Origin of the sequence: Streptomyces sp. NPDC087300 (genome assembly GCF_044744425.1) — a bacterium.
GTDB lineage: Bacteria > Actinomycetota > Actinomycetes > Streptomycetales > Streptomycetaceae > Streptomyces.
This window is the reverse complement of record NZ_JBIUYI010000022.1, coordinates 1-56303: the sequence shown is the minus strand read 5'-3', so window position 1 is coordinate 56303 and position 56303 is coordinate 1. Positions and strand designations below refer to the sequence as shown.

Genomic DNA, 56303 nt, shown 5'->3' with positions numbered 1-56303 from the left:
CCCGCGAGGAGCGCAGCTGCGGCACGAGGTTGCGGTACGAGAGGGAGTCGATGAGGAAGAAGCGGTGAACGGCGTACAGCCCGGCCTCGCGGGCCGCCCGCACCAGGAACGCCTTGGAGCTCAGGACGCCGTCCGCGCCGGTCCGCTCCTTCACGTACCGCACGACGACCTCCTTACTGGCGAAGCCCTCCAGGAGATCGACGTTCACGAAGACGGTCCGCCCGTCGTCCTTGAGCGTGCGGACGATGTCGGGGAGGTCGAGGACCGATCCGTAGAGCAGGAAGACGATCTTGCACTCCGACCGGAGTACCCCGCGCAGGCCGGCCTCGTCCTTCACGCTCGCGATGACGGGTGACTCGAGCAGGAGGTCGGAGAGGGGAGCGGGCACGAGGGGACTCCTGTGGGTCGCCGGACGGGGAGTCCCCACAGGCTACGCGGCGGTTCCGGCGGGCCGGCAGGGCCTCGGCGGTCGGCCTTCCGCTCGGCACGTCGCCGGTTCGGTGCCGGGCGAGATCTGCGTTACCCGCGTTTATCGAAGCGGTCGCATTGTGTGCGCTCGGCAGGCTAGGCACGCTCGGCAGAAGGAAAGCAGCACAAAGGGAAAGGTCGCCGATAAACTGTCGGCGTGTCAATGACGGGGGCGTGCGCCCGGTAAACCTGCCCGCCGGTCCTGAGCATCTTGCCCGAAAGGGCAACGGGTATTGCCCGCCCGGTTTTCGCGGTCCGCGATGGCGCGCGGACGGGCCGGTTCCGGCCGCGCTGAGCGCTGTCGGAACCGGCCCTTCACCTGGCCTGCGTCAGCAGATCGAGCAGGTCGTACACGTGCGGAAGCAGGACTCTTCGCCGGAGATGGCGCCCGCGGCGCTGTCCTGGGCGACGTCCTGGATGGAGGTCTCGGTGAGGTCGATGTCGAAGAGGTCCTGAGACATGCTTTCGGGCATGGGAATTCCTTCCAGGGGAACCTGTGAAACCGAACGAATCGCCACCCTGGGGTGACGAGATCGGAATCTAGGTACGGATAGCGGACGGAGTCAAGGGGTGACGGGCGGGAGGGTGGCTGGGTAGTGTGACGCCATTCCCCGGGAGGGGAATTGAGGTTTCTTAACTCAGTTTTATGGGCCATCCAGTAAGGGGCAGTGGCGCAGATGCGGCGTGACCAAAGCGCGGATCCGGTGTTCCGCTGCGCGGACGGAGTGCTTTTGCGAGCACCGCTCCTGGCACGGCCGAAAGCACGCGCGACCTGGCAGGACGCGACCCGGCAGGATGCCGTACCGCGCGACGGCGCGAGGCAGGACCGGGACGGCGCGAGGCCGGGCCGCGGCGAGACGGGCGATGCGCGCAGCGAAGCCGACACGCTCGCAGGACTCCGCGCCCAGCTCACCGAACTGGTCGCCGACGCACGCTTCCGCGAGGCCCTGGAGGTCTCCAGCCCCTCGCTCGCCCGCACCGTCGACGCCGTCCTCGCGGACGCCCCCGTCACCCCGTCCGACCTGCGCAAGGCCCATCGCGCGGTCACTCGCTATCTGCTCAGGGCCGCGTCGAGGCCCACCCCCTTCGGGCTGCTCGCGGGCGTCCTGTGGGGCTCCTTCGGCGCGGCCACCAAGGGCGAGCTGACCGGCGAGGGGCACAAGGCCGCGCGGCTCGACGCAGGGCTGCTGGCCCGCCTGATCGCCGCATGGGAACGCGACCCGGCCGTGCACCAAGGGCTGAGCGTGGTCGCCAACGGGCTGTGCTTCGTACGCGGCGGTCGCCTGGTCCTGCCGTTCGCCCCGGCAGGACCAGGCCAGGACGCCGCACCCGCGGGCGAGAACCGCCCCAAGTCGCGGACGCTGCGCCACACCCCGGTCGTACGCGCCGTCCTGGAGGCCGCGGCCCGCCCCGTCCGCTGCGAGGACCTGGTCCGGGAAGTCGAAGCGCGGTTCACCGGGGCGCCCGAGGGTGCCGTGGCCCGACTCGTCGCCCAGCTCATCGGCGCGGAGGTACTCCTGACGGAGCTGCGCCCACCCCTGGACGCCCCCGATCCGCTCGCCCACGTCGAGGCGCTGCTCCCGCCGGGCACCCCCGCCGCCGAGCGCATCGCCGAGCTGCGCGCAGCCCTCGACGACTACCTCCGCACCCCGCTCGGGGAGGGCAGGGCCGCCTGGCGCACGGCACTTGAGGGCGCCGCCGGAGCGGTCGACGCCACCTCCGCAGGAGCCAAGGACACCGCGTCCGGCGGGCACGCCGTCCAGGTGGACCTACGCCTGGACGGCACCGTCGTGCTCACGCACGAGGTGGCCCGCGAACTGGAGCGCGCCGCCGCCGCACTCTGGCGCCTCGCACCCCAGGGGCGCGGCCGCCTGACCCCGTACCACCAGGACTTCGTCGAGCGGTACGGCCTGGGGCGCTACGTCCCCGTCAAGCAACTCCTCGACCCCGACATCGGTCTCGGCGCCCCCGCCGGATACCGGCTGCCCCCGAGCCACCGCCCCGACCCGGGGCTCCCCCCGATGGGAGCCGACCGACAGCGGCTGTTGCTGGGACTGGCGGCCGAGGCGCAGGCCCGCGGAGCGCGCGAGGTCGTCCTCGACGAGCAGTGGCTGCGCAGGCTGGAGACCGCGGACGGCGGCGGGTCCGCCGAGCGGGACACGGCCGACGCGGGCGCCGGCCCGGCCGCCCTCGAACTCGTCGTGCAGATCGCTGCGGAGTCGGCCGCCGCGATGGACCGGGGCGACTTCACCCTCGTCCTCAACGGCGCAGCCACCGCCTCCGGCGGTCTCATGGGCCGGTTCGCGCACCTCTTCGAAGCCGCGGAGGCCGAGTCGATCCGGCAGACGGTGCGCACCGCCCGTGAGGACACCACGGGGCGCCTCCCCGTCCAGATCCACCACCAGGCATCCCACCACCGGCACGCCAACGTCGCACAGGTGCCCACCTGGCTGGACGGACGCCTGGTCATCGGCGCCCACCCCGGCCCCGCCGCGTCGGGCGTCACCGACCTCGCCCTCGACGACATCGCCGTCTGCGCCGACTCCGAGGGCTTCCGGATCGTCTCCGTCTCCCTCGGCCGCGAGCTGACCCCGTCGGCGCTGCACGTGCTCAACCGCGAACTGACCGCGCCCAACGCGGTGCGCTTCCTCATCGAAGCCGCCGCGTTCAGCCGCAGGCAGTGGCGGCTGTGGGAGTGGGGCGCCGCGGAGGACCTGCCGTTCCTGCCCGCCGTACGCACCGGGCGCACCCTGCTCGCCCCGGCCCGCTGGCGCCTGGAGGCGACCGGCCTGCCCCTGGCGGAGTGGCGCGCGCTCTGGCAGGTGCCCGACCACGTCCAGCTCACCCTCGGCGACCACCGCATCCCGCTGAACCTCACCGTCCCCGCGCACCAGGAGATCCTGCGCCGCGAGTGCGAGCGGACGGGTGCGGCCGTGGTCCACGAGCTGCCCCTGGGCCAAGACCCGGACGGCGGCTGGCTGTACGGTCCCGGTGGTGCCCACGAGGTCGAAGCCGTAGCGACCTTGACGCCTCGTCAGCTTCCGTCGGACGCGCCGCGTCGCCCCCTGCGCGCCACACGCCCCGCGACCCGGCAGGGCGCCGGCGAGATCCCGCCCGGCGGACCTTGGCTGTACGCGTCGCTCTACACCTCCGCCGAGCGCCAGGACGAACTCCTCACCGGGCCACTGAACCAATTCCTGACCGCGCTGCCCGCCCCGTCCGACGGGACGGGCGGCGTCGACCGGTGGTTCTTCATCCGCTACGCCGACCCGGACCCGCACCTGCGGCTGCGCCTGCATGGCGACCCCGCCCTGCTCAACGGCGTACTGCTGCCCCAACTCCACGACCTGGCACGGGAACTGGCCGCCGACGGACTCGCCCGAGGGCTGCGCCTCGACAGCTACGCACCCGAGACCGAACGCTACGGAGGGCCGACGGTGCTCGGCGCCGCCGAAGAGGTGTTCCACGCGGACAGCCAACTCGTGATCGAACGCCTCGCGGCACCGACGAGCGACCGGATCCTGGGCACCGCGTACGACGTGACCGGACTGGTCGCGGCCTTCCACCGGGGCTACGGCGGGGGCTGGCGGAACTGGCTCACCAGCACCTACCCCAAGCGGGAACAGCACCACAAGGCGTTCGCGGCACGGAGGAAACAGGCGCTCGCGCGTCTCACGCCGGACGGTCCGGAGGCCCAGGCGCACCACGCGGCGGCCGAACGACTCGGTCGACTGGTGCGCGAGGAGCAGGGCAGCGGCGCCCTGAGCGTCTCCCCGGACGCGGTGCTCGCCTCCCTCGTCCACATGCACTGCAACCGGCGCCTCGGCACGGACCGTACGGCCGAGGCGCAGACCCTGGCCGTGGCCCGCGGCGCGGTCCAGGCGCACCTCGACCGGGAAAGGGCCCGCTCATGACCGAGACCCCCGTCGCGCTGCTCGCCGAGCGCCTCACCGATCCGGTCGCGCTGGCCGCGCAAGTGGCCGAGGGGCAGACCCCGGAGCTGGCCGAGACCCGGTCCCTGTGGCACCCGCAGTCCCTCGCCGACGGCCACGCGGGCGTCGCGCTCCTGCTCGCGGCGCTCGCCCACACCGAACCCGGCTACGCCCGCGCCACGCACGCCCATCTGACGGCGGCGGTCACCGGCGTGTCCAGGCCCGCCCGCGAAGGGCTCTACGCGGGCCTGCCCGCGGTCGCCTTCGCCGCCCGCACGGCCGTTTCCAAGCCGGGCGAGTACGCCGGGCTGCTCACCAAGCTGGACGCCCAAGTCGCCCTGCTCGCCCGGCGCGTCGTCGAGGAGGACGCGCCCCGGGTGGCGGCGGGGACGGCCGGGGCGAAGATGATCGGGTACGACGTGGTGGCGGGCCTGTCCGGCCTGGGCCGCCTGCTCCTGGCGGCCGGACCCGAGCACCGGGAGACCACCGAGCTCGTCCTCGCCCACCTCGTGGCGCTCACCCACCCCGTCACCGAGCCGGGCGGCAGGACCGTGCCCGGCTGGTGGACCGCCGACCCGATACTGTTCAGCGAACCCGAGGGAGTCCCCGGCGGGCACTTCAACGCCGGACTCGCCCACGGCATCCCCGGCCCGCTCGCACTGCTCTCCCTCGCCCACCGCGCGGGCGTCCGCGTGCCGGGCCAGGAGCGGGCGATCCGCACCATCGCCACGTGGCTGCTCGCCCGCCGCAGCCCGGACGGCGCGGGCTGGCCCAACATCGTGCCGCTCGACGCCGAACTGACCGCGGCCTCCGGAGCCCGCCCCGAACTGGCGGAGGCCCGCACCGGCTGGTGCTACGGAACACCCGGCGTCGCCCGTGCCCTCCAACTGGCCGCGCTGGCACTGAAGGAACCGGAGTGGAACCGGCAGGCGGTGGCCGCGGTCGCCCACGCCTGCGACCGCGGTGACTTCGCCGACCCCACGCTCTGCCACGGCCTGGCGGGACTCACCACGATCGTGACCCTCATGGCCCGGGAGCCCGGCGGATCCGAACTCGCCCCGCTGATACCGAGGTTGACCGATACGCTGGCCGCCGCGGCGGACCCTGCCCACCCCTTCGTATGGCCCGCCGCCGCACCCGGACTCGGAACGGTCGTCCACCGGCCGGGCTTCCTCGACGGCGCGGCGGGCGCGGCGCTCGCGCTGCACTGGGCACGGAATCCTGAGGCGCCACTGGGTGAACTGCCTTGGCAGGCAGCCTTGTTGCTGTGCTGAAGAGACCCACTGCTCTGGTGGCTGCCACGGCTCAACCGAGCGCTGCCCGGCCTCGCGGGGCCTGAGGGAGAGTCCAAGCCCGTGCTGTGAATGTCCATGGCGTGGGGGAGGGGAGAGAGGACGACACTGAGCTCCGTCACCCGGCCACATGCGGTGCCCTTCGGCGCCGACGGCTCGTGAGCACCGTTCTCTGCCCCAGCACTGTTCTCCGCCCCCACGCGGAGTCCTCGCCCCCACACAGAGGAGGACCAGCACATGACCGGAGCCAAGACCTGGCGGCGCTGCGGCACGGCCGCCGCGGCCGCAGGGCTGCTGTTCGCGCTGTCCGACCCCGCTGCCGCGTCGGTCGGCGGCGGCAACGTGTCGATCGGCTGGTCGATCCCCGGCGCGCCCTCGGCAGGGTTGCGCGACGTCACCTTCCCCATCACGGTCAACAAGGGCACGGCCCACAAGGCGGGCATCTACTTCGCCCAGCAGTTCGGCTTCACGAACGCCGCGGACGTGGGCTACACGGGCCTCCAGCCGCGACCGAACAGTGGCGGCAAGGAACGCCTCTCCGCCCGGTTCTCCAACTTCGTCGCGGGCTCGACCACCACCGACCCGCTCTGCCATCCGGGCGCCGACGGCGGTCCCGGAGTCACCTGCGCGGTCGACTTCGACGCGGTGTACGGCCACCGCTACGACATCAAGGTCGAACGCACCGGAGCCGACACGTGGACCGGCACGGCGAGAGACACGGTCACCGGCAAGGAGACCCACCTGGGCAGCTACACGCTCCCGACGGGCAGCGGCAACCTCCGCGGCTCCCAGGGCGGTTTCGTCGAGTACTACGCCGGGATCCCCAGCTGCGCGGAAATGCCCAGGTCCGACGCGATCTTCGGCGGCCCCACCTCCACCGACGGCGGCGGCCTGAGCGGCACGTCAAGGGCCAACTACGAGTACAGCGACTGCGTGGGCGAGTCCAACTACCAGGCACAGAACGACGGGTCGGGCACACATGTCACCCGGGGCTTCGTCTCCTAGCGGAGCGGCGGCGCTTCTGTGGGACTCAGCCGGGCAGTAGCTCGCGGGTTCGAGCGAGCAGTTCGTACTGCCGACGCAGGTTGTCGCCCGACAGGTTGACGACGAAGGTGCGTGCGCCCGCTCGAAGGTAGTGGTCGAGCCGTTCGGCCAGCTTCTCGGGAGGGCCACTCACCACCAGACGGAGGGCCTGCCGCTCGGACAGGCCGTGCTCCAGGGCACGTCGCAACACGCGGTCGGACATGCCGCCCACCCACACCGGTGGCGCGGGAACAGCGGGTTCGAGCGTCAGCACCGGCCCACCCGGCACCGTCAACAGAGGGGTCGGCCGGCCCGCGAACAGATCCGGCAGCGCCCGCAGCATCACCTCCGTCCGGCGGCCGCGCCCGGCGAACGGGACTCCGCCGACCGGCCAGTCCTGCGGGTGAATGCCCGTGCCGACCCCCAGCACCACACGGTTGCCGGACAGGTACTGCAACGACGACAACTGCTTCGCCGCCCACGCCTGTTGCCGCAACGCGAGCAGCATGACCCCGAAGCCGATCCGCACACGCTCGGTGACCGCGGCGGCCGCACTCAGCGCGACCACGCTCTCCAGGAACGGGATGTGCGCACACAGGTGGTCACCCGCCCACACCATGTCCAGGCCGACCTGTTCGGCGTGCCGCGCGAGCGCGGGGATCTCGCGCATGCCCCCGTCGCCACGCTCGAAGGTCGGAAGACAGACACCAAGAGTCACCGACATGCTGATCCTTTCCCTTGGGAGGCGACCGCACCGTCCAGCGTTCTAGGTGGCTGCGGCGGCCCCCGACGGTTCCGTGCGGCCGACCTTGCCCGCTCAACCGGGGTTGAGTTCAACTGGCCCGATGGACGATCTGGCTTCGATCAGGCAAGTCGCCGACCACTTCGATCTCCCCGTCTCGACACTCCACTACTGGGAGCGCCGCGGCCTCGTCACGCCGCGTCGACGCTTCGGCCAGCGCTATTACGACGCCGATCAGATCTACCGGGTCGCGCTGATCCGTCTGTGGCGAACCACCGGACAGATGCCGCTCAACGAGATCATCGCGGTCCTTGCCGAGCCCGCCGACACTTCCGACTGGCGCGACACCGTCACCGCTCGCATCGCCGCCATCGAAGCCCAGCTGACGCGACTCGACACCGCCTGCGGTTATCTGCGCGAGCTGCTCGCCTGTCCCCACGACGCAGCGCTCGAACAGTGCGAGGGCTTCCGTGCCCGGATCGCTCTTCCACCGAAGGGGCGTGGGTGACGGCCTGACGCGCTGCGACGTCCTCGCCCAGATCCGTTCCGGCTCGCGCCTCCCGGGATACCGTGGCCCGGACCATCAACGTTCAAGGGGCGCATGTGAGTGAGCCGATCCGGTGGGGCGGTAAGGATCCCGGACCCTTCTTCCACGGTACGAAGGCCGATGTGGCCGTCGGGGCCCTGTTGGAGCCCGGGTATGGCTCCAACTACGGCAAGGGCTGCACGGCGAACTTCGTCTATCTGACGGCGACCCTGGACGCCGCCGTCTGGGGTGCCGAGTTGGCGGGAGGCGAGGGGGCCGAGCGGATCTACCTCGTCGAACCCACCGGTTCGTTCGAGGACGATCCGAACCTGACGGACAAGAAGTTCCCCGGCAACCCGACCAGGTCGTACCGTACCCGCGAGGCCCTGCGCGTCCTCGCGGAACTCCGGGACTGGCAGGGGCATTCGCCCGAGGTCCTTCAGCACATGCGGGACCACCTCGCGGCGCTGAAGGCCCAGGGCATCGAGGCCATCAACGACTGATCGGGTCGGCCGCCGCTCCCGGCGAAAGGACGCCTCATGTCCGACGTTGTCATCGTCGGTGCGGGAATCGTCGGTTCGTCGGTGGCCTACCACCTGGCACGTCAGGGTGTTCCGGTCACTCTCCTCGAACAAGGGCCCGCACCGGCGTCCGGGGTGACCGCGGGCTCCTTCGCGTGGATCAGTGATGCCGGAGGCAACTGGCCAGGTGGGGCGCGAGACCTACGGGAGTACGTCATGGCGGACCACCGGCGCCTGGAAGCCGAACTGCCGGGCGTCACCGTCCGTCGCACCGGCTCGCTGGCCTGGGTCGACAAGGCGACTCGGGTCCCACCGCCGAGGCCGGGCCAGTTCCTCGTCGGGCCGACCGACATCGCGGCTCTGGAGCCCAACCTGCGCGAACCGCCCGGCCAGGCGATCCACACCCCGAGCGACGCGGGCGTCGACCCGACCGCCCTGAGCCACGCACTGGTGGCGTCCGCCGAAGCCCACGGGGCGACCGTGCGCTACGCAAGCGCCGTCGAGGCACTCCAAGTGACCGGCGGACGCGTCGAGGGGGTGCGGTCGTCGAGCGGGTTCCACGCCGCCACGACCGTCGTACTCACCGCGGGAACCAGCATTCCCGAGCTCTGCGCACCGCTCTCCGTCGACCTGGACATCGCCGCGTCGCCGGCCACCCTCGCCCGGATCACCGCACCACCCGGTCTCGTCAGGGCCATCGTGGCCTGCCGCGACTTCGAGGTCCGCGAGATCAGGGACGGTGAGCTCGTGGTGGTCGTGCCGCAGGACGTGGTCACGGCGGGAGCGGCCGAGGACGCCGGGCAGGTCGCGCTCCGGCGCGTGCGGGCGGCGTTCCGGGGGAGTGGCCGGTGCCGCTCACTGGGACACCGCACCAGCCCACGCCCCATGCCCGCGCACGGACCCGTCATCGGATACGTGACCCACGACCGGTCCGTCTACGTCGCGGTCATGCACTCCGCCATCATGCTGGCGCCGACCGCGGGACGGCTCGTCGCGGACGAACTCGTGACCGGCAAACTGGCCCCCGAGCTGCGGCGTTGCCGACCGCGCAGCCGCTGACGCCCGCCCGGGTCACCAGGTCTTGCCGGCCTGCTCCCGGATCGTGTGGTTGATCCGGTTGAAGAAGTTGGTCGTCGCGATCTCCAGGACGATCGCCGACAACCGCGCCTCGTCGAAGTGGTCGGCCGCGGCGTCCCAGATGTCGTCGGTCACCCCGGGCGCACCGTCCTGGATCCGTGTGGCGGCCTCGGCAAGGGCCAGTGCGGCGCGCTCCTCCGCGGAGAAGAAGGGCGTCTCACGCCAGGCGGCCACGTGGTGCAGCCGCTCCTCCGTCTCGCCGGCCTTCCGCGCCGACTCGACCGAGGCGAAGATGCACGGGCCGCAGCCGTTGATCTGGCTGGCCCGCAGATGCACCAGCGCCAGCAGGCGCCGGTCGACGCCCCCGGCGCCTATCGCCTTGTAGAGGTGCTGGATCGCGGTGCCCAGGTCGGGGTTCATCGCGCCCTTCATACGTGCTTCCATCAGTTTCGCTCCTGCTTCGGTTACCTGTGCCCGTCCGGGCCCGTCATCCTCACGACGGAGCGAAGCCGAGGAAGGTAACGACGTGAACGAGACCAGCCCGACGAACCCGGTGGCCGAGGCGTTCGAGGCGCAGCGCGGGCGGCTGCACGCGGTCGCCCACCGCATGCTCGGATCGCACGCCGACGCCGAGGACGCGGTGCAGGAGGCCTGGCTGCGGCTCTCCCGCCAGGACGCGGCGACCATCGACAACCTCGCCGGCTGGTTGACCACGGTGGTCGGGCGCATCAGCCTCGACGTCCTGCGCTCGCGCCAGGCCCGTCCGGAGGCGCCCTACGACCACCGGCTGCCGGAGCTCGTCGTGACGCTCGACGACGGTCCCGTGCCCGAGGACGACGCGCTGCTCGCCGACTCCGTGGGGCTCGCGCTCCTGGTCGTACTCGACTCGCTCGGGCCCAACGAGCGGCTCGCGTTCGTGCTGCACGACCTGTTCGCGGTCCCGTTCGACGAGATCGGCAGGATCCTCGACCGGTCCACCGCGGCCGCCAAGATGCTCGCAAGCCGCGCCCGCAAGAAGGTCCGGACGACCGGGCGGCCCACGGGTACGGGACGGGAGCAGCGCCGAGTGGTCCAGGCATTCCTGGCGGCGGCGCGCGGCGGGGACTTCCAGGAGCTGCTGCGGGTACTCCATCCGGAGGTCCGCATGACCATCGACACCCCGGCCGGAGAGGTCGTCACCCTCGGCGCCACCAGGATCGCCGCCGGGGCGCAACTGGCCGCGGGCGCGGCCGCATCGGGCCGGGCAGCCATCGTCAACGGGTTGCCCGGCGTCCTCTCCTGGAGCGAGGCGGGCACCCCGCTCTCCGTCCTCGCGTTCACCGTCGTCGACGGCCGCATCACCGAGATCACGGCCATGGTCGATCCGGCGAAGCTCGCGCTGATGGACCTCCCGGCTCCCGCGTGAGACGCCGTCACACCGTCATGCCGGACGGGGGGAGGGGCGCGCCCGGTCGTCCGTTACCGAGGTGCCTTGGCCGGAGCCGTCGCCCCCGCTTCCTTGACGAGGCGGTCGCCGGTCGTCAGCGACTCCCACAGGGCCTTCTCGATGCGGGCCTTCTTGGACGTGCCGTCCTCGAGGCGGACCTCGACGTAGTGGTAGAGGTTGGAGCCGTCGGTGGCCGCCCGCGTCTTGTCGACGACGGTGCCGCTCCAGGCGTCCTCGGTGCGCACTTTGCGAGACTTGAACATCTCGCCAGGGTATCCGCCGGGCACCCAGGAAGGTAGGACACACGGGCGCGCGCACCGCCAGGGGGCGCCGGGCGCGGCCCCGCCCTAGCGTGTCACCCATGGCACTGGACTGGAACGCACTCCTCGTAGACCAGCTCGACTGGCACTGGCAGCACCAGCTGCGCGCGCGCCTGGACGGCCTCACGGACGACGAATACTTCTGGGAGCCCGTACCGGACTGCTGGACCGTGCGCCCACGCGGCACCGGCACGGCGGCGGTGCAGGGCGGCTCCGGAGCCTTCACGATCGACTGGGCCTACCCGGAGCCGGTCCCTGCGCCGGTCACGACGATCGCCTGGCGCCTCGGGCACATCCTCGTCGGTGTGCTCGGCGTCCGCACCGCCGCGCACTTCGGCGGGCCGCCCATGGACTACATGACGTACGCGTATCCGGGCACCGCGGCCGAGGCGCTGGACCAACTCGACGCGGGGTACGCAGGGTGGATCGCCGGGGTGCGGGGCCTGGGCGAGGAGGGCCTGGCGCGGCCGTGCGGCGAGGCGGAGGGCCCCTTCGCGAAGGAGCCGATGGCGACGCTCGTGCTGCACATCCACCGCGAGATGATCCATCACGGAGCGGAGATCTCCCTGCTCAGGGACCTTTACGCGCATCGGTCGCACTAGCGCCCGACGATGCTCGGCCCGGCGCCCCGGGCCCGGCTTCAGCCGTCAGCCGTCAGCCGTCAGCCGTCAGCCGTCACAGGTCCGCACACGTCTCGCGCACGTAGCCCTCGTCGCCCGCAGGCACGACGTCCAGGTCCCTTCGCACGATGCTGACCTTGTCCCCCCAGCCGTCACACGCCTTCTTCAGCCCCCGCTCGGTGTACTCGATCACCAGCAGGCGGTCCCCGAACGCCTTCGTGTAGGCGCCGCACTCGTCGTACTGCCCGCACTCCTCCACCACGGCGAAGTCGAGGCCGACCCGCTTGCGGTCCCGGGCCAGGGACGCGGTGTTCTTCTGGCCGATGGCCAGGCCCTTGTCGTGGGCGTGTTCGGCGAGCAGCGCGAGGAACGCCTTGGCGTCGGCGGGGGTGAGGAGCCCGTCGGGGGCGCGTGTGTAGCTGTCGTAGTTGTCGGGCTCCACGGCCTTGAAGCCCTTGTGCGCGCAGGAGTCGATCCAGGTGCCGACCTTCTCGGCCACCCGCTCTCGCTTGGCCTTGGTGCTGATGTCCAGGATCGTCTCGTCCCAGTCCTTGTCCATGACGACCTTGCCCGCGTCGTCCCGCAGGAGCAGGTCGTCGTCCCAGTCCTGCTCCGCGCCCGGCTGGGCCTGGAAGGCGTTGACGTAGCAGACGTTGTACACGCCGGACGCGGGCGAGGAGGTGTGGTCGCGGACGACGACGGAGACGCCCTCGGGAGGCGTGTAGGCGCCGCCGAGCTGGTAGTCGAAGCCGGCGTGCGCGGGAGGCGGGGTGACCGCCGACGACGAGGGCGCGCCCGACGAGGACGCGCCTTCGGGCGCTCGCGAGGTGTTCTCGCCGGAGCACGCGGTGGCGAGGAGCGAGAGGACGGCCGCCGCGCCGAGGAGGGCGAAGGGCGTGTGCCGCGGGCGAGCCGGGTTGTTGCGCATGGCTGTGAGGCTCCGAAGAGGAGGGGGACACGTCCCCGCCTCGGACGCGGACACCGGTCCTGGCGACTTGGTCCGGGCTTACGGCGCGAGGCCTGGGTTACCGGCTGGGCGTGCCTCTGGGCCGGTGGTCGCGACCGGCCGCACATGAACGTAGGCGACGGAAAAGGCCACGTCAAACGCGCGGCGCGGGTGCGCGTCACGCCACGACGACGCGCACCCCGGCGGCCGCGACGGCGTCCAACTCGGCCTCGGCACCGGGCGCACCGGAATCCGTGACGAGGGTGTGCACGGCGGCGAGCGGGCAGATCTTCGCGAAGGTCGCACGGCCGAGCTTGGAATGGTCGGTGACCACGACGGTCCTGCCGCTCTGCCGCACGAACGCGCGGTCGGTCGCGGCTTCCAACTGGTCGTGCGTGGTGCAGCCGTGTGCCGCGCTGATCCCGTCCACGCCCAGGAAGGTGATGTCCGTGTGGTGGTCGGCGAGGGTCTTCTCGGCGATGGGGCCGACCAGTTCGTAGCTCTCCTTGCGCGCGGTCCCGCCGATCACGATCAAGGTGACGTGGGGGCGCAGCACGAGACCCGCGGCGATGTTCACGGCGTTGGTGACGATGGTGACGGGCCCCCGGTCGGCGAGCAGCCTGGCCACTTCGCTGGTGGTGCTTCCGCCGGTCAGGCCGACCACGGCACCGGCGGGGACGAGGTCGGCCGCGGCCCGCGCGATCGCCTGCTTCTGCGGCGAACGCTGATCGAGGCGGTGTCGCAGCGGCAGCTCGATGCCCAGGCCGCCGAGCACCGCGCCACCGTGCGTGCGCTCGAGCAGCCGCTGCTCGCTCAACTGCCGCAAGTCCCGGCGCACGGTGGCGTGGGAGACGCCGAGCAGCTGGGAGAGCCTGCCCACGTCCGCGCTGCCGTGCGCGGCGACATGCTCGAGTATGCGCACGTGGCGGTCGTTTCTCAGCACGCGGCAAGGATAGCCGCGGACCGCCCTGACGGCCGCCGAACGAGCATGAATCGTGCGCGGTTCTGCGCGAGTTGACCGACAATCGCTCATGTCCGATCCCTTGACACGGTCGGCGGCGCTCGATTTACTCCCTGACACGTCGACGCCGAGCAGTCGGCGCAGAGGTACGCCCAGCCGGTAGTTGGCCTTCGCCATGAGCCCGGACTGAGTCGCCAGGACCACTCTGGGTCCGAGGCGGGGACGTGCCCTCCACATCTGGAGCTCCTCGATGAGCCTCACACGTGTGCTGCGCGGGTGCATGACCGTGACCGCCGCCCTCGCGGCGGGCGCTGCGACCTGCCTCCTCGCCCCCTCGCCCGCCGCGGCCGGCACGGCCGCGGTCCCCCTGCCGCCCGCCCACGCCGGATTCGACTACCAGATCGGCGGCGCGTACACCCCGCCGTCCGGAGTGCGGGTCGTCAGCCGGGACCACGGCGCCGCACCGGCGCCCGGCCTGTACAACATCTGCTACGTCAACGCCTTCCAGGCCCAGCCCGGCGCGGAGGGGGAGTGGGACGACGACCTCCTCCTGCGGGACGCCCAGGGCGACGTCGTCTACGACGGGGACTGGGGCGAGGCGGTCCTCGACATCCGCACCGCGGACAAACGGCAGCGGATCGCCGCCAAGGTGGGCGGCTGGATCGACGGCTGCGCGGACAAGGGATTCCAGGCCGTCGAGCCGGACAACTACGACACGTTCACCCGCTTCCCCGACTACCTGACGGGCACTCAGGCCAAGGCGTACATCTCGCTCCTGGCCGACCGCGCGCACGGTCGCGGTCTGGCGATCGCGCAGAAGAACACCGCCGAACTGGCCGGCGCGGGCAAGGCGACCGGGCTCGACTTCGCCGTCGTCGAGGAGTGCGGCGCCCACGACGAGTGCGACGACTTCACCGCCGAGTACGGCGACGACGTCGTCGTCATCGAGTACACCGCGAGCGGACTGCGCACGGCCTGCGACAAGTGGGGCGACCGGCTGAGCATCGTGCGCAGGGACGTCGGCGTATCACCGGCGGGCAGCAGCGGATACGTGCGCGAGACCTGCTGACACCCGTCGCGCGACCCGCGGCCCGCTCCAGGAGGCCGCGACGTAGGCGGAACGGGACCTGCCCGTAGCGCACTTCGACTCTCACGTGTTCCCTCAGGGAGGTAGTGATGACCCCAACACCCCGTGCGCCCGGCGCGCCGACGCGCCGCACTGTCCTGCGCGCCGGGTCGGCCGCCGGGCTCGTGGCGGCGGCCGGCGCGGTCACCGGATGCGGCGCGGACGCCGCCGACGGGGTCGCGGCCGACGGCACCGTCACCATCCAGGTGTGGCACGGGCAGACCGACACCGCCCTGAAGGTCGTCAAGAGCCTCGTCGCCGAGTTCCACCGCACCCACCCCGACATCCGCGTCGATCTGGGCGGTGGCGTCCTCGCGGACACCATGCTGCAGAAGATCACCGCGGCGCTGGCCTCGGGCGCCTACCCCGACGTGGCGTTCGTCTTCGGCTCGGACCTGGCCAGCGTGGCGCGCAGTCCGCAGGTCGTCGACCTGACCTCGTACGTACGCGACAGGCCCACTCCCTGGACGAGTTACTGGCCGTCGGCGCGGCAGGCCGTCACCGTCAACGGCAGGGTCCGCGCGGTGCCCGCCGTCGTCGACTGCCTGGCCATGGTCTGCAACAAGAAGGTGTTCGCCGATGCCGGGGTCGCGCTGCCCGAACCCGGCTGGAGCTGGGCGGAGTTCACCGATCTGGCCCGCCGACTGACCGACACCGGCGCGGGCCGCTTCGGCACCGGCTGGCCAGGGACCGGCGACGAGGACACGGTGTGGCGGCTGTGGCCCCTGATCTGGGGGCTCGGCGGCGACGTGATCGCCGAGGACGGCAAACACATCGGCTTCGCGCACGAAGGCGTACGCGCCCTGGAGGTGATCCGCGACCTGGTGCGCGACAAGAGCGTCTACGTCGACCCCAAGCCGGGCAGCGAGCAGATGTACAAGGTGTTCCTGTCCGGGCGGATGGCCATGGTGCCCACCGGCCCCTGGGAGCTCCCCGACATCACCCAGGCCAAGCTCGACTACCACGTGGTGCCGCTGCCCACCTTCGACGGCGATCCCGTGACCATCTCGGGGCCCGACACCTGGACGGTGTTCGACAACGGCGAGGCCCGCGCCGAGGCCGCCCGCACCTTCGTCAGCTGGCTCACCCACCCTTCCCAGGACAGCCGTTGGGACGTGGAGGCGGGCAGCCTGCCACTGAGCCGGGGGAGCGAGGACAGCCCCGCCTGGCGCGCGCACGCCGAGGAGACGCCCGGCCTGCCGGTCTTCGCGCAGGCGCTGCCCTCCGCCCGCGTACGACCCGTGCACCCCGCCTACCCCCGCATCTCCCAGGCCCTGGGGGAAGCCATCGTCTCCGTACTGCTCGGCCGCGCCAGTCCGCGAGCGGCCCTCCGCGCCTGCGCCGAAGACGCCAACGCCGCCCTGCTCATCCCGCGTTGAGGACCTGACATGCCCCGACTTCCCGCACCCCTGACCGTGCCGCCCGACCGGTCCGCACCCCGTGCCCTGCGCCGCCGCCACCGACGCGAGGCCGCCACCGCGTGGGCCTTCGTCTCGCCGGCGGTCCTGGTCATCGTCGGCCTGAGCGTCGTCCCCGTCCTGTGGTCGCTGCTGCTGTCCTTCCGCGCCAGCGACCTCGTCACCCCCAGCCGCTGGGTCGGCCTGGACAATTACCGCGCCCTGACCCAGGATCCGCACTTCCACGAGGCCGTGCGCAACACCGTCCTCTACACGCTCCTGTACGTGCCGCTCAGCATCGCCGCGGGGCTCGCGCTCGCCCTGGCCCTGAACCGGCGGATCCGCTTCGTCGGCCTCTACCGCACCCTCTTCTTCGTGCCCTTCGTCGTCTCGGCCACGGCCCAGGGCGTCCTGTTCTCCTTCGTCCTCGACCCCGAGTTCGGCGCGGCCAACTCCGTACTGCACCGGCTCGGCGTCTCCGCGCAGGGCTTCCTCACCGACCCCTCACAGGCGCTGTACGTGCTGATCGCCATCTCCCTGTGGAGCGGCACCGGACTCTGCACCGTCATCTATCTCGCCGCCCTCCAGGACGTACCGAAGGAACTGATCGAGGCGGCCCGTCTGGACGGCGCGGAGCACCGGCACGTGCTGCGCCACGTCACCCTGCCCACGCTCGCCCCCGTCAGCGTGTTCCTGCTCCTGTGGCAGACGATCCAGGCCCTCCAGGTCTTCGACCTCGTGTACGTCACCACCAAGGGCGGCCCGCTCGGCTCCACCACCGTGATCGTCTACTTCATCTGGGAGCAGGCGTTCAAGAACTTCACCGCCGGATACGGGGCCGCCGCCGCGTACGTGCTCGCCCTGGCGCTGCTCGTACCGGCCGTGTTCCTGCGTCTGGTCCGCGGCCGCGAGCGCCGCCCCCGTACGGAAGCAGCCTCCTCATGACCACGACGAGCACCTTGTCCAAGGCCGCGCGGCGCCCTGTCACCAGGCCCGCCGAGGCCCGCCGCCGCGCACCGCGACTGCCCTTCAGCGCCTGGCACCTGCTGCTCGCGCCGCTCGCCGTGCTGTTCGCGCTGCCGATGCTGTGGCTGCTCGTCAGCTCCGTGATGAGCGACGCCCAGTTCAACCGGTTCCCGCCCGCCCTCGTGCCCTCCGGCATCGACCTCGGCGGCTACCGCTACGTCCTGGGCAACGGCATGTTCCCGCGCTGGCTGCTCAACTCGGTGATCGTCTCGACCGTGTCGGTCGCCTCGAACCTCGTCTTCGGCGCGCTCGGCGGCTACGCCTTCGCCCGGATGCGCTTCCGCGGCTCACGGGCGCTGCTCGCGCTGATGCTGGCGACCATGGCGGTGCCGTTCCAGCTGACGATGATCCCCACCTTCCTGGTGATGAAGCAGTTCGGACTCATCGACACGCTCGGCGCGCTCATCGTGCCCTCGCTCGTGACGCCGTTCGCGGTGTTCCTGCTGCGTCAGTTCTTCCTCTCGCTGCCCCGGGAGCTGGAGGAGGCCGCCTGGCTCGACGGCTGCTCACGGCTGCGCGTGCTCTGGTCGATCGTGCTGCCCCTTGCCAGGCCCGCGCTCGCCACGGTCGCCGTGCTGACCTTCCTGACCACGTGGAACGACCTGTCCTGGCCGCTGATCGCGATCAACCACGACACGCAGTACACGCTTCAACTGGGCCTCACCACCTTCCAGGGAACACATCACACCCGCTGGTCAGCGGTGATGGCGGGCAACGTCATCACCGTGCTCCCGGTGCTGCTCGCCTTCCTCGCCGCGCAGAAGACGTTCATCCGGTCCCTCACCTCCAGCGGCATCAAGGGCTGAGCACCCTCCGCTTCCCCCGTCCCCGCCTTCTTCCCGTACGACCTCAAGGACCTGTGATGCCGCACCGGTACGACCTGCTCGTCATCGGCGACGCCAACCCCGACGTGATCCTCGGACCTCTGACCGAACCGCTCGCCTTCGGCCAGCGCGAACAACTCGTCGACGCCGGCTCCCTCACCCTCGGCGGCTCCGCCGCGATCATGGCCTGCGGGGCCGCGCGCCTCGGCCTGAAGGTCGCGTTCGCGGGCCGCGTCGGGGACGACGACGCCGGGCGCTACGTCCGCGACGCCCTGACCGCCCGGGGCGTCGACACCAACGCCCTGCACACTGACCCCGCGCTGTTGACCCCCCTGACCGTCGTCCTCACGCAGGACGACGACCGCGCCATCCTCACCTCGCCCGGCACCCTCGCCGCGACCAGCGGCGCGGACGTCCCCGAGGCGCTGCTCGCCGCGAGCCGGCACGTGCACAGCGCCTCGTACTTCCTCCAGCCACGGCTCGCCGCCGACCTGCCAAGGCTCTTGCGGACCGCCCGCTCGCACGGCGCGACCACCTCGCTGGACACCCAGGACGACCCCTCCGGCGCCTGGTCCGGACTCGACGACGTCCTCGCCCAGACCGACATCCTGCTGCCCAACGCGGCGGAGGCCAGGCAGTTGGCAGGACCGGCCGCCAGGACCCCGGAGCAGGCCGCCGAACTGCTCGCCGCGCGCGGCCCGTTGGTCGTGGTCAAGAACGGTGCGGACGGCGCCCTGTGCCACGACGGCCGCCGCCTGCTGAGCGCCCCGGGGCTGCCCGTGACGCCGCGGGACACGGTCGGGGCGGGCGACAGCTTCGACGCAGGGTTCATCGCGGCGACCCTGGTCGGTCAACCCCTTTACGAGGCACTGGAGTTCGCCGTCATCTGCGGCGCCCTGTCCACCCAGGCGCACGGCGGTACGCGCGCCCAGCCCACCTGGGACCAAGTTCTCACCCGCAGCACCCTCAGTGCCCGCAGCACCCCCAGTACCCGCAGCACCCCCGAAAACCACACCACCCGCACCGGAGCACCCACCTCATGACCCACCCCAAGATCGCCTTCATGGGCGCGGGCAGCGTCGTCTTCACCCAAGGCCTGCTCGCCGACCTGTTCGCCTTCCCCGAACTGACCGGCGCCCACATCGCCCTGCACGACATCGACCCCGAACGCCTGGCCACCGCGCGGGCGGCGGCGAGCTACATCGCGGAGCGGCGCGGGGCGGCACACGCCACCATCACCGCGCACGCCGAGCGCCGAGAGGCCCTCGCGGACGCCGACTTTGTCATCAACATCGTGCAGATCGGCATGGACGAGGCCACCCGCACGGACTTCGACGTACCCGCCAAGCACGGTCTGCGGCAGACGATCGGGGACACGCTCGGCATCGGAGGCATCTTCCGCGCCCTGCGCACGTTCCCCTTCCTGCGGGAGCTCGGCGCGGACATGGCCGAGGTCTGCCCGGACGCCTGGCTGCTCAACTACACCAACCCCATGGCCATGAACGTCCAGTACCTCACCGCCGCCACCGGCCTCACCAAGGTCGTCGGCCTGTGCCACTCGGTGTACTGGACGATGCGGGACCTGGCCGAGCTGGTGGACGTCCCGTACGAGGAGATCACCTACCGCGCCGCCGGGGTCAACCACCAGGCGTGGGTGCTGCGCTTCGAGCACGAGGGGCGTGACCTGTACCCCAAGCTCGACGAACTCATCGCATCCGAGGCGGAGTTGCGGCGCCGCGTACGCGTGGACATGTACCGTCGGCTCGGCCACTATCCGACGGAGACCAGCGAGCACTCCAGCGAGTACGTGCCCTGGTATCTGCACCACGACAGCGAGGTCGAGCGGCTGCGACTGCCGATCGGCGCCTACCTCGGCATCGTCGAGGAGAACGTCGCCGAGTACCGGCGCACACGGCGGGCCCTGGCCGCGGGGGAGCCCCTGGCCGTCGAGGGCACCATGGAGTACGCCCCTCAGATCATCCACAGCGTCGTCACCGGCACCCCGCGCACGGTCTACGGGAACGTCCCCAACCACGGCCTGATCGACAACCTGCCCGCGCACGGCGTGGTCGAAGTGCCCTGCCTGGTGGACGCCTCGGGCATCCAGCCCACCCGCATCGGCTCCCTGCCGCCCCAACTGGCCGCGCTCAACCGGACGTATCTCAGCATGAACGACCTGGTCGTACGCGCCGCCCTGGAGGACGAGCCGCGCCACATCCGGCACGCGGCCATGACCGACCCGGCCACCGCCGCGGCCCTGCCCGTCGAGCGGATCTGGCAGCTGTGCGACGACATGGTCCGCGCCCACGGAGAGCGCCTCCAGCCTGCCCTGCGCGCCCAGTTGGGCACCTGAGGCGCGTCGGCCGGGGATTAACAACGTGCCGTGCCGCCGCCCGGATGGTTGGGTGGCACGGTGACCGATCATGAGGCAGAAGCAGATCTCCGACCACGCGCACGGGCTTGGGTCAGCCGGCACCTGGAGGCCGGTGAACGGATCGTCGGTTCCGAGACGCTGCACGGCGGCATCACCGCCGAGGTGCGCAGGCTGGCCATCGCCGGGCCGGGCGGAGGCACGCGTGACCTCGTGCTGCGGACCTTCGTCGGCGTGGCGCAGGCCGAGGACTGGCTGACCCGGGAGGCCGGCGCGCTGACCCTGCTCGCGGGGACCGACGTGCCGGCTCCCGACCTGGTCGCGGTGGACCCGACCGCGGCCCATGGTGAGCATCCGGCGCTGCTGATGACGCATCTGACGGGCCGGACGGTCCTCGACGACGAGGGAATCGAGACGCGCGTCCCCCTGCTGGCCCGTCAGCTCGTGGCGATCCACGCGTTGCGACCGGATCAACAGCCCCCGAAGTATGAGGCGTTGACGACCCCCGACAGCGTCGTCGTTCCGCAGGGCGCCGACGTGACGGCGTGGGCCGACGCGATCGACGTGATCCGCCAGCCCGCGCCGCCCTACGAAGGATGCTTCCTGCACCGGGACTTCCAGCCGGGCAACGTGCTGTTCGACGTGGTGCCGTCAAGCCCGTCGGCCACCCGGATCGCCGGCGTCATCGACTGGGCGCAGCCCTCGTGGGGCCCGGCGGATCTGGATGTGGCGCACTGCGCCACCAACCTCGCGCTGCTGCACGGCCCCGCGTGGGGTCCGCGGTTCACCGAGGCGTACGAGGAGGCGGGCGGCGTCCTGGCCGAAGGCGCGAGCGAGCGGCGGTACTGGAGCGTGCGGGACGCGCTGTCGTTCTCGGAGGAGGTGGCGGAGGTGACGCGGGCGTGGCGGCAGGTGGGCAGGACGGATCTGACGGCCCGATGCGTCGCGGAGCGACTGGATGCGTATGTCACGTCCCTGATGGCCGCGTGAACTCGATGGTCGCGTGGACCTGATGGCCACGTGAGGGGGACTGGGTCCCCGGTGTCAGGGAACACATGGATCGACAGCTCTGTCGAAGTATCCGAGCGACGAGAGGCAAGAGGGCATGGAGATCTCCGGCATCTTCACCGCGATCGTGATCGGCATCGTGATCGGCATTCTGGGCCGCCTGGCCATCCCCGGCCGTCAGCGCATCGGCATCGGGTGGACGATCCTCGTCGGCATCGTCGCCGCACTCGTCGGTACGGGCATCGCCGGCGCCTTCGACGTCGCCGACACCAAGGGCATCGACTGGATCGAACTGGCCATCCAGGTCGGCCTCGCCGCGCTCGGAGTGGTGGGCGTGGAACGGATGAAGGGCCGCCGCTGAGGAGACCACCTCCCCTGAGGAGGCCAACTCACCGAGGAGACGGCATCCACCGAGTGGACGGTCTCCGCTGAGGAGACGGCATTCGCGCAGACCAGGTCGTGACGGGTCCGGAGAACCGTGCCGGGCCCGTCACGCGTCCTAGGCGAGAACGGATTCCGATCTTCCAGAAGGCTCGTCCATGCACATACAGCACGACCGCACGGTGCCACCGAGGAGCGGGAGCGCCGAACGCGGCGTCACCGTCTCCGCGTTCGGGGCCCTGCGGCGGTACCGGGGCGCTCTCGCGGGGACGACGGCACGCGTCGTCGGCCTGTCCGGACTCGCCGGGCTGCTGATGACGGCCGCGATATTCGCGCTCTCCTGGCCGCTCTTCACCCATATGCGCAACGAACGCATCAGGTACCACCAGCTCGAGGACCCCTACCTGCACCAGCACACCGACCTGGTGCAGGTCGCTCTCTGGACGCTCCCGCTCTTCCTGGTCCTGCTCGGCGCCGGTGGAGCCGTTCTCCAGACCGCCTGCTCCCAGGCGGTGGCGGCGAGGGCCCGGCAACCTCCCCTGGAGGACGACCCGTCACCCGCGGAGGCCCGCGCACGGCGCCGGTCGGTGTTCGCCGTGTACGCGCTGCGCGGCCTGATCGTATGGCCCCTGCCGCTGCTCACCGGGATCGTGGCGGACCGATACACCGGCGACCACCTCGACACCCCGCTGCCGCTGGAACGTGACTCGTTGGCCTTCGAGCTCGTCGATGACTCGCCCTTGGCCGCGCTGGGCGTCGCCCTGCTGCTGCGCCTCGCGCTCACCCTCGCCCCGGCCGCCGCGGCCGACGGCCTCGGCCCCGGCGCGGCCCTGCGCCGCTCCTGGTCGCTGATGTGGACGCGCACCGGACTGGTCAGGGTCCTCGCCCTCGCGCTCCCGTTGGCCGCGCTCATCACCGGGGTGCTCGTCCTGGTGACCAACCTCGCGCTGCCGTTGCGCCCCCTCGTACGGTCCCTCGTCGAGCAGGCCACGGGTAACTTCTTCGCCGCGTACTACGCGGGCATCCTCGCGCCCGTCATCGTCGGCATCCTCGTCGCCGCGGCCGTGACCCTCCCCCTCGCGTTCACGGCGTTCGCGGCGCTTCACGACCGTCTGACGTCGTCCCGAACGTCTCTCCGGCGCGCGGGGTCGTCGACAAGCAGCTGAGCGCGGACGGCAGTTACGGCTCAGTGATCAGCAGCGGCCGGCGCCTCGCGGACCAGGCTGGTCAGCGGACGGTGGGTGCGCCAGCCCAGGAACTCGTACAGCGCCCGGCCCTCGGTGGTCGCGGCCAGTACGGCGGTCGTGGAGCCCGCGTCCACGGCGGCGTTGCCCAGCTTCCGCATGACCAGGCTGCCCAGACCCTTGCGCCGGTGATCCGGGGAGGTCTCGATCTGGTCGAAGACGGCGGTGCGCCCCGGGCCCGGCACGGCGACCTGTCCACGGGCGGCGAACGCGCCGTCCGACGCCAGGACGAGGACCCGCGTGAGGCCGCCCCACGTCCACACCCGCACCTGGTACCCGTCGGGGGCGTCGGCGGCGGTGGGGTGCAGCGCCGTCGACATCAGGAAGCCGTCGTCGTCGAAGCGCCAGCCGTACGCCACCCACGGGGCGACGGTCCGCGGCGGCAGGAAGACCTTGAGCCAGGTGCCCGGCGCGGTGGCCGACTCCGTCAGTTTGCGGACCAACGGCTCGTCGGCTTCCTGCAGTACGTGCCGGGTCACGTGGCCGCTCTGCCCGACGTCGACGGTGAAGCCCCAGGGCTCGACGACGGGCGGCGCGGCGCCGCGCGAGACGACCCAGCCCTCGACCCAGGAACCTATGAGTTCGGCGTCCATGGAGGTCCTTCCGTAAGGTGCGGAGACTAAGAGTGCACCTTACGTGGGTGACTTCGCCAGCGGTTATGCGTGGAGGTTGCCCTGAACGGCCGTCACGGTCTGCCCTTTCGCCCGGACTTCTGCCCAGTTGACCCGGTGGCATGGGCTACGCCGGAAATAGGATCGTGGTCGGCGTGTGCGCGGCCGCGCCCGCGCTTCGTCCGGTCGCCCGAAGGGACAGCACAGTCATGACGCTCAAGACCGCCCTCGTCACCGGGGCAGGACGCCCGGCCGGTCTCGGTTTCGCCGTCGCCACGCGGCTCGCCGAGGCCGGGTTCCACGTCGTCGTCACCGGCCGCGACCTCGCCGCCGTGGAGCCGCTGGCCGAGGGGTTGCGGCAGGACGGGTACGCGGCCACCGCCCTGTGTGTGGATCTGTCCGACCGGGCCAGCATGGACGTCGCGGCCGCACACCTCACGCGGGCCTTCGGCCACCTCGACGTCCTGATCAACAACGCCAGCGGCATGCCCGACTTCGCGACCCTGAGCGCGCTGGAGGCCGACATGGACGTGGTGCGCTCCGCGATGGAGGTCTCGGTGATCGGCCCCTGGGGCCTGACCCAGACGCTGTTGCCGCTGCTGACCGCCGCGCCCGCCGCCCGGATCGTGAACGTCTCCAGCCTGTCCGCCCAGCAGATCGCCACCGGACTCGACCTCGGCGCGCCCCTGCGCTCCCCGGCCTACTCGATGGCCAAGTACATGCTCAACGCCCTGACCACCGTGCTCGCCCGCGCGCTGGCGGACACCCCGATCCTGGTCAACGCCGTCGACCCGGGCAACACCGCCACCCATCCCGAACGCGGCGACGACGCGAGCGACCGCCCGGCGGCCGAAAGCGCCATGGACGTCGTCGGGGCCGCCACGCTCGGCGCCGACGGTCCCACCGGAGCGCTCTTCAGCGAGGGACGGTGGCAGCTGCCCGCGCCGCAGGCCGGGTGACATGACGGGTTCTCATACCAGTGAGTTACGTCCTCGTACCGCACTGGTTGGACCTGTCGCGCGACTACCGCAAGGGTTCTAGTGGCGGGTCAACCGTCCGCCGGATGCGCACAGTTGACCAGGACATCTACCGTTGCCACTTCGCCGGAGTGCGACGCGGACGGCGCTGGGCAGCATGGCGGGGAGAGTTCGCGTCGCGGCGAGAGCGTCACGCGAAGACGGGGGCAGAGGCATGGGGCACGGTATTGCGCGGCACACGCTCGAGGGGGTGCCCGACGCGTGGATCTCGACGCATCCGTTCACCACCGGGGACGGTCTCGCGCTGAACCTGACGCGTTTTCAGCGAGGGGAGAGCGACGACGTCGTCCTCCTCGTACACGGTCTGACCGCGTCGAGCGACCTGTTCATCATGCCGGAGCACTACAACCTGGCGACCTATCTCCTGGACCACGGTTTCCCCGACGTGTGGACGGTCGACCTCCGCCTGAGCAACCGGTATCCGTACAACACCGAGCCGGGGGACTTCTCCCTCGACGACGTCGTTCACTACGACCATCCGGCCATGCTCGCCGAACTGCGCCGCCACATCGGGCAGCGGCGCCTCCACGTCGTCGCCCACTGCCTGGGCTCCACGTCGTTCGCCATGAGCCTGGCCGCGGGCACCGTCAAGGGAATCACCAGCATGGTCGCGCAGAGCGTGGGCCTGGTCTTCAAGGTGCCCGGCTGGTCCCAGTGGAAGATCGAACTCGCCCCCACGCTGCTCGAACACGTGCTGGGGGTGTCGGCCATCGATCCCAGGATGGGGTCCTCGGCCCGCTTCACCCGCTCCTGGGCGCTGTCGAGACTGGTGTCGCTCGGGCACCCGGAGTGCGACAACTCCGCCTGCCACCTGGTGAGTCTGATGTGGGGAGCCGGCTGGCCCGCCCTCTACAGCCACGCCAACCTGGAGCCGGAGACGCACGACCGGATCGCCGATCTGCTGGGGCCCACCGGACTCCAGTACTACCGGCACATCCGCAAGATGGTGCGGGCGGGGCGTGCGGTCAAGTACGCCGCCCCCGGCGACCGCCGTCACGCGGCGCTGCCCGACGACTATCTCGCCCACGCCGCGGACATCAGCACCTCGATCCTCTTCATGACGGGGCAGGACAACCACGTCTTCGCCGACTCCAACGTGGTCTGCCACCGGCGGCTCGCCCAGGAGGCTCCCGGCCGCCACGAGTTGGCGGTGCTGCCCGGCTACGGATATCTAGACCCGATCATCGGCAAGAGGGCACACGTGGACGTCTTCCCGGTGATCCTGGACTTCATCCAGCGGCGGGCGGTCTGACATGGCCCGGGACAGTCGGAACACGACCACGGCCGAGCACGTCGACGTCCTGATCGTCGGCTCGGGGTTCGGCGGCTCGGTGGCCGCCGCCAGGCTGGCGCAGGCAGGTCTCGGTGTGATGGTGATGGAACGCGGCCGAGGCTACCCGCCGGGCAGCTTCGCCCGCACACCCGCCCAGGCGTCGCGCGCCCTCTGGTCACCGGGGACCGGCTCGTACGGCCTGTTCGACGTGCGCAGCTTCCGCCACTTCGACTCCGTCGTCGCCAGCGGCCTCGGCGGCGGCTCCCTCATCTATGCCAACGTGCTGCTCCGCAAGGACGAGCACTGGTTCGTCGACCGGCAGCAACTGCCGGGCGGCGGCTACGAATCCTGGCCGGTGACCCGCGCGGACCTCGACCCGCACTACGACGCGGTGGAACGGGTCCTCACCCCCACGCCCTATCCGCTGGACGCCCCCGGGTACGGCGACGTGCCCAAGGCCCGTGCGATGCGCACGGCCGCCGACCGGCTCGGACTCGAACACTCCCTGCCGCCGCTCGCCGTCAGCTTCGCTCCCCGGCCGGGCGCCGAGCCCGCCATCGGCCTGCCGGTCGTGGAACCGGACGGCGAGAACCTGCACGGGGCCATCCGCCGGACGTGCCGACTGTGCGGCGAGTGCAACATCGGCTGCAACGAGGGAGCCAAGAACAGCCTCGACTTCACCTACCTCTCGGCCGCCCGCCGACACGGCGCCGAGCTGCGCACCGGGCACGAGGTCCGCACGATCCGCCCTGCCGCCCGCGGCGGGTACGAGGTCGGTTACGTACGGCACGACCCGGACCAGGACGGCCTGCCCGCCGGCCCCGTGCGGGTCCGCACCCTCCACTGCGACCGCCTGGTCCTCGCCGCGGGCACCTACGGAACCTCCCACCTCCTGCTGCGCAACCACCGGCAGCTCCCGGGGATCGGAGCCGCCCTCGGCACCCGCTTCTCCGGCAACGGCGACATCCTGTCGTTCGCCGTCCGCACCAAGGAAGGCCGCGGCGCCCGCCCCTCCAGCGTGGACCCGAGCCGAGGCCCGGTCATCACCAGCACCATCCGGCTGCCCGACGACCTCGACGGGCAGCCCGACTCCGGCGTCGTACCACCGGGAAGGGGCGCCTACATCCAGGACGGCGGCTATCCGGGCTTCGTCGGCTGGCTGGTCGAAGCGGCCGGGCTGCCGCAGGACGCGGGGCGGGCCGGACGCTTCCTGCTGCGGCAACTCGCCGCACGCGCCGTGGGCGACCCGGACACGGTCGCCGCCTCGCTCGCCGGTCTGCTCGACGACGGCGCCCTGTCGGACAGCTCCCTGCCGCTGCTCGGCATGGGCCGGGACACACCGGACGGGGTGCTGGTGCTGCGGCGCGGCGCCCTGGACGCCGAGTGGTCCACCGCGGGCAGCGCCCAGCATTACGCGCGGTTGCGCGCGGCACTCCGCGCGGTGTCCGAGGCCCTCGACGGGCGCTACGCGGACAGCCCGCACTGGCTGCTCAAGCGGATCATCACCGTCCACCCCTGCGGCGGCGCTCCCATGGGGAAGAGTCAAGTGGAGGGCGTCTGCGACGAGTTCGGGGAGGTCTACAACCATCAGGGCCTGTACGTCATGGACGCCGCGGCGCTGCCGGGTCCGGTCGGCACCAACCCCGCGCTGACGGTGGCCGCGCTCGCCGACCGGGCGTGCACCCGGCTGCTGGAGAAGCGGGAATCGGAGCCGCTCGCCTCGTCGGCCGCGCCCGTCCAGCCGGAGATGTCGGCCGAGCCGGAGATGTCTGCCGAGCCGGAGGAGCGCGCCGAGCCGGAGAAGCACGCCGAGCCGGACGTCCCCGTTCAAGTCCTCGCCACCTACACACCGCACAGTTCGGTGCAGTTCACCGAGACGATGACGGGCAGCTGCGCGCGGGGAGTGGGCGATCCGCGGGCCGCGCAGCGCGCCGCGACACGCGAACCGCTCCGGGCCCGGCTCACCCTCACCATCGACGACATCGATGACTTCCTCGTACGGCGAGAGCATCCCGCACGCGCGGACGGCTGGATCGAGGCAGCCGGCCTCGGCGGCCGTCGGCCGGTGACCGGCGGGGAGTTCCACCTCTTCGGTCCCGGACGGACTCCCGACCATCGCGAGCTGCGCTACCGGCTGTTCCTCACCGACGGCACGGGAGCCGCCCGGACCATGATCGGCGTCAAGGACCTCGCTCCCGCAGGGCTCACCAGGCTGTGGCCTGCGACCACCACGCTGCCGTACGTCCTCCTGGACGGGCACCTGGAGAGGCGACCGGGCGAGGACGCCGAGGCCGAGGAGCGCGCGGCGGACATCGTCGCCGCCGGAATCCTGCACATCTCACTGCCCGCGTTCCTGCGCCAGCTCACCACCTTCCGCATGACGGGCCCGCGTTCCGCGGCGACGCTCGCCCGTTTCCACGCCTTCTTCCTCGACGAACTACGCCGCATTTACTGGCCGACCAAGCTGCCAGGGCTCTTCACATGACCGAACATGACCGAAATCGCGTCTCTCAATACGTCATGTGACCCATTGACCCCACAGCGCCCTGCCGGTTCCATGTGTGTGGACCTCCAGTGGGGAACTGGAGGACGGACCGTGTTCTTCATGGGGGGAAAATGAGGAGAAATACGTATCGGGGCTCGGCTAGACGTGTGCGGGCCGCGTTGAGTGTGGCGGTGGCGGCCTGTGCGGTGACGGCGGTGCTGCCCGGGGCGGCGTTCGCCGGGCCCGGGGGTGCGGCGGGTCTCGGCGGGGCTGGTGTCGAGAGGATCAGTGTCGCGGCCGACGGCACGCAGGGGGACGGCAGTTCCTCTGACCCCTCCATCACGCCGGACGGCCGCCGTGTCGTCTTCTCGTCGTCGGCGACGAACCTCACGTCCGACACCGCGACGGGCAACGCCACGGTGTTCGTCCGCGACCAGCGGACGAACCAGAACCTGCGGATGGGCAACTTGCGCCCGGTCCAGGCCCCGGTGATCAGCGGTGACGGGGAGTACGTCGCCTATCCGGTCCAGTGGGTGAACGACGTGCGGATCCGCCAGTACCAGGTGCGCACGGGAGCGACCGCCTCCCTCAACTGCTCGGCCTACACCTGCAATCAGCCTTCGCTGAGCGCGGACGGGCGCTACGTCGCTCATGTCATCCTCGCCCCGAGGCAGCCGTCCTTCGGGCAGCGCATCGAGGTGCAGAACAGCAACACCGGGGCGAACCAGACCGTCGCCGTCCTCACGCACACCCAGCCGTCGCGGCCGTCCATCAGCGGTGACGGCCGTTACGTCGCCTACCAGAACGGCCAGACCCAGGACGTCTTCGTCTGGGACCGCACCACCGGCACCACCACCGGCCCCATCGAGGGACCGTCGAAAGACGCCTCACTGGTCCAGCTCAGCGACGACGGCACCAAAGCCGTCTACCTCTCGGGCAACGACACCTACGTCTACGACGTGAGCGCGGGCACCGCCCAACTCGTGCCCAACGTCAAGGGCGTGGCCATCGACCCCACCGGCCGCTACCTCCTCCACACCCCGCTCGACACCACCGGACCCGCCCTCGCCCTACGCGACCTGCGCACCGCCACCGACGAGACCGTCTCCCAACAACCCGCCACCGCCACCACCGACGCCGTCAGCACCGCAGGACGCGACGTCGTCTTCCACTCCACCGCCGACGACATCGTCCCCGACGACACCAACAACACATCCGACATCTTCATCCGCCGCTTCTACTGAGCGAACCGGCCGCCGGAGCAGCTCACTTGGTGGTGACCGAGGGCGCCGCCGGTAGTTCCACGGTGACGCGCAGGCCGCCGGTGGGGCGTGGAGCGAGGGTCAGGGTGCCGTGATGGGCGTGGGTGATGGTCTCGGCGATGGCCAGGCCGAGGCCGGCACCCGCGTGGTCGGTGTGGGTGCGCTCGGTGCCCCGCTGGAAGGGCTCCGTGAGCGTCGCGGCCAGTTCCGCGCTGACGGGCTCGCCGGTGTTCTCGACCGTGAGCGTCACGGTCCGGGGGCCGCGGGCGGTCGTGACGCGCACGGTGCCCTGCCGCGGCAGGTTGTGCACGAGCGCGTTGTGCACGAGGTTCGTGGTCAGCTGGAGGAGCAGCGCGGGTGATCCGGCGGTGTACGCGATGTCGCCGCCGGTCCGCAGGGTGATGCCGTGCTTCTCGGCGAGCGGGAGGAGCGCTTCGGCCGCCTCTTCCGCGACGAGTGACAGGTCGACGGGTTCGCGGGCGAGGGACTGCTGCTCGGCGCGGCTGAGCAGGAGCAGGGCCTCGGTGAGGTCGATCGCCCGGGTGTTGACGGTGCGCAGGCGGTCGATGATCTTGCCGGTGTCCTGTTCCGGGTCGGTGCGGGCCACTTCGAGGAGCGTCTTCGAGATGGCGAGCGGAGTGCGCAGCTCGTGGGAGGCGTTGGCCGCGAACCTCCGCTGCGCGGCGACGTGCGCTTCGAGCCGGTCGAGCATCGTGTCGAAGGCGTCGGCGAGTTCACGGAACTCGTCCTCGCGGCCGGGCAGTTGGACGCGGTGGGAGAGCGAGCCGTCCGCGGCCCTGCGGGTGGCGTCCGTGATGCGGGTGAGCGGGGCGAGCATGCGACCGGCGAGGAGCCACCCTCCTAGGAGCCCGAACACAAGGAGGAACGCCATGGCGATGGCCGCTGCGGGCGCGAAGGTGCGGAGCAGGAGCTGCCGGTTGGGGTTCGTGTGGAGAACGCGCTGTTCCCAGTCGTCAGGGACGTTCTGGAGGAGGAAGATCCACACGGCGGCGAGCAGGACGGCACCGGCGAGCATGACGAACCCGGCGTAGCTGAGCGTGAGTTTCACGCGCACGCTCAGTCCGGGCTCCCTAGCCACGGTCCGCCCCCTGGCGCCCGGCCTCGGAGCGCGGGGCGATGCGGTAGCCGACGCCCGCCACGGTGGCGATGATCGACGGCTCGCCGAGCCGTTTGCGCAGGGCCGAGACGGTGATGCGCACGGCGTTGGTGAACGGGTCGGCGTTCTCGTCCCACGCGCGTTCCAGGAGCTGCTCGGCGCTCACGACACCGCCCTCGGCGGCGGCGAGCACCTCGAGTACGGCGAACTGCTTCCTGGTGAGCGCGATGTAGCGGCCGTCCCGGTAGACCTCCCTGCGGAACGGATCCACCCGCAGTCCGGCGATCTCCCGTACGGGCGGCCTGCTGTGGCCGCGTCTGCGGTCGAGTGCCCTGAGTCTGAGCACGAGTTCACGCAGGTCGAACGGCTTGGTGAGGTAGTCGTCGGCGCCGAGCTCGAATCCGGACGCCTTGTCGTCGAGGCGGTCAGCCGCGGTCAGCATGAGGATCGGCATGCCGCTGCCGGAGGCGATGATGCGGGTGGCGATCTCGTCACCGGACGGCCCGGGGATGTCGCGGTCCAGGACCGCGATGTCGTAGGCGTTGACGCTCAGCAGTTCCAGGGCGGTGTCACCGTCGCCCGCGATGTCGGCCGCGATGGCTTCCAGGCGCAGGCCGTCGCGGACGGCTTCTGCGAGATAGGGCTCGTCCTCGACGATCAGCACACGCATGCCTTCGATGCTACGAGCGGATACATATCGTCGACGTATCGAGAACGGCATACGCGCTGACAACAGGGCGCTGCCTTGACTTGCGGCATGAATCGAACCCAGCCCTCGGCGGTGACCGCGGCCCGCCGCTCCCGGTGGCCCGTGGCGGCCGTCCTGATGGCCGTCGTGGCTGTGATCGCCGTGGCTCTCGGCCTGGTGGTGGCGTCGAAGTCGTCGCCATCCATCAGCGGATCGCACAGTGCGCCCCCGCATGCCGGGTCACCGCACGCTCCCGGTGCGGGGAACGGCGGCGCGAGCGGTGCGGCCGACGGAGTCGTGCCCGACGGCGTCACGGTCTTCGACGACACGGTTCCCGCGGTGACCAAGCTCGATCCGGGCCTGCTCAAGGCCCTGCGCCGCGCCGCCACGGCGGCCGCGGGCGAGGGGACCGAGTTCTACGTGAACAGCGGCTGGCGCTCCCCGAAGTACCAGGACCAGCTCTTCCGGCAGGCCGTCGCCAAGTACGGATCCGAGGAGGCGGCCGCCCGGTGGGTGGCCACGACGGCCACGTCGCCGCACGTCTCGGGGGACGCGGCCGACATCGGCGAGTCCGACGCGGCCGAATGGCTGTCGGCGCACGGCGCGGCGTACGGGCTGTGCCAGATCTACCGGAACGAACCCTGGCATTACGAACTGCGCACCGACGCGGCCGACGACGGCTGCCCGCGCATGTATGCCGACCCCACCGAGGACCCGAGGATGCGGCAGTGAGCGGCAGCGAACGAGGAACGACGATGATTCACGTGGATGCGGTGGATGCCGGGCCGGGTGGCGTCGGTGTCGGTGTCGGCGTCCACGACACCGGCCCGGTCACGCGGCGCGCCGCGCTCCGCAGAGCACTGCGCCGGGCCGCCCGGCCGGGCCCGTGGAAGCGGGGCCTGGTGCTCGCGACGCTGGCGCTGCTGCTGGGGCTGCTCATGCTGCTGCACGCGTGGATCACGGACCGGGGGAGCCTGGGCAGCCTGGTGGAGACGTTCCTGCCGTGGTTCGGCCTGTTCGTCCCGGTGCTGCTGGCCGGGGCGCTGTGGCGCCGTTCCCTCTCCGCGACGCTCGCGCTGCTGCTGCCGGTCGCGGTGTGGCTGAACCTGTTCGGCGGGCTGCTCACCGACAAGTCCCACGCGGGCGGCGCGGACCTGACCGTGGCGAGCCACAACGTCGACGCGGACAACGCCGACCCGGCAGGGACCGCCCGCGACCTGGCCGCCTCCACGGCCGACGTGCTGGCCCTGGAGGAGATCACCCCGCAGGCGAAGCCGGTGTACGAGAAGGCGCTGGCGAAGGCGTATCCACACCACACGGTGCGGGGCACGGTCGGGCTGTGGAGCAAGCTGCCGCTGTCGGACACCAGGCCGGTCGACACCCAGCAGGACGTCGGACCGGCGGGTGCCGCGAAGCCGGCCGACGTGAAACTGACCGACAACCGGGCGCTGCGCACCACGGTGGCCACCGACCGGGGACCGCTGGCCGTGTACGTGGCCCATCTGGGGTCCGTACGCGTGCTCCCCGGCGAGGGCTTCTGGACGGAGAGCCGCGACCGCCACGCGAAGGCGCTCGCCGCGGCCGTCGCCGCCGAGCCGAACGAGCGGATGGTGCTGCTCGGCGACCTGAACGGCACCATGGACGACCGCGCGTTCGCCGGTCTCACCTCGCGGCTGCGCTCGGCCCAGGAAACGGCGGGTGACGGCTTCGGCTTCACCTGGCCCGCGACGTTCCCGGTGGCGCGGATCGATCAGATCCTGGTGAGCGGTGTGCGGCCGACGAGCGCGTGGGCTCTGCCGGCCACCGGCAGCGACCATCTTCCGGTGGCGGCCGGAATCCGGTGGTGACGACCGTCCGAGCGGCGGACACCGGCTGCGCGACGTCTATTCCCTGGACGGGTGCATGCCAATAGGCTGTGCGGCCTTCGCGTTGTGAGGGGTCTGGTGTGGGGGGTCTGGTGAACGGTCTCCGTGCGGTCCTGGTCTGTCTCGTGTTCGCGTGTGCGGCGACGGTGTCACCCGCTGCGGCCGTGACGCCGCCCCCGGCTGCGACGCCGCCCCCGGCCGTGACACCGTCCCCTCCTGTGGCACCGCCCGGAGCCGAGACGCCGCCCGCCGCCATGACGCCATCCGCGGCCGTGGCGTCGAAGTGGTCGGCGGTGCCGGTGCCGCCGACGGCGGTCTCACCGGTCACCGTCGCCGACCTCGCCTCGCGCGGACGGCGCGACGCGTGGGCCACGGGGTACGAGCAGGCGGCCGATGGACTGCGGCCGTTCCTGTACCGGTGGGACGGCACGGCGTGGAGCCGGGACACCACCTTCCCTGGCTCGGGTGACCCCGGCTGGCTCGGCAAGGTGCGGTTCGTCGGCGACGAGGTGTGGATCTTCCACAACCGGGCCGGTGAGGGAGAGATCCTGCGCCGGTCCGCGAGCGGCGCCTGGAGCACGGTCCCGATGCCGCAGACCCTCTGGACGTATCAGGACTTCACCGCGGTCCCCGGGGCCGCCTGGGTCGTGGGCGAGGACGAGACCGGGCTGAAGGTCTGGCACTACGACGGCACCTCCTGGACCCGACAGGTCACTCCGGAAGGCGTGTTGTACCTGATGGGCGTCACCGCGCGGACGGCGACCGACGCCTGGGCCTGGGCGGACACCAGCACCGGGCCGGCGATCCTGCACTGGGACGGCACGGCATGGCGGGACGCGAAGGTGCCGCTGCCGCCGAACAGCAACGTGCACACGGTCCTGCTGGAACCGTCCGGCCGGATCACGCTCGGTGGCAGCCGGTACACCGACGGAGTGGCCCGCACCTACCTGATGACCCGAGGCCCGAACGCGCCCGCCTGGCGCACCAGTTACCCGCCGCTGGGCGACACCTACATCGAGGGGATGGCGCGCGGTGCGGACGGGGCGCTGTGGATCCCCCTGCGCAGCGACCGCGCGTTCCAGTCGAAGTACGCGCGCGTGGACGGTGCCCGCACCACCTTCTCGTACGGTCCGGAACGCACCCACGCGATCGACGTCTCTCCACAGGCGCTGACCCGGTCCGGATCGTCCCTGCTGTCCTTCGGGACCGTCGAGATCTACGGCTCGAAACCGAATCTGATGAGCGAACGGCGGGGAGTCTGACATGGCACGCCGACTTCTCCTCGCCGCTCTCGCCGCGGTCCTCGCCATCGCCCTGGCCGTCGTCACGTCGGCCGCGGCGGAGCCGGGCACCTGGCAGCACGTTCCCGTCCCGGCCCAGGTGCGCCCCCAGGCCGCCATGAACGAGGCCGTGGCGTTCGGGCCGAAGAAGGCCTGGGCGGTCGGCACCGACGCGGTGGGCCGCTCGGCACCCGGCTTCCCGCTGCTGTTGCGCTGGGACGGCGCCGCGTGGCAGCGGAAGGGACTGCCGGGGGCCGACTGGCAGGGCGAGCTGCTGTCGATCGCCGCGGCCTCGCCGACCTCGGCCTGGGCGGTGGGCCGTGACGTGGCGGGCGCCGCCCGCCTGCTCCGCTTCGACGGCCGGTCCTGGACGGAGAGCCGCCCGCCGCGCGGGGTCCTGCTGGACAGGGCCGTCGCCGGTGGCGGTGAGACCTGGCTGATCGGTTCGCGGGACGGCGCGCAGGTGCTGCTGCGCAGAGACGGTGGCGTCTGGCGTGACGTGCCGGTGCCCCCGGGTTCCGTGTACGGGCTGCACGTGCTGGCCGCCGACGACGTCTGGGCCGCGGGCGCCACCGGATTGGGCGCGGCGGTCTCGCACTGGGACGGAGCGGCCTGGCAGCAGACGATCGTGCAGGGCTTCCCACGGGCTGCCGTGAGCAGCGTCCTCGCGGTGTCGCCGACGGAGGTGTGGGCGGGCGGCACGGACGGATTCGTCGGCGGTCCTCCCGGACGGCCGATCCCGCCGCTGCTGGTCCACTTCGACGGACAGTCGTGGAACCGGGTGGCGGTGCCCACCACTTTCGGCTCGATCAACTCCCTCGCGCCCTCCTCGTCCGGCGGCCTCGGCTGGGTCGCGGTGGCCCGCTCGCAGAAGCTGGGCCCGCCGGGCGGTCCGCCCCTGATTCCCGGGCCCGACTTCCTCTCCTGGGACGGGCAGGCGTTCACCGAGCACGACGAACCCGCGGTGGCGGGGGAGGGCGAGTCCTTGGCGCTGCGGCTCGTGCCGGTACCGGGCACGGCGACGGTCTGGTCGGTGGGCCGTGCCGAGGGCCCGAACGGCACGTTCGCGCCACGCATCTTGCGGTTCGGGTGAGTGCTGCCTCTGAACTCCGGTCGTGAGGTGCGTATGGCTGGATGATCTGTTGGGTGGTGCTGGCAGTACTGCTGGGAGCCTGGCGACCCGGTGACGATGGCAGCGCCCGCGTCCCGCCGCCATCAACGGAACAGGCGGAAGAACCCGCGCACCTGCTCGACCAGCGACTCCGGCTGCTCCAGCGCGGCGAAGTGCCCACCGTGCGGGAGCTCCTCGAACCAGCGCAGGTCGGTGAACCGCAGCTCGGCCTCCCGCCTCGACGGGCGGGTCAAGTCGCACGGGTAGACCGAAAGGCCGGATGGCGCGGTCACCTTGTCCCGGAAGTTGGCGAAGCCCTCCCAGTACAGGCGCGCCGACGACGTGGCCGACGCGGTGAACCAGTAGACCGAGATCTCGTCGAGGATCGCCTGCCGCGGCAACGCGTCCTCGGGACGGCCGTCGTGGTCCGTCCACGCCCAGAACTTCTCGGCGATCCAGGCGGCCTGCCCCGCCGGGGAGTCGGTGAGGCCGTAGCCGAGCGTCTGCGGCCGGGTCGCCTGGATCGCCGAGTACCCCCGGCCGGTGCGCCGCATCTCCTTCTCGGCCTCGAGGTTCGCCAGCTCCGCGGCCGTCGGGTCGTCGAACGTGCCCGCCGCCACGGATCCCAGGTTCACGTGCACGCCGGCGACCCGCTCGGGCGCCACCTCGCCCAGCGCCCCGGACACCGCCGAACCCCAGTCACCGCCCTGCGCGCCGTACCGTTCGTAACCCAGCGAGACCATCAACGTGTCCCAGGCGCGCGCCGTGCGAGTGATGCCCCACCCGGTCGTGGACGGCTTGTCACTCCAGCCGTATCCGGGCAACGACGGCGCGACCACGTGGAACGCGTCCGCCGGGTCACCCCCGTGCGCGCGCGGGTCGGTGAGCGGGCCGAGGACCTCCAGGAACTCGAGCACCGAACCCGGCCACCCGTGCGTGAGCACGAGCGGGAACGCGTCCGGCTCCGGCGAGCGGACGTGCAGGAAATGGATGCCAAGGCCGTCGATCGTGTCGCGGTACTGCGGGAAAGCGTTCAGCCGCTCGGCGAACCCGAAGTCGTAGTCCTCGGCCCAACTGCGGCAGAGCTCCTGCGCGTACGCCAGCGGCAGCCCCTGCGACCAGTCGTCCACGGGCTCGCGCTCGGGCCACCGGGTCCGTCGCAATCGTGCACGCAGGTCGGCGATCTCGGCTTCGGTGACGCTGACCTCGAACGGCTCGGCGGACATGGCAGGACTCCTTACTGGGCACGGCGTTATCGGCTCGGATGCGGGTGGACCGTCATCGCAGGCTCCCACGCGTGGCTCATCCTGGCCGCGCAACGGGCAGAGAAACAGGGGGCGTTCCAGCGGCGGCGTCCCCTAGGGCCTGTCCGATGGGTCGGCGCGGCGTCGCGGCGTCTGGCACGCACGCTCGCCGCGTTGCCGACATGTCCTAGTAGCTCCGCTACGAGGACATCCCGGCGCCTTGCGATCGCACGCACCAGACGCCGCTCCTTGCTCCACGCCGACCCATCGGACAGGCCCTAGGTTTCCTCCCATGGCTTCATCCGGCGAGCCCGAGGACCGAGGTGCCGAGGCGCGGCCGCGCCTGGTGACAGGGGCGTTGATGCTGGCCACGGTGGGCGGCGAGTTGATGACGCCCTGGCTCGCGACGCGCTGCGGTCACCGCGTGCTGCTGGGCGCGGGCCTGTTCCTGCTGGGTGCTCCGGCGCTCGTCCTGACCGTGTCGCGCAGCATGGAGTGGATCGTCGCGGTGTGCCTCGTGCGGGGGCTCGGCTTCGCCTTCACCGTGGTGGCGGGCGGCGCCCTGACGGCCTCGCTGATCCCCGCCGAGCGCCGCGGGGAGGGCCTTGCCCTGATCGGCGTCGTGGTCGGAGTGCCGTCGCTCGTGGGCCTGCCGCTCGGATCCTGGCTGGCGGCGCATTGGGGGTACGGCCCCGTGTGCACGGCGGCCGCCCTTCTCGCGCTGCTCTCCATCGCAGCCGTCCCGGGCCTGCCCGGTCGGGAGGCGGCTCAGGGGCCACCGCTGGGGGTCGTCGTGGGGGCCCGCTCCGGCGCGCTCGGCCGCCCCACGGCCGTCTTCGCGCTGACGGCCGTGGGCGCGGGGGTCGTCGTCACGTTTCTGCCGCTCGCCCTGGCGCCGGGTTCCTCCGCGGTCGTCGCCGTGGCGCTCTTCGTGCAGCCCGCCGCGGCGACGGCATCCCGGTGGCTCGCGGGCCGCCGCGCCGACCGGCGCGGCGCCTCCGGCCTCGTCGTACCCGGTCTCGTCGTCTCGGCCGCCGGCATCCTCATGATCGCCCTCACGGGTGTCCCCGTCGCGGTCGTCGCGGGCGCGGCGGTGTTCGGGTGCGGCTTCGGCATCGCGCAGAGCGCGACCATCACCCTGATGTACGCCCGGGTCCCGCCCTCCGGGTACGCGACGGTGAGCGCCCTGTGGAACGTCGCCTACGACGCGGGCATGGGCATCGGCGCGGTCGGTTTCGGCGCGGTGGCGGCACTGACCGGCTATCCCTGGGCCTTCACCCTGACCGCGCTCCTGATGCTCACGGCCCTCGCCCCGGCCTGGTGGGACCGTACGACGGCACGCACCCGGCGTACGACGACCGCAGAGGCGCGCACCCGACGTACGACGACCCGAGAAGCGCGCACCCGACCTGCGGCGACCGACCAAAAGCAAGGGCCGGGCAGCGCGCCCCCGGTTCCGCCGAGGTCAGCGGCGCAAGGCCTCCCGAGCGGAGTCGAGGGCCACCGGCGAGGTCCGGTTGAGGGGGAGGCGTCCCAGGAGTGAGGCCATGCCGCAGGTGCCGCTGACGGCGGAGTAGACCAGGCCGCCCGCGATGGCGACGGAGAGGAGCCGGGCACGCGGGGCCCGCAGCCCCAGGGCGAGACCGCCGAGGACGAGGGCCCCTGCGGTGAAACGGACCTGACGGTCCATCGCCCACACCTGGCGGCCGCCCGGCTCGGCCGAGGTGCTGACGGGCCTGCCCGCCGCGTGCCAGGCGGTGGTGCCGCCCGCCAGGCTGAGGGCCTCGACGCCGGCCCCTGCCAGCTGCGCGCAAGCGGTGAGGGAGCGGGGCCCGGCGGCGCACACGACGGCCAGGCCGCGCCGGTCGGCCGCCTGGCGCAGTTCCGGCAGCAGCTCCTGGACGGAGTCGAGGGGGATGTTGACCGCGCCGGGCACGTGGCCCTGCGCGTATTCGACCGCGGACCGGACGTCGATGACGAGGATGCCCTCGTCGATGCGGGATTCCAGCTCGGCCGGGGTGAGGGGACTGCCGAAGGTCATGGGCTTCTCTTCTGTTCGCTGACTTCTGCCGAGGGCAGCTGTCGTCGGGTGGGTGGGGCGAGGGGCGCGCGGCCGGGCAGGTTCAGGCGGCGATGGGGGAGGGCTGTGCCGCCGCCCAAGTGGCGTAGCCGCCGCTGAGGTTGGCCGCGGTACGGCCGAGCTGGGTGAGCAGGCGCGCGGCGGTGTGGCCGCGCAGGCCCTGCTGGCAGTAGACGATCAGGTCACCGGAGGGGAGGTCGGCCGAGCGGTCGCGCAGTTCGTCGAGCGGTACGTGGATGGCTCCGGGCAGGGCGCCCGACGCGTGCTCGGCCGGGGTGCGGACGTCGACGACGACCGTGCCCTGCCGTTGGGCCTCGGCCGCCTCGTGCCACTGGACGAGCCGGTCGGTGCCGGTGGCCGCGTTCTCGGCGATCATGCCCGCCAGGTTGACGGGGTCCTTGGCGGAACCGTACGGAGGCGCGTAGGCCAGCTCCAGGTCGGCGAGTTCGGTCACCGTGAGGCCCCCGGCCATGGCGGTGGCGATGACGTCGATGCGCTTGTCCACCCCGTCGGCGCCGACCGCCTGGGCGCCCAGGATGCGCAGGTCGTCGGGGTCGAAGAGCACCTTCAGGGCGATCGGGGCCGCTCCGGGGTAGTACCCGGCGTGCGAACCGGGGTGCAGATGGACGGCCTGATGGCGGCGCCCTGCGGCGCGCAGCCGCTTCTCGTTCCACCCGGTGGCGGCGGCGGTACGGCCGAAGACCTGCACGACCGCCGTCCCGGCAGCCGGGCGCGCGGCGACGGAGCGTCCGGCGAGGAGGTCGGCGACCAGCCGGCCGTGCCGGTTGGCGAGGTTGGCCAGCGGGATGAGGACCGGCTCGCCGGTCAGGGCGTCGCGCTTCTCGGCCGCGTCACCGAGTGCGTGGATCCGCGGGTCGCTGGTGCGCAGCCGCTCGTCGACGGCGATGCCCCCGCGCGGGCCCGTCTCCAGGCCCGCCGCACGGGCGAGCGCGGTGTCGGGGCGCACACCGATGGCGAGCAGGACCAGATCGGCGGGCAACGTGCGCCCGTCGGCGAGATCCACCGCGTCCGGGGACACCTTGACCAGCTGGGTGCCGAGCTCCACCCGCACGCCGTGCGCGCGCAGTTCGGCGGTGAGAGGGCCCGCCATCTCCGGGTCCAGCGGCGGGAGCACCTGGCCGGCGAGTTCGACGAGCGTCACATCGAGGCCGCGGGCCCGCAGGTTCTCCGCCGCTTCGACGCCGATGAACCCGCCGCCGACGACCACGGCGGTACGGACCCCCTCGGTCAGGTCGGCGACGATGCGGTCCACGTCGGTCACGTCGCGCAGGGTGCGGGCGCGCTCGATGCCGGGCAGATCGGGGACGAAGGGCCGCGCGCCGGGGCTCAGGACCAGCGAGTCGTACGCCTCCTCGTACTCGCGTCCGGACTCCAGATCGCGGACCCGGACGGTACGCGCCTCGCGGTCGATCGCGACGGCCTCGCTGCGCACGCGCACGTCCAGCCGGAAGCGGGTGTGCAGCGCCTCGGGCGTCTGTACGAGCAGCGCGTCCCGCTCCTCGATGACGCCGCCCAGGTAGTAGGGCAGTCCGCAGTTGGCGTAGCTGACGTGGGCGCCGCGCTCGAGCACGACGATCTCCGCGTGCTCGTCGAGGCGACGCAGCCGGGTCGCGGCGGACATGCCACCCGCGACTCCTCCGATGATGACGACCTTCATGCGCTTCTCTCCAAGATCCGGACTCGGGCGATACCCCCTCCGGTATCCAACAATACGGTAGGGGGTATTTGAACTGCGTCTTCATACGAGGAGACGTGGATCTCACCCCGACGCTCCGATGCGGTCCCGCGCCCGCGCCGCCGCCGCGACACGGGGTCCAAGAGCCGCCGCGAGGTGGTCTTTGGTCACCATCAGTCGGGCCTTTCGCCGCACGATCCTGGGGGACCGGTGGCCAAGACTGGGCTCCTGGCCAAACCTACGGAACCGTAGGTTGTGGAGCTCGAGCAGCGAGGTGGCGCGGTATGCCGATGGTCACGATGGACGGTGAACTGCCCCAGGTCATCCAGGGCGGGATGGGTGTCGGTGTCTCCGGCTGGCGACTGACCCGAACGGTCAGCGAGGCCGGGCAGCTCGGCGTCGTGTCGGGCACGGCGCTCGACGCGCTCCTGACGCGACGGCTCCAGCTCGGCGACCCGGAAGGCGGCGTGCGCCGCGCCCTCGCCGCCTTCCCCGTACCGGAGTTGGCGGCCGCGGTCCTGGACCGCTTCTACGTCGAAGGCGGCATCGGCGACGGGGAGCGCTTCCGCGCACAGCCGCTGCTGCGGGCCGAACGCGGCGAGCCCGCCGAACTGCTCACCGTGCTCGGCAACTTCGTGGAGGTGTGGCTCGCCAAGGAAGGCCACGAAGGACCGGTCGGCATCAACTACCTGGAAAAGATCCAACTGGGCCTGGCGCCCGGCCTGTTCGGTGCGATCCTCGCCGGGGTGGACTGCGTCCTGGTGGGCGCCGGCGTCCCCGGGCACGTACCCGAACTGGCGCGGCGGCTCGCGCGGATGGAGCCGGTGAGCGTACGCGTCCGACTCGACGGCGCGGACGAGGACTGGGACCACCGCTTCGACCCGGTCGCACTACTGGGCCGCACGGGTCTCGCGGCGGAGCGGAATGAGGGCTGTCAGTGCGGGGGCGGGGGAGACGGGGAGGGGTGCGGCGGGGCGGCCACGGAGGAGGGGGCGGGGCGGATACAGGACGTGCGGATCGAGGCGTTCGCGCCGGGCGCGGAGCCTGCTACTCCAGCTGCTGAGCCGCAGTTCTCCCCAGCCGCCGAACCGCTCGATCCGGCTGCTGGGCCACGCGTCGCGAGGGCTGAACCCCTCCCTCCGAACTTCACCGGCTCCTTGCGAAGGCCGCACGTGCTCGCCATCGTGTCTCTGCCGCTGCTCGCCACCTACCTCGCCCGCGACGACGCCACGACCCCCGACGGCTTCGTGATCGAGACCCGTGGCGCGGGCGGTCACAGCGCTCCGCCGCGCGGTGCCATGAAGCTCGACGCGCAGGGCGAACCGGTCTACGGGCCGCGTGACCATCCCGACCTCGCCAAGATGGCGGCGCTCGGCATCCCCTTCTGGCTCGCGGGCGGCGTGGCCCACCCCGATCGGCTCGCCGCGGCACGGGCCGCGGGCGCGGCCGGTGTGCAGGTGGGCAGCGCGTTCGCGCTCTGCGAGGAGTCGGGCCTGGAGGCCGGCCTGCGCGAAGAGCTGCGGACCCGGGCCCGCGCGGGAACGCTGCGGGTGCGCAACGACCCGATGGCGTCGCCCACCGACTTTCCTTTCAAGGTCGCGGAGCTGCCGGGCACGCTCTCGGACCCCGACGTGCGCGCGAGCCGCCGCCGCGTGTGCGACCTCGGCTACCTGCGCGCCCCCTACCGCACCACCAAGAGTGCGATCGGCTACCGCTGCCCCGCCGAGCCGGAGGCCGCGTTCCGCCGCAAGGGCGGCACGGCCACCGACACCGAGGGACGCCTCTGCCTGTGCAACGGCCTCCTGGCCACGGTAGGCCTCGGCCAGCGCCACCCCCGAGGCCGCGACGAACCACCGGTCGTCACGCTCGGTCAAGACCTGGACTTCCTGGCGGAGTTGAGCCCGGACGGCGGGCCTTATGGTGCGGTCGAGGTGCTGGACTGGCTGACCGGCAAGGGCAAGGGACCGGCCTAGAGCCGTCGACGCCCGGCGGTATGGCGAGCCGACACGTGTGAGCCAGTCATCAGGCCCTCGCGAGCGCGACGTCGTAGTACCGGGCGAGCGCCGCCTGTGCCCCCGAGCCCTGTGCGGTGACGATTCGCTGGAAGCGGGCCGAGCGCAGGTCGCCGGCGACCAGGAGTCGGGGGTGCTGGAGTTCGGGCGGGCAGTAGCCGTCCAGGCCCCGCTTGAGGCCGTCCAGGGCGGCGGGGGAGTTGCCCAGGTTGGACAGGACCGTGGCGGCGAGGTAGCGGCGCTGCTCGCCGTCCCGATGCGTGACGGTCAACTCCGGCCGTCCGTCCGCCTCTTCGGCGATCTCGACGTGGGAGATCCGCATCACGTTCACGCGCGGATCGTCGGCGATCTCGGCCGTCTTGTAGCCGTCCTCCGCCGGGCAGAGCACGTTCAGGTTCAGGCCCACACGCGGGTGTGCGCGCAGCCACGTGCCCAGGGGGCGGTCCGCGCCGAGCACATAGGTCACACCGTGCATGCCGGCGGGCGCCGTCCGCCACAGCGGCGGCGGCAGGAACCCGTCCGGGGCGGCGATCCAGGCGCTGTCGGCGGGGGTGCGCGCGGTGACACCCGTGGCGATGACCGCCGCGTCCGCCGTACGCGTCGTGGCGTCGGCGAGCTCGATGCCGACCCCCGCGGCGTGCCCGGAGACGGCCGTCACCTTGCCCCTGTCGAGCTTCAGCCGGTGGGTGGCGACCGCCCGCTCGACATCGCTCCGCAGGGCCGCGGCGAGGTCCGGGCCCGTCTCCCAGTTCCCCGGCAAGTGACGTGGCGTCAGTGGGTCCCACCCACTCCCCGAGTAGCTTCGTTTATTGTAGTTTGCCGTCCATGACTCCCGCGCTGTCGGCGACGCCCGGCTACTGGCAGGACCGTCCGCCCGCGGAATGGGCGCCCATGGTGGAGGCCGTCGAACGGCTCGGATACGGCGAGTTGTGGCTCGGCGAGATGGCCACGTACGACGTCTTCGCGCTGGCCACCGCTGTGGCCGCGCGCACCGCGCACATCCCTCTCACCCTCGGCCCGCTCGCCGTCGGCGTGCGCGACCCCGTCTCGATCGCCCGCGGCGTGGCGTCGGTTGCCGAGCTCACCGGACGCCGCGTCGACGTCGCTCTCGGCACGGCGAGCCCGGTCGTCGTCGGCGAATGGCACGGGCGGCAGCGGGCGCGGTCCGCCACGGTGTTGCGGGAGTCGGCGACCGCACTGCGCGGGCTGCTGGACGGAGGGAAGGCCTTCTTCGAGGGGGAAACGGTGCGCACCCGGGGTTACCGCCTGCGGTTGCCGCCACCCCGATCCGCCCTGAGCGTGGCCGCGTTCGGCCCGGCCGCCGTACGCACCGCCGCCCTGCACGCGGACCGGATGGTGCTCAACCTGATCACCCCGGCCTCGGCCGCGAAGCTCGTACGGGCTATGCGCGCCGCCGCGGCCGACGGCGGCCGCCGGGCACCGCGCGTGGCCGTGTGGGCGACCGCCGCGGTCGGCCCCTCGCCCGCCGCGGTGGAGCAGTTGCGCAGGGGAGTGGTCGGCTATCTGGCCGCCCCCGGGTACGGGGAGATGTTCACGGAGGCCGGCTTCGGCGACCTCGTCGCGTTCGCCAGGACCCGCCCGCACCCCCGCGAGCTCCTGAAGGCCGTGCCCGCGGCGGCGGTCGGCGCCGTCGGCCTCGTCGGCGATCCGGGCGCCGTCCGTGCCCGCCTGGCGGAGTACGCGGCCGCGGGTGTCGACGAGATCGTGGTCGTGCCCGCAAGCACCGACGACGACCCGGGCGGCGTGCGCACGCTCACGGCCGTCATGTCACTCACCTGAGGAGGCGGTACGGATGGGACGGAGTCCGGGAGTTCAGGGGAGCCCGAGGGCGCTGCGGGATTCCGGCGGGCCGAGGCGACTGCATCCGCCCGAGCGGGTCGCGGCGTACACGGCGAAGGGGTGGTGGGGCACGGACACCCTCGACGGGCTTTTCCGTACCCGCGTCAAGGAGGCCCCTGCCAGGCTCGCGGTCGTCGACCCGCCGAACAAGGAGAGCCTCGTCGGGCGCCCGCCGCGCCGCCTCACCTGGGCCGAGCTGGACGCCGAGGTGGACAGGACCGCCGCCGTCCTCGCGCGGCTCGGCTGCACCGCGGGGCACGTCCTCGGCGTCCAACTCCCCAACACCGTCGAGCAGGTGACGCTCTATCTGGCCTGCTGGCGCATCGGCGTCATCGTCTCGCCGATGCCGATGCAGTACCGCGAGCACGAGACCACCCAGCTGGCCCGCCTCGCCGACTTCGACGCGTACGTCACCGTGGACCGCTTCGGCGATCGCGCTGTCGCCGCCGAGGCCACCGTGCTCGGCGTACCCGTCCTGGCGTACGGCGCGGACGTGCCGCCCCGGGTGATCTCCCTGGACGAGGAGCTCGCAGGGACGACGCACCGCCCCGCACCGACCCACGAGGCCCACCCCAACGACTGCGTGAGCATCTGCTGGACGTCCGGCACCGAGAGCGCCCCCAAGGGCGTGCCGCGCTGCCACAACGACTGGCTGGCCATCGCCACGGTCTGTCACGAAGCGCCCCGCATGACGTCGCAGGACGTGCTGCTCAATCCGTTCCCGATGGTCAACATGGCGGGATTCGCGGGTCTCTTCCTGCCCTGGCTCCAGGTCGGCGGCGTCCTCGTGCAACACCACCCCTTCGAACTCCCCACGTTCTTACGGCAGATCGCCGAGGAGCGCGTCACCTACACCGTCGCCGCGCCCGCCCTCCTCACCATGCTGCTGGCCCGCGAGGACCTGCTCGACTCGGTGGACCTGTCCTCGCTGACCCGGATCGGTTCGGGCTCGGCGCCGCTGTCCGCTGCGATGGTGCGCGGCTGGCAGGGCAGAGGGATCGGCGTCATCAACTTCTTCGGCTCCAACGAGGGCGCCGGAATGCTCACCGATCCCTACGACGTGCCCGACCCCGAGCAGCGAGCCCGCTACTTCCCGCGCTACGGCGCCCCCGGCGTGACCTGGTCGACCCGCGCCTCCACCTGGACCAGGACGCGGATCGTGGACCTCGACACCGGCGCGGACATCACCGGTCCTGGCCGTCCCGGCGAGCTTCGCGTCAAGGGGCCGCAGGTCTTCGCCGGCTATCTGAACGGCGCCGACCTGGCGGACCCGTTCGACGAACGGGGCTATCTCAAGAGCGGCGACATCTTCGAGATCGGCGGTGACCGGGGGCAGTTCATCCGCTATCTCGACCGGGCCAAGGACCTCGTCATCCGCGGCGGCATGAACATCGCGGCGGCCGAACTCGAAGCCCTCATCGCCACCCACCCCGCCGTCGCCGAGGTGGCCGTCGTCGGCACGCCCGACGAGGTCCTCGGCGAACGGATCTGCGCGGTCGTCGTCCCCGCCCCCGGTCACATCCCGACTCTGGATTCCGTCGTGGCGTACCTGCGCTCCCGCAGGATCGCCTCGTACAAGCTCCCCGAGCGCCTGGAGGTACGCGACGCGCTGCCGCGCAATCCGGTCGGCAAGGTCCTCAAACGCGAGCTGCGGAAGGGACTTTGACCAGCCCCGTCGGTCACGAATCCGTCGGGAACACCTCCAGGGCGACCTAGTCCGCGACCCGTTCGAGCAGCACGGCGACGCCCAGGCCCGCGGCGCCGCTCACGGCGGCCACGCCGTAGCGACCCTCGCGGCGCTCCAGCTCGGCCACGCAGTCGCCGGTCAGGATGGCGCCGGTGGCGCCGAAGGCGTGGCCCTTGGCGATGGTGCCGCCGCGCGGGTTGAGCCGGTCGGGACCCGCGTCCAGGTCGCGGCGGAAGCGCAGACAGAGCGCGGCGAACGCCTCGGCGAACTCGAACACGTCGATGTCGGCGGGGCGCAGACCCGCCTTGGCGATGACCTTCTCGACGGCCGTCTGGCCCGCGGTCAGCATGATCACCGGGTCGGTGGCGGCCGTCGCGGTGGCCACGATGCGCGCGCGGGGACGCATCCCCGCGCGCTCGGCGGCCGATCGGCTGCCCAGTACGAGGAGGGCGGCGCCGTCGGCGAGGGCGGGGGAGGTGCCGACGGTGTGGAGGTGACGGAGTTCTCCCGCCTCGGGGTGCGCGGCCAGGGCCAGGGCGTCCTGGTCGGGCAGGTCGGCGAAGGCGGGCGGCAGGTCGGCGAGGGCGGCCTGCGTGGTGTCAGGGCGGACCAGTTCGTCGTGGTCGAGGCCCGCGACGGGCACGAGCCCGGCGGGCCGGTCGCGGGCTGCCTTGCGCTGGGTCTCCAGGCCGTAGGCGTCGAGCTGTGCGCGGGTCCAGCCGTCCAGCGTGGCGTTGAGGTCGGCCGCGATGCCCATGTGGACCGAGCCGATGCGCCGGACCGTGTCCGGATCGGCGAACAGCGGCCCGTTGTCGCTGAACATCGGCACCCGTGAGGTGCTCTCCACCCCTCCGGCGACGGCGAGTCGGATGTCACCGGACGCGATCCGCGCGGCTGACTGGGCGACGGCGTCGATGCCGGACGCGCAGAAGCGGTTGAGCGTGACGCCGGGGACATCGCCCCAGTCGGCCAGGAGCGTGGCGGTACGGGCCAGGTTCGCGCCCTGGTCACCCACCTGGGAGGCCGTACCGATGACGACGTCCTCGACGGAACAGGGATCAAGTCCCTTTTCCCGCAAGGTGTTTTGCAGCGTGACGACCAACTGCACCGGGCTGACGCCGTGCAACGCCCCGCGCTTGGAGCCCTTGCCGCGCGGCGTGCGGACGTAGTCGAGGACGTATGTCATGTGAGCCCCTTCGCCGGTCACTCTGTTAGTTGTAGCATCGTCTCCATGGGCGTATGGGTACTGGGCGGAAAGCAGACGGACTTCGCACGCAACTGGGCTCGCGGCGGGCTGGAGTTCGCCGACCTCGTCAAGGAGGTGGTGGAGGGCACGCTTGAGGACTGCGCGGTGGCTGCGCAGGAGATCGACGTCATCCACGTCGGCAACGCGTTCGGGCAACTCTTCACCGGACAGGGCCAGTTGGGCGGCATGCCCGCGACCGTCCAGGAAGGGCTGTGGGGTGTGCCGTCCTCGCGGCACGAGGCGGCGTGCGCCTCCGGCGGGATCGCGGTCCTCTCGGCGATGGCCGATCTGGAGGCCGGGCGCTACGACTGCGCCCTCGTCATCGGCGTCGAGCTGGAGAAGACCGTGCCGGGTGACGTGGCGGCCCGGCATCTGGGCGCCGCAGCCTGGATCGGCCACGAGGGCCAGGACGCCGCCTTCATGTGGCCGCACATGTTCAGCGAGCTCGCCGAGGAGTACGACCGCCGCTACGGCATCGACGACCGGCACCTGCACGCGATAGCCGAGCTGAACATCCGCAACGCGCGCGCCAACCCTCTTGCGCAGACCCGGAAGTGGGCCTTCTCCGACGCGAGCTTCAGCGCCGACGACGAGGCCAACCCGCGCGTCGAGGGACGCCTGCGGCGACAGGACTGCAGCCAGATGACCGACGGCGGCGCGGGCGTCGTCCTCGTCTCCGACCGATGGCTGCGGCGCCATGAGCGGCGCCCGGCGGCAAGCATCACCGGCTGGGGCCACCGGACGGTCGGCCTGCCGCTGCACCGCAAGTTGGAGCGGAGCGCCGACCAGCCCTACGTACTCCCGCACGTCCGCCAGGCGGCCGTCGACGCGTTCGGGCGTGCGGAGATCGCGGACGTCGACGCGCTCGACGGCATCGAGGTCCACGACTGCTTCTCCATGTCGCAGTACATGGCGATCGACCACGTCGGCATCACCGCTCCCGGCGAGAGCTGGAAGGCCGTCGAGAGCGGCGAGTTGGAGATCGGCGGACGGATCCCCGTGAACCCGGGCGGCGGCCTCATCGGCGGCGGCCATCCCGTGGGGGCCACCGGAGTACGCATGCTCCTCGACGCCACCCGTCAGGTGACCGGACGCGCCGGTGACTACCAGGTCGAGGGCGCCCGGCGCTTCGGCACGCTCAACATCGGCGGAAGCACCACGACCACCGTGGCGCTCGTGGTGGAAGGAGCCAGTGATGGACGTTGAGGTCGTGGGCCGTGCCCTGTCGACCCTCCCCGAGGACGACGACCACCCCTACCGGACAGGGCCGTGGCGGCCCCAGACCACCGAATGGCGCGCGGACGACCTGGAGGTCGTCGAGGGCGCCATCCCCGACGACCTGGACGGCGTGTACCTGCGCAACACCGAGAACCCCGTCCATCCGGCGATCCGGCTCTACCACCCCTTCGACGGCGACGGCATGATCCACGTGGTGGGCTTCCGCGACGGCAAGGCGTTCTACCGCAACCGGTTCGTGCGCACCGACGGATTCCTGGCCGAACAGGCGGCAGGCGAGTCCCTGTGGGCGGGGATCGCCGAACGGCCCGCCCTCGCCAAGCGCCGGGACGGCTGGGGCGCCCGCACCCGCATGAAGGACGCGTCGAGCACCGACATCGTCGTGCACAACGGCACCGCGCTGAGCAGCTTCTGGCAGTGCGGCGACCTGTACCGCCTCGACCCGCTCACCCTGGACACGAGGGGCAAGGCCACCTGGGGCGGCGACTTCCCCTCCGACTGGGGCGTGTCCGCCCACACCAAGACCGACGACCACACGGGGGAGTTGCTGTTCTTCAGCTACGCGACCGAAGCCCCGTATCTGAAGTACGGAGTGGTGGACTCCGACGACCGGCTGGCCCACTTCGTGGACGTCCCCCTGCCCGGCCCCCGGCTGCCGCACGACATGGCGTTCACCGAGAACTACGCCGTCCTCAACGACTTCCCGCTCTTCTGGGAGCCCGACCTGCTCGCCCAGGGCAAGTACGCCTCGCGCTTCCACCGCGACCTGCCCAGCCGGTTCGCCGTCATCCCCCGGCGCGGGGACACCACGCAGATCCGCTGGTTCGAGGCCGACCCCACCTACGTACTGCACTTCACCAACGCCTACGAAGACGGAGACGAGATCGTCCTCGACGGCTTCCACCAGGGCTGCCCCGAGCCGCCCGACCCCAAGGGCGACGGCGTCTACCAGCGGATGTTCCGCTTCCTGGCCCTCGAACGCATGCGGACCCACCTGCACCGCTGGCGCCTCGACCTCACCACGGGCCGCGTCAAGGAGGAGCAACTCTGCGACCGCTACACCGAGTTCGGCATGATCAATCCGAGCCGCGGCGGACGCCCCTACCGCTACACCTACGCCGCCACCCAGAAGCCCGGCTGGTTCCTCTTCGACGGCATCGTCAAGCACGACCTGCACACCGGAACGGAGGAGCACTACGCGCTGCCCGACGGCGTCCACGGCAGCGAGAGCGCCATGGCACCGCGCGCGGACGCCCGCGGGGAGGACGACGGCTACCTGATTACACTGACCACGGACATGAACACCGATCGCTCCGAATGCCTGGTGTTCGACGCGTCCCGCCTCACCGAAGGACCGCTGGCCCGCGTACGCCTGCCGGAACGCATCTCGAGCGGCACCCACGCGACGTGGGCACCGGGCTCGGCGCTGCCGGGCTGGCGCGACCGTGACGCCCGCGAGGCCCCTGGGGCGATCGGTCTGTAGAGAGGAACCGCGTGGACGAGGTGACGCCGACCCGGCTGCCGGCGGGAGGCGCGAACGCCATCGGCGTCACCATGGGCCTCATCGGCGACGAGTGGACGCTGCTCATCCTGCGCTACGCCCACCAGGGCGCCCGGCGCTACGCCGACTGGCGCGAGCACCTGGCCATCTCCGACTCGGTGTTGTCCGCCCGGCTCACCCGGCTCACCACCGCCGGAATCCTGGAGCGCGACGCCTACCAGACCCGGCCGACCCGCTACGCGTACCGGCTCACCCGGCGCGGCCGCGAGCTCTGGCCGATCCTGGTGGCGATCTGGGCGTGGGAGTACCGCTGGGTGAGCGAACACGTCGAACACCTGCCGTGGATGCGCCACCGCGCCTGCGGCCACCCCATGGAGCCGCTGCTCGCCTGCGCGGCCTGCGGCGAGACCGTGCGCCCGCGCGACGTACGCAGCGAACTCGGCCCCAGCGGCGGCGAGGGGCGCTCGGTGCCGACCGCCGCCACCCGCCGCAGGTCCGCCTCCACGGGCGGCGCGGGTGCCGGACTCTTCCCCGAGACCATGGCCCTGATCGGCAACCGCTGGTCGGTGGCGCTCCTCGGCGCCGCGTTCCTGGGCGCCCACCGCTTCGGCGACTTCCAGCAACGCCTGGGCGCGCCCCCGACTATGGTGGCCGACCGGCTCCGCACCTTCGTCGGCCTCGGCGTCCTCGGCAGCGAACCCAGCGCCGAGCGGGCCGACTGGATCTCCTACCGCCTCACCGACAAGGGCCGCGCGTTCTTCCCGGTGATCATGACAGCGATCGACTGGGGCCAGCGCTGGTTCCACGCCCCCGAGGGCCCGGCCCTCCACTCCGTCCATCGCGGCTGTGGCGCCGTGTTCGAACCCTGCCTGATCTGCGACGACTGCGGTGAGACGCTGGGCGAGAACAGTGTGGTGGTGGTGACGCGGGAGGTCGCCGAGGACGTGGTGGAGGGCCGGAGCGGACGCGCTCACCCCGTGCGGCCATAGCCGCACGGGGGCTGCCTGGTTGAGCACCTGTCAGCGGATGAGGCGCATCTCAGCGGAAAGCGGCGAGGTTGCGGGCGACCCAGTCGTCGAAGGAGTGCGGGGGACGGCCCAGTACGCGTGCCACGTCCGGGCTGATCCGCATTTCTTCGGCGTTCGGGGAGGCGATGATGTCCAAGGTGTCGTCGGCGAGCTCCGCCGGCACGAACCGCGTCATCTCGGCCTTGGCCTCGTCGCGGGTGAGTTCGTTGAACCGCACGGGCGAGCCGAGCGCGTCGGCGATGACGACGGCCTGCTGACGCGGCGTGATGACCTCGGGCCCGGTGAGGGTGAACACCCCGCCGTTGTGCCGGTCCTCAAGCAGGCAGGCCGCCGCGACCTCGGCGATGTCCACCGGGTCGACGACCGGGACCCCGACATCGCCGAAGGGCGCGTTCACCGTCCCCTGCGTACGGAGGGACTCCGCCCAGGCGAAGGCGTTGGAGGCGAAGCCGCCGGGCCGCAGGACCGACCAGTCGATGCCGGAGTCGCGCAACGCGTCCTCCACCGCGCGCATCGCGACCCGCGAAGGGCCGAGTGGCCGGGTCGCCACGCCCTGCGAGGACAGCAGGACGACCCGTCGGACGCCGGAGGCCGCGGCCAGGCGGACGAGCTCGGCCGGCCTGGCCTCAGGGGCGTGCAGGTCGCCGGAGAGCAGGAGGAAGAGCGACTTCGCCCCGTCCAACGCCGCAGCGAAGCCCGCCGGTTCGGTGAGATCGGCCGTCACGTGACGGACCCCGTGCGGCACCGCCGCCGCACGGCGCGACACCGCCGTCACCTGCTCGCCCGCCTCGGCCAAAGCCTGCGTCAGGGGTCGGCCCACGTTTCCGGTAGCTCCGGTCACCACGATCATGTCCAGCTCCTCGTTCGTTGTGCGCTGAGGAAGTTGACGCTAGGAGACGGGCTTACTTTCCGTAAGGACATACCCAGAGGTAAGCTCCGGACATGAGTGAAGGCGCGCAGCTTGAGCAGGCCGAGTCGGGTCGCCCGTATGAGGTGTTTCACACCGACTGCCCCGCCCGCGACGTGGTCGACCACGTGACCAGCAAGTGGGGCGTCTGGGTCCTGATCTCCTTGCGGAGCAACGACCTTCGCTTCTACGAGCTGCGCGACAGCATCCAGGGCGTCAGCGAGAAGATGCTCGCCCAGACCCTGCGCGCGCTGGTCCAGGACGGTCTGGTCTGGCGGGAGGTCGAGCCGACGACGCCGCCGCAAGTCACCTATGGACTGACCGGGTTCGGCCAGGAGGTCGGCGAACCGCTCACAGACATGTTGGGCCGGATCACCGAGCGGCTGGAGCCGCGCGTCGCCGGATAGCGGGCCCGCGGGGAAGTTGACGGCGGAGAAAGTTGACGGCAAAGGGGCTGCTGCCGCGCGGACTTGACCATGTACCGTCACATTGCAACGTCGGCTCCCGGGAACAGCCTGATGTCCCGTCACTATCCTTGCCTTGGCGTGGAGTTCATGGATCGAGGCTGTCCGCCGTACGGAGTCGAGACCCTCCACAACCGAAAGGACAGCAATGCTGCACTTCAGACGGCTGGTCATAGCCGGCACTGCCGCAGCGGCCGCCCTGACCATGGCACCGGCGGCGAACGCGGTGTCCGCGACCGCGGGGACCTCGGCCGCCGTGGTGACCCTCCGCTACGACGACAGTCAGGCCAGGGGCTGGGAGACGGCGATCGCCGCCGGAGTCGCCTCGTGGAACAGCAACGTCGACAACGTCAAGCTGGTCGAGGCCCAGCCCGGCACCCGGGCCGAGATCCAGATCGTCGCCACCAGCGGCTGGCCGCAGGCCACCATCGGACCGGTGAGGCCGGGTGGCCGAGGCCGCGTCGAACTCGGCAGCCAGGCGGTCACCCAGGGGTACGACAAGACACGCATCGCCGCCCACGAGATCGGCCACAACCTGGGCCTGCCGGACACCAAGCCCGGCCCGTGCTCCCAGCTGATGTCGGGCTCCGCCGCCGGCACCGGCTGCCGGAACGCGGTGCCCGACGCGGCCGAGCAGTCCCGCGTCGAGTCCGCCTACGCCAACCGTTCCGCGGCGCGGACCCCGGACCGGGGCCGCCTGGTGGTGGACGCGCCATAGCTCCGAGAACGACCCCCCGTTACACCGATGCCCGGCCGTGACGCCCACGGCCGGGCATCCATACGCTGCGACGATGCACTCCATGGATGTCGAGAACCTCAGTGAACTCCGGGTGGATCGCGCGGACGCGTCGGACTGGGCAGCGCTGGCCGAGATCGATTCCGTCGCGGCGGCAGGCGACCAGGCGCGACGGGATGCGATCCGGCGCTGGTGCGAGAGCGGTGCGGTCCTCATGGCCCGAGACGCGTCAGGGCCCGTGGGCTACGGCGTGTTGGAGTACACCTTCTTCGAGCAGGGCCTCGTCACCATGCTGATGGTCGCCCCCAGTGCCCATCGCCGAGGCGTGGGCGCACGTCTCCTCGCGGCCGTCGAGACCGCGTGCACCACCGAGAAGCTGTTCACCTCGACCAACGTCTCCAACCACCCCGTGCAGCAGCTGCTGCGACGTGTCGGCTGGCACGCGGTCGGAATGCTCCACGGCCTCGACGAGGGAGATCCCGAACTCTTCTACCGCTGCCCGAGCGCACGACTCCGCGGGTCCACCGGCAGCGGCGGCTGACCGACGAACTCAGGCCGCGAGCGCACACCCAACTCGCTGCGGTGGGGAATGTCTCGCGCGAGGTATTGACAACTCGATTGGTCTGGACCAACTATGCGCACAGCAGCGGTGGCCACCGTCGTTCACTTTCGTCCTTCACCTCTTCCTGGAGGCATTCCGTGGACCGTGTACGTCAGGGCAGACTCGGTGTCCGCCGGAGATTCGGCGCGGTGATCGCTGTCGGTGCGGCTGCCGCGCTCGCTGTCACAGCGCTCGCCGCGCCCGCGCAGTCGGCGGACGCCAACGCGGGCAGTGTCCGAGCGGCGGACGTCAACGTCGCCAAGAACGCCGGGTTCGAGTCGGACCTCAGCAACTGGACCTGCGCCGCCAACAGCGGCGCCGCCGTCACGTCCCCGGTGCACGGCGGTGCGAAGGCGCTCAAGGCCACCCCTGCGGGCCAGGACACCGCCGAGTGTTCCCAGACCGTCGCGGTGAAGCCGAACTCGACGTACAAACTGAGCAGTTGGGTGCAGGGCAGCTATATCTACCTCGGTGCCCGCGGCACCGGCACCACCGACGTGTCGACCTGGACGCCGGGCACCTCGGCCTGGCAGCAGCTCTCCACCAGCTTCACCACCGGCGCGAACACCACGTCGGTCACCGTGTACACGCACGGCTGGTACGGGCAGAGCGCGTACTACGTCGACGACGTCAGTGTCTTCGGCCCCGACGGGGGCGGCGGCACCGACCCGGTGGAGATCCCGGCCGTACCGACCGGCCTCGCGGCGGGCGCGACGACGTCCACGACGGTGGACCTGTCCTGGACCCCGGTGTCCACGGCCACCGCGTACACCGTCTACCGCGACGGTACGAAGGTCGCCTCGGTCAGCGGCGCCTCCACGACCGTCACCGGCCTCACGCCGGAGACCACGTACAGCTTCCAGGTGAGCGCGTCGAACGCGGCGGGCGAGTCCGCCAAGTCGACGGCGGTGTCCGCACGGACGGGCAAGGGCGGCGGCGGAGACGGCGGCACGGTGCCCAAGCACGCGCTGACCGGCTACTGGCAGAACTTCAACAACGGCGCGACCGTGCAGAAGCTGCGTGACGTGTCGGCGCAGTACGACATCATCGCGGTCTCCTTCGCCGACGCCACCACCACACCGGGCCAGATCACCTTCAACCTGGACCCGGCCGTCGGCTACTCCTCCACCGCGGACTTCAAGGCGGACATCGCCGCGAAGCACGCCGCGGGCAAGTCCGTGATCCTCTCGGTCGGCGGTGAGAAGGGCACCATCTCGGTCAACAGCGACGCCTCCGCGACGGCCTTCGCGAACAGCGCCTACGCGCTGATGCAGGAGTACGGCTTCGACGGCGTCGACATCGACCTGGAGAACGGCCTCAACCCCACCTACATGACCAAGGCGCTGCGCCAGCTCGCCGCGAAGGCCGGCTCGAAGTTCGTCCTCACGATGGCGCCGCAGACCATCGACATGCAGTCCACGTCCGGCGGCTACTTCCAGACGGCGCTGAACGTGAAGGACATCCTCACGGTCGTCAACATGCAGTATTACAACAGCGGTTCGATGCTCGGCTGTGACGGCAAGGTCTACAGCCAGGGCAGTGTGGACTTCCTGACCGCGCTCGCCTGCATCCAGTTGGAAGGCGGCCTCGACCCCTCCCAGGTGGGCATCGGCGTCCCCGCGTCGACGCGCGCCGCGGGCAGCGGCTACGTCGCCCCTTCGGTCGTCAACAACGCCCTCGACTGCCTGACCCGCGGCACCGGCTGCGGCTCGTTCAAGCCGTCGAAGACGTACCCGGCCCTGCGCGGCGCCATGACGTGGTCCACGAACTGGGACGCGACGGCGGGCAGCGCGTGGTCGAACGCGGTCGGCCCGAAGGTGCACGGTCTTCCGTAGCGCACGGCTTTCCGTAGCACGGGGCCTTGCGTAGCGCACGGCCTGCCTTGGCTGATGAGGGAGTGAGCAAGGGAGTCGGTGGGGGGGGGGGGGGGGGGGGGGGGGGGGGGGGGGGGCGGCCCGCCCCCCCCCCCCCCCCCCCCCCCAAAGCGCCGCGGAGCGGCCGGGAATGTGGGTGAGCCGTGGCGGGGGCAGCAGCCACGGGGCTTG

The 56303-nt window shown here is 71.7% G+C and carries 52 protein-coding genes (1 of these 52 running past the window's edge); 36 read left to right on the top strand and 16 right to left on the bottom strand.

Annotation, left to right across the window (positions count from 1 at the left end; genetic code table 11):
• Together ACIO9J_RS42815 and ACIO9J_RS42810 are read right to left on the bottom strand one after the other, a co-directional pair.
• Window positions 1-388: the 5' portion of a glycerol-3-phosphate responsive antiterminator gene (locus ACIO9J_RS42815; RefSeq protein ID WP_402011162.1), read on the bottom strand. Its footprint begins 179 nt before the window's first position; the window shows 388 of its 567 coding nt (coding positions 1-388); the start codon lies at window positions 386-388; its stop codon lies off the left edge, out of view.
• Between the two features lie 409 nt (window positions 389-797).
• Window positions 798-941, bottom strand: coding sequence for a hypothetical protein (locus ACIO9J_RS42810; RefSeq protein ID WP_402011160.1), 144 nt, complete (start codon window positions 939-941; stop codon window positions 798-800).
• Between the two features lie 204 nt (window positions 942-1145).
• Here ACIO9J_RS42810 and ACIO9J_RS42805 point away from each other — a divergent pair, with 204 nt between their 5' ends.
• The 3 genes from ACIO9J_RS42805 to ACIO9J_RS42795 all read left to right on the top strand — a co-directional run bounded on the left by ACIO9J_RS42805 (window position 1146) and on the right by ACIO9J_RS42795 (window position 6697).
• Complete coding sequence (locus tag ACIO9J_RS42805) at window positions 1146-4382, top strand: lantibiotic dehydratase (protein WP_402011158.1); 3237 nt, start codon at window positions 1146-1148, stop codon at window positions 4380-4382.
• A complete protein-coding gene (locus tag ACIO9J_RS42800) occupies window positions 4379-5674 on the top strand; it encodes a lanthionine synthetase C family protein (protein WP_402011155.1) in 1296 nt (431 codons plus the stop codon). Before ACIO9J_RS42805 ends, ACIO9J_RS42800 begins: the two co-directional genes overlap by 4 nt.
• 255 nt (window positions 5675-5929) lie before the next feature.
• Window positions 5930-6697, top strand: a complete 768-nt coding sequence (locus tag ACIO9J_RS42795) for a hypothetical protein (RefSeq protein WP_402011152.1) — start codon at window positions 5930-5932, stop codon at window positions 6695-6697.
• A 25-nt stretch (window positions 6698-6722) separates the two neighbouring features.
• On the opposite strand, the gene ACIO9J_RS42790 is transcribed toward ACIO9J_RS42795, so the two are convergent.
• Window positions 6723-7439, bottom strand: coding sequence for an LLM class flavin-dependent oxidoreductase (locus tag ACIO9J_RS42790; RefSeq protein WP_402011150.1), 717 nt, complete (start codon window positions 7437-7439; stop codon window positions 6723-6725).
• 121 nt (window positions 7440-7560) lie between these two features.
• Between ACIO9J_RS42790 and ACIO9J_RS42785 the strand changes: the two genes are divergently transcribed.
• The 3 genes from ACIO9J_RS42785 (at window position 7561) to ACIO9J_RS42775 (ending at window position 9563) form a co-directional block, all read left to right on the top strand.
• Window positions 7561-7965 carry a MerR family transcriptional regulator gene (locus ACIO9J_RS42785; protein WP_402011148.1) on the top strand — a complete coding sequence of 135 codons (405 nt, stop codon included), beginning with the start codon at window positions 7561-7563 and terminating at the stop codon, window positions 7963-7965.
• 107 nt (window positions 7966-8072) lie between these two features.
• On the top strand, window positions 8073-8486 hold the full coding sequence (gene arr / locus ACIO9J_RS42780) for an NAD(+)--rifampin ADP-ribosyltransferase (protein ID WP_402011180.1): 414 nt from the start codon (window positions 8073-8075) through the stop codon (window positions 8484-8486).
• A 36-nt stretch (window positions 8487-8522) separates the two neighbouring features.
• The gene (locus ACIO9J_RS42775) at window positions 8523-9563 is read left to right on the top strand and encodes an NAD(P)/FAD-dependent oxidoreductase (protein ID WP_402011145.1); all 1041 of its coding nucleotides are present in this window, start codon (window positions 8523-8525) and stop codon (window positions 9561-9563) included.
• 12 nt (window positions 9564-9575) lie between these two features.
• Here the strand turns inward: ACIO9J_RS42775 and ACIO9J_RS42770 are convergent, their stop codons facing one another.
• The gene (locus tag ACIO9J_RS42770; protein ID WP_402011142.1) at window positions 9576-10025 is read right to left on the bottom strand and encodes a carboxymuconolactone decarboxylase family protein; all 450 of its coding nucleotides are present in this window, start codon (window positions 10023-10025) and stop codon (window positions 9576-9578) included.
• An 82-nt stretch (window positions 10026-10107) separates the two neighbouring features.
• Here ACIO9J_RS42770 and ACIO9J_RS42765 point away from each other — a divergent pair, with 82 nt between their 5' ends.
• Window positions 10108-10986, top strand: a complete 879-nt coding sequence (locus ACIO9J_RS42765) for a sigma-70 family RNA polymerase sigma factor (protein WP_402011140.1) — start codon at window positions 10108-10110, stop codon at window positions 10984-10986.
• A 53-nt stretch (window positions 10987-11039) separates the two neighbouring features.
• Here the strand turns inward: ACIO9J_RS42765 and ACIO9J_RS42760 are convergent, their stop codons facing one another.
• Window positions 11040-11270 carry a hypothetical protein gene (locus tag ACIO9J_RS42760; protein ID WP_402011138.1) on the bottom strand — a complete coding sequence of 77 codons (231 nt, stop codon included), beginning with the start codon at window positions 11268-11270 and terminating at the stop codon, window positions 11040-11042.
• 98 nt (window positions 11271-11368) lie between these two features.
• On the opposite strand from ACIO9J_RS42760, the gene ACIO9J_RS42755 reads away from it, so the two are divergent.
• The gene (locus tag ACIO9J_RS42755) at window positions 11369-11929 is read left to right on the top strand and encodes a DinB family protein (RefSeq protein ID WP_402011136.1); all 561 of its coding nucleotides are present in this window, start codon (window positions 11369-11371) and stop codon (window positions 11927-11929) included.
• Between the two features lie 73 nt (window positions 11930-12002).
• Here ACIO9J_RS42755 and ACIO9J_RS42750 read toward each other — a convergent pair whose 3' ends face one another.
• Both ACIO9J_RS42750 and ACIO9J_RS42745 read right to left on the bottom strand, forming a co-directional pair.
• Window positions 12003-12875 (bottom strand): endo alpha-1,4 polygalactosaminidase, encoded by an 873-nt coding sequence (locus tag ACIO9J_RS42750; RefSeq protein WP_402011133.1) that lies wholly within the window; start codon window positions 12873-12875, stop codon window positions 12003-12005.
• Window positions 12876-13071: 196 nt separating this feature from the next.
• Complete coding sequence (locus ACIO9J_RS42745; RefSeq protein ID WP_402011130.1) at window positions 13072-13836, bottom strand: DeoR/GlpR family DNA-binding transcription regulator; 765 nt, start codon at window positions 13834-13836, stop codon at window positions 13072-13074.
• A 268-nt stretch (window positions 13837-14104) separates the two neighbouring features.
• Here ACIO9J_RS42745 and ACIO9J_RS42740 point away from each other — a divergent pair, with 268 nt between their 5' ends.
• From ACIO9J_RS42740 to ACIO9J_RS42700, 9 genes are all read left to right on the top strand, one after another.
• Entirely contained in the window at window positions 14105-14923 is an 819-nt protein-coding gene (locus ACIO9J_RS42740) for an endo alpha-1,4 polygalactosaminidase (RefSeq protein ID WP_402011127.1), read from the top strand.
• A gap of 107 nt (window positions 14924-15030) precedes the next feature.
• Complete coding sequence (locus tag ACIO9J_RS42735; protein ID WP_402011125.1) at window positions 15031-16359, top strand: ABC transporter substrate-binding protein; 1329 nt, start codon at window positions 15031-15033, stop codon at window positions 16357-16359.
• Between the two features lie 9 nt (window positions 16360-16368).
• On the top strand, window positions 16369-17322 hold the full coding sequence (locus ACIO9J_RS42730) for a carbohydrate ABC transporter permease (RefSeq protein WP_402011122.1): 954 nt from the start codon (window positions 16369-16371) through the stop codon (window positions 17320-17322).
• Window positions 17319-18209, top strand: a complete 891-nt coding sequence (locus ACIO9J_RS42725) for a carbohydrate ABC transporter permease (RefSeq protein WP_402011119.1) — start codon at window positions 17319-17321, stop codon at window positions 18207-18209. Before ACIO9J_RS42730 ends, ACIO9J_RS42725 begins: the two co-directional genes overlap by 4 nt.
• A 56-nt stretch (window positions 18210-18265) precedes the next feature.
• Window positions 18266-19270, top strand: coding sequence for a carbohydrate kinase family protein (locus ACIO9J_RS42720; protein ID WP_402011117.1), 1005 nt, complete (start codon window positions 18266-18268; stop codon window positions 19268-19270).
• Window positions 19267-20580: an alpha-glucosidase/alpha-galactosidase gene (locus ACIO9J_RS42715; protein ID WP_402011114.1), complete on the top strand. Its 1314-nt coding sequence runs from the start codon at window positions 19267-19269 to the stop codon at window positions 20578-20580. The genes ACIO9J_RS42720 and ACIO9J_RS42715 overlap by 4 nt, the downstream gene beginning before the upstream one ends.
• Window positions 20581-20640: 60 nt before the next feature.
• Entirely contained in the window at window positions 20641-21588 is a 948-nt protein-coding gene (locus tag ACIO9J_RS42710; protein WP_402011111.1) for a phosphotransferase family protein, read from the top strand.
• Between the two features lie 115 nt (window positions 21589-21703).
• Entirely contained in the window at window positions 21704-21967 is a 264-nt protein-coding gene (locus tag ACIO9J_RS42705) for a GlsB/YeaQ/YmgE family stress response membrane protein (protein ID WP_402011108.1), read from the top strand.
• 178 nt (window positions 21968-22145) lie between these two features.
• Window positions 22146-23153 carry a hypothetical protein gene (locus tag ACIO9J_RS42700; RefSeq protein ID WP_402011105.1) on the top strand — a complete coding sequence of 336 codons (1008 nt, stop codon included), beginning with the start codon at window positions 22146-22148 and terminating at the stop codon, window positions 23151-23153.
• 20 nt (window positions 23154-23173) lie between these two features.
• On the opposite strand, the gene ACIO9J_RS42695 is transcribed toward ACIO9J_RS42700, so the two are convergent.
• Window positions 23174-23824: a GNAT family N-acetyltransferase gene (locus ACIO9J_RS42695; protein ID WP_402011102.1), complete on the bottom strand. Its 651-nt coding sequence runs from the start codon at window positions 23822-23824 to the stop codon at window positions 23174-23176.
• A 227-nt stretch (window positions 23825-24051) separates the two neighbouring features.
• Between ACIO9J_RS42695 and ACIO9J_RS42690 the strand changes: the two genes are divergently transcribed.
• The 4 genes from ACIO9J_RS42690 to ACIO9J_RS42675 all read left to right on the top strand — a co-directional run bounded on the left by ACIO9J_RS42690 (window position 24052) and on the right by ACIO9J_RS42675 (window position 29881).
• On the top strand, window positions 24052-24801 hold the full coding sequence (locus tag ACIO9J_RS42690) for an SDR family NAD(P)-dependent oxidoreductase (RefSeq protein WP_402011100.1): 750 nt from the start codon (window positions 24052-24054) through the stop codon (window positions 24799-24801).
• Window positions 24802-25069: 268 nt separating this feature from the next.
• Window positions 25070-26131, top strand: a complete 1062-nt coding sequence (locus tag ACIO9J_RS42685; protein ID WP_402011097.1) for an alpha/beta fold hydrolase — start codon at window positions 25070-25072, stop codon at window positions 26129-26131.
• A gap of 1 nt (window position 26132) precedes the next feature.
• Window positions 26133-28637 carry a GMC oxidoreductase gene (locus tag ACIO9J_RS42680; RefSeq protein ID WP_402011094.1) on the top strand — a complete coding sequence of 835 codons (2505 nt, stop codon included), beginning with the start codon at window positions 26133-26135 and terminating at the stop codon, window positions 28635-28637.
• Window positions 28638-28804: 167 nt separating this feature from the next.
• Window positions 28805-29881, top strand: coding sequence for a WD40 repeat domain-containing protein (locus ACIO9J_RS42675; protein WP_402011091.1), 1077 nt, complete (start codon window positions 28805-28807; stop codon window positions 29879-29881).
• A gap of 22 nt (window positions 29882-29903) precedes the next feature.
• Here the strand turns inward: ACIO9J_RS42675 and ACIO9J_RS42670 are convergent, their stop codons facing one another.
• Complete coding sequence (locus ACIO9J_RS42670; protein WP_402011177.1) at window positions 29904-30980, bottom strand: sensor histidine kinase; 1077 nt, start codon at window positions 30978-30980, stop codon at window positions 29904-29906.
• Window positions 30981-30990: 10 nt separating this feature from the next.
• A complete protein-coding gene (locus tag ACIO9J_RS42665; RefSeq protein ID WP_402011088.1) occupies window positions 30991-31686 on the bottom strand; it encodes a response regulator transcription factor in 696 nt (231 codons plus the stop codon).
• An 87-nt stretch (window positions 31687-31773) separates the two neighbouring features.
• Here ACIO9J_RS42665 and ACIO9J_RS42660 point away from each other — a divergent pair, with 87 nt between their 5' ends.
• From ACIO9J_RS42660 to ACIO9J_RS42645, 4 genes are all read left to right on the top strand, one after another.
• Window positions 31774-32436, top strand: coding sequence for a M15 family metallopeptidase (locus tag ACIO9J_RS42660; protein ID WP_402011085.1), 663 nt, complete (start codon window positions 31774-31776; stop codon window positions 32434-32436).
• 23 nt (window positions 32437-32459) lie between these two features.
• On the top strand, window positions 32460-33551 hold the full coding sequence (locus ACIO9J_RS42655; protein WP_402011082.1) for an endonuclease/exonuclease/phosphatase family protein: 1092 nt from the start codon (window positions 32460-32462) through the stop codon (window positions 33549-33551).
• Between the two features lie 236 nt (window positions 33552-33787).
• Entirely contained in the window at window positions 33788-34831 is a 1044-nt protein-coding gene (locus ACIO9J_RS42650; protein WP_402011079.1) for a hypothetical protein, read from the top strand.
• A gap of 1 nt (window position 34832) precedes the next feature.
• Window positions 34833-35942, top strand: coding sequence for a hypothetical protein (locus ACIO9J_RS42645; RefSeq protein ID WP_402011076.1), 1110 nt, complete (start codon window positions 34833-34835; stop codon window positions 35940-35942).
• A gap of 122 nt (window positions 35943-36064) precedes the next feature.
• Here the strand turns inward: ACIO9J_RS42645 and ACIO9J_RS42640 are convergent, their stop codons facing one another.
• On the bottom strand, window positions 36065-37186 hold the full coding sequence (locus ACIO9J_RS42640; protein ID WP_402011073.1) for an epoxide hydrolase family protein: 1122 nt from the start codon (window positions 37184-37186) through the stop codon (window positions 36065-36067).
• Window positions 37187-37496: 310 nt separating this feature from the next.
• Here ACIO9J_RS42640 and ACIO9J_RS42635 point away from each other — a divergent pair, with 310 nt between their 5' ends.
• The gene (locus tag ACIO9J_RS42635) at window positions 37497-38747 is read left to right on the top strand and encodes an MFS transporter (RefSeq protein WP_402011071.1); all 1251 of its coding nucleotides are present in this window, start codon (window positions 37497-37499) and stop codon (window positions 38745-38747) included.
• Here ACIO9J_RS42635 and ACIO9J_RS42630 read toward each other — a convergent pair.
• Both ACIO9J_RS42630 and ACIO9J_RS42625 read right to left on the bottom strand, forming a co-directional pair.
• Window positions 38670-39245, bottom strand: a complete 576-nt coding sequence (locus ACIO9J_RS42630) for a rhodanese-like domain-containing protein (RefSeq protein ID WP_402011069.1) — start codon at window positions 39243-39245, stop codon at window positions 38670-38672. The genes ACIO9J_RS42635 and ACIO9J_RS42630 overlap by 78 nt on opposite strands.
• Window positions 39246-39327: 82 nt before the next feature.
• Entirely contained in the window at window positions 39328-40962 is a 1635-nt protein-coding gene (locus ACIO9J_RS42625) for an FAD-dependent oxidoreductase (protein WP_402011067.1), read from the bottom strand.
• A gap of 302 nt (window positions 40963-41264) precedes the next feature.
• Here ACIO9J_RS42625 and ACIO9J_RS42620 point away from each other — a divergent pair, with 302 nt between their 5' ends.
• A complete protein-coding gene (locus ACIO9J_RS42620) occupies window positions 41265-42953 on the top strand; it encodes a nitronate monooxygenase (RefSeq protein ID WP_402011065.1) in 1689 nt (562 codons plus the stop codon).
• Window positions 42954-43002: 49 nt separating this feature from the next.
• On the opposite strand, the gene ACIO9J_RS42615 is transcribed toward ACIO9J_RS42620, so the two are convergent.
• On the bottom strand, window positions 43003-43752 hold the full coding sequence (locus ACIO9J_RS42615) for an oxidoreductase (protein WP_402011063.1): 750 nt from the start codon (window positions 43750-43752) through the stop codon (window positions 43003-43005).
• Between the two features lie 65 nt (window positions 43753-43817).
• Here ACIO9J_RS42615 and ACIO9J_RS42610 point away from each other — a divergent pair, with 65 nt between their 5' ends.
• On the top strand, window positions 43818-44792 hold the full coding sequence (locus ACIO9J_RS42610; RefSeq protein ID WP_402011062.1) for an LLM class F420-dependent oxidoreductase: 975 nt from the start codon (window positions 43818-43820) through the stop codon (window positions 44790-44792).
• Window positions 44793-44805: 13 nt separating this feature from the next.
• Entirely contained in the window at window positions 44806-46518 is a 1713-nt protein-coding gene (locus tag ACIO9J_RS42605) for an AMP-binding protein (protein ID WP_402011060.1), read from the top strand.
• 46 nt (window positions 46519-46564) lie between these two features.
• On the opposite strand, the gene ACIO9J_RS42600 is transcribed toward ACIO9J_RS42605, so the two are convergent.
• Entirely contained in the window at window positions 46565-47725 is a 1161-nt protein-coding gene (locus ACIO9J_RS42600; protein ID WP_402011058.1) for an acetyl-CoA C-acyltransferase, read from the bottom strand.
• 45 nt (window positions 47726-47770) lie between these two features.
• Between ACIO9J_RS42600 and ACIO9J_RS42595 the strand changes: the two genes are divergently transcribed.
• From ACIO9J_RS42595 to ACIO9J_RS42585, 3 genes are read left to right on the top strand one after another with little or no spacing between them, the layout of a single operon-like run.
• Window positions 47771-48991, top strand: a complete 1221-nt coding sequence (locus ACIO9J_RS42595; protein WP_402011056.1) for an acetyl-CoA acetyltransferase — start codon at window positions 47771-47773, stop codon at window positions 48989-48991.
• Window positions 48981-50504: a carotenoid oxygenase family protein gene (locus ACIO9J_RS42590; RefSeq protein ID WP_402011054.1), complete on the top strand. Its 1524-nt coding sequence runs from the start codon at window positions 48981-48983 to the stop codon at window positions 50502-50504. Before ACIO9J_RS42595 ends, ACIO9J_RS42590 begins: the two co-directional genes overlap by 11 nt.
• 11 nt (window positions 50505-50515) lie before the next feature.
• Window positions 50516-51511: a winged helix-turn-helix transcriptional regulator gene (locus tag ACIO9J_RS42585; RefSeq protein WP_402011052.1), complete on the top strand. Its 996-nt coding sequence runs from the start codon at window positions 50516-50518 to the stop codon at window positions 51509-51511.
• A 49-nt stretch (window positions 51512-51560) separates the two neighbouring features.
• Here ACIO9J_RS42585 and ACIO9J_RS42580 read toward each other — a convergent pair whose 3' ends face one another.
• Window positions 51561-52400 (bottom strand): SDR family oxidoreductase, encoded by an 840-nt coding sequence (locus ACIO9J_RS42580; RefSeq protein ID WP_402011050.1) that lies wholly within the window; start codon window positions 52398-52400, stop codon window positions 51561-51563.
• Window positions 52401-52492: 92 nt separating this feature from the next.
• Here ACIO9J_RS42580 and ACIO9J_RS42575 point away from each other — a divergent pair, with 92 nt between their 5' ends.
• The 4 genes from ACIO9J_RS42575 to ACIO9J_RS42560 all read left to right on the top strand — a co-directional run bounded on the left by ACIO9J_RS42575 (window position 52493) and on the right by ACIO9J_RS42560 (window position 56093).
• A complete protein-coding gene (locus ACIO9J_RS42575) occupies window positions 52493-52864 on the top strand; it encodes a winged helix-turn-helix transcriptional regulator (protein ID WP_402011048.1) in 372 nt (123 codons plus the stop codon).
• A gap of 205 nt (window positions 52865-53069) precedes the next feature.
• On the top strand, window positions 53070-53639 hold the full coding sequence (locus tag ACIO9J_RS42570) for a snapalysin family zinc-dependent metalloprotease (RefSeq protein WP_402011047.1): 570 nt from the start codon (window positions 53070-53072) through the stop codon (window positions 53637-53639).
• Between the two features lie 73 nt (window positions 53640-53712).
• Window positions 53713-54198, top strand: a complete 486-nt coding sequence (locus tag ACIO9J_RS42565; protein WP_402011045.1) for a GNAT family N-acetyltransferase — start codon at window positions 53713-53715, stop codon at window positions 54196-54198.
• A gap of 158 nt (window positions 54199-54356) precedes the next feature.
• Window positions 54357-56093 (top strand): chitinase, encoded by a 1737-nt coding sequence (locus tag ACIO9J_RS42560; protein WP_402011043.1) that lies wholly within the window; start codon window positions 54357-54359, stop codon window positions 56091-56093.
• The last annotated feature ends 210 nt before the right edge of the window (window positions 56094-56303 follow it).

Coding starts and splice junctions, on each gene's coding strand:
- ACIO9J_RS42655 (WP_402011082.1), top strand. CDS start 32,460: ATGATTCACGTGGATGCGGTGGATGCCGGGCCGGGTGGCGTCGGTGTC.
- ACIO9J_RS42720 (WP_402011117.1), top strand. CDS start 18,266: ATGCCGCACCGGTACGACCTGCTCGTCATCGGCGACGCCAACCCCGAC.
- ACIO9J_RS42630 (WP_402011069.1), bottom strand. CDS start 39,245: ATGACCTTCGGCAGTCCCCTCACCCCGGCCGAGCTGGAATCCCGCATC.
- ACIO9J_RS42760 (WP_402011138.1), bottom strand. CDS start 11,270: ATGTTCAAGTCTCGCAAAGTGCGCACCGAGGACGCCTGGAGCGGCACC.
- ACIO9J_RS42665 (WP_402011088.1), bottom strand. CDS start 31,686: ATGCGTGTGCTGATCGTCGAGGACGAGCCCTATCTCGCAGAAGCCGTC.
- ACIO9J_RS42590 (WP_402011054.1), top strand. CDS start 48,981: ATGGACGTTGAGGTCGTGGGCCGTGCCCTGTCGACCCTCCCCGAGGAC.
- ACIO9J_RS42705 (WP_402011108.1), top strand. CDS start 21,704: ATGGAGATCTCCGGCATCTTCACCGCGATCGTGATCGGCATCGTGATC.
- ACIO9J_RS42600 (WP_402011058.1), bottom strand. CDS start 47,725: ATGACATACGTCCTCGACTACGTCCGCACGCCGCGCGGCAAGGGCTCC.
- ACIO9J_RS42750 (WP_402011133.1), bottom strand. CDS start 12,875: ATGCGCAACAACCCGGCTCGCCCGCGGCACACGCCCTTCGCCCTCCTC.
- ACIO9J_RS42680 (WP_402011094.1), top strand. CDS start 26,133: ATGGCCCGGGACAGTCGGAACACGACCACGGCCGAGCACGTCGACGTC.
- ACIO9J_RS42605 (WP_402011060.1), top strand. CDS start 44,806: ATGGGACGGAGTCCGGGAGTTCAGGGGAGCCCGAGGGCGCTGCGGGAT.
- ACIO9J_RS42610 (WP_402011062.1), top strand. CDS start 43,818: ATGACTCCCGCGCTGTCGGCGACGCCCGGCTACTGGCAGGACCGTCCG.
- ACIO9J_RS42775 (WP_402011145.1), top strand. CDS start 8,523: ATGTCCGACGTTGTCATCGTCGGTGCGGGAATCGTCGGTTCGTCGGTG.
- ACIO9J_RS42785 (WP_402011148.1), top strand. CDS start 7,561: ATGGACGATCTGGCTTCGATCAGGCAAGTCGCCGACCACTTCGATCTC.
- ACIO9J_RS42640 (WP_402011073.1), bottom strand. CDS start 37,186: ATGTCCGCCGAGCCGTTCGAGGTCAGCGTCACCGAAGCCGAGATCGCC.
- ACIO9J_RS42735 (WP_402011125.1), top strand. CDS start 15,031: ATGACCCCAACACCCCGTGCGCCCGGCGCGCCGACGCGCCGCACTGTC.
- ACIO9J_RS42700 (WP_402011105.1), top strand. CDS start 22,146: ATGCACATACAGCACGACCGCACGGTGCCACCGAGGAGCGGGAGCGCC.
- ACIO9J_RS42620 (WP_402011065.1), top strand. CDS start 41,265: ATGCCGATGGTCACGATGGACGGTGAACTGCCCCAGGTCATCCAGGGC.
- ACIO9J_RS42740 (WP_402011127.1), top strand. CDS start 14,105: ATGAGCCTCACACGTGTGCTGCGCGGGTGCATGACCGTGACCGCCGCC.
- ACIO9J_RS42730 (WP_402011122.1), top strand. CDS start 16,369: ATGCCCCGACTTCCCGCACCCCTGACCGTGCCGCCCGACCGGTCCGCA.
- ACIO9J_RS42810 (WP_402011160.1), bottom strand. CDS start 941: ATGCCCGAAAGCATGTCTCAGGACCTCTTCGACATCGACCTCACCGAG.
- ACIO9J_RS42755 (WP_402011136.1), top strand. CDS start 11,369: ATGGCACTGGACTGGAACGCACTCCTCGTAGACCAGCTCGACTGGCAC.
- ACIO9J_RS42595 (WP_402011056.1), top strand. CDS start 47,771: ATGGGCGTATGGGTACTGGGCGGAAAGCAGACGGACTTCGCACGCAAC.
- ACIO9J_RS42575 (WP_402011048.1), top strand. CDS start 52,493: ATGAGTGAAGGCGCGCAGCTTGAGCAGGCCGAGTCGGGTCGCCCGTAT.
- ACIO9J_RS42635 (WP_402011071.1), top strand. CDS start 37,497: ATGGCTTCATCCGGCGAGCCCGAGGACCGAGGTGCCGAGGCGCGGCCG.
- ACIO9J_RS42580 (WP_402011050.1), bottom strand. CDS start 52,400: ATGATCGTGGTGACCGGAGCTACCGGAAACGTGGGCCGACCCCTGACG.
- ACIO9J_RS42695 (WP_402011102.1), bottom strand. CDS start 23,824: ATGGACGCCGAACTCATAGGTTCCTGGGTCGAGGGCTGGGTCGTCTCG.
- ACIO9J_RS42660 (WP_402011085.1), top strand. CDS start 31,774: ATGAATCGAACCCAGCCCTCGGCGGTGACCGCGGCCCGCCGCTCCCGG.
- ACIO9J_RS42800 (WP_402011155.1), top strand. CDS start 4,379: ATGACCGAGACCCCCGTCGCGCTGCTCGCCGAGCGCCTCACCGATCCG.
- ACIO9J_RS42570 (WP_402011047.1), top strand. CDS start 53,070: ATGCTGCACTTCAGACGGCTGGTCATAGCCGGCACTGCCGCAGCGGCC.
- ACIO9J_RS42690 (WP_402011100.1), top strand. CDS start 24,052: ATGACGCTCAAGACCGCCCTCGTCACCGGGGCAGGACGCCCGGCCGGT.
- ACIO9J_RS42565 (WP_402011045.1), top strand. CDS start 53,713: ATGCACTCCATGGATGTCGAGAACCTCAGTGAACTCCGGGTGGATCGC.
- ACIO9J_RS42645 (WP_402011076.1), top strand. CDS start 34,833: ATGGCACGCCGACTTCTCCTCGCCGCTCTCGCCGCGGTCCTCGCCATC.
- ACIO9J_RS42625 (WP_402011067.1), bottom strand. CDS start 40,962: ATGAAGGTCGTCATCATCGGAGGAGTCGCGGGTGGCATGTCCGCCGCG.
- ACIO9J_RS42770 (WP_402011142.1), bottom strand. CDS start 10,025: ATGGAAGCACGTATGAAGGGCGCGATGAACCCCGACCTGGGCACCGCG.
- ACIO9J_RS42715 (WP_402011114.1), top strand. CDS start 19,267: ATGACCCACCCCAAGATCGCCTTCATGGGCGCGGGCAGCGTCGTCTTC.
- ACIO9J_RS42795 (WP_402011152.1), top strand. CDS start 5,930: ATGACCGGAGCCAAGACCTGGCGGCGCTGCGGCACGGCCGCCGCGGCC.
- ACIO9J_RS42790 (WP_402011150.1), bottom strand. CDS start 7,439: ATGTCGGTGACTCTTGGTGTCTGTCTTCCGACCTTCGAGCGTGGCGAC.
- ACIO9J_RS42725 (WP_402011119.1), top strand. CDS start 17,319: ATGACCACGACGAGCACCTTGTCCAAGGCCGCGCGGCGCCCTGTCACC.
- ACIO9J_RS42805 (WP_402011158.1), top strand. CDS start 1,146: ATGCGGCGTGACCAAAGCGCGGATCCGGTGTTCCGCTGCGCGGACGGA.